Origin of the sequence: Pseudomonas sp. P867 (assembly GCF_019891455.1) — a bacterium.
In the GTDB taxonomy this organism is placed as follows: domain Bacteria; phylum Pseudomonadota; class Gammaproteobacteria; order Pseudomonadales; family Pseudomonadaceae; genus Aquipseudomonas; species Aquipseudomonas synxantha_A.
This window is the reverse complement of the sequence record NZ_JAFLXB010000007.1, coordinates 285,360-341,237: the sequence shown is the minus strand read 5'-3', so window position 1 is coordinate 341,237 and position 55,878 is coordinate 285,360. Positions and strand designations below refer to the sequence as shown.

Annotated in this window: 60 protein-coding genes, 1 tRNA gene and 2 pseudogenes (2 of these 63 running past the window's edge); 47 read left to right on the top strand and 16 right to left on the bottom strand. The window is 57.2% G+C overall.

Annotated features, from left to right (window positions below):
* Both J1G33_RS15840 and J1G33_RS15835 read left to right on the top strand, forming a co-directional pair.
* Positions 1-979, top strand: partial view of an ABC transporter substrate-binding protein gene (locus J1G33_RS15840; protein WP_223018384.1) — the 3' portion only. 221 nt of this gene lie to the left of the window's left edge; the window shows 979 of its 1,200 coding nt (coding positions 222-1,200); the start codon falls outside the window, past its left edge; the stop codon is at positions 977-979.
* Positions 980-1,032: 53 nt separating this feature from the next.
* A complete protein-coding gene (locus tag J1G33_RS15835) occupies positions 1,033-1,737 on the top strand; it encodes an ABC transporter permease (protein WP_223018390.1) in 705 nt (234 codons plus the stop codon).
* A gap of 47 nt (positions 1,738-1,784) precedes the next feature.
* Here the strand turns inward: J1G33_RS15835 and J1G33_RS15830 are convergent, their stop codons facing one another.
* Positions 1,785-5,249, bottom strand: coding sequence for a membrane-targeted effector domain-containing toxin (locus tag J1G33_RS15830; RefSeq protein ID WP_223018383.1), 3,465 nt, complete (start codon positions 5,247-5,249; stop codon positions 1,785-1,787).
* Between the two features lie 316 nt (positions 5,250-5,565).
* Here J1G33_RS15830 and J1G33_RS15825 point away from each other — a divergent pair, with 316 nt between their 5' ends.
* Entirely contained in the window at positions 5,566-5,760 is a 195-nt protein-coding gene (locus J1G33_RS15825; protein ID WP_005788056.1) for a hypothetical protein, read from the top strand.
* A 15-nt stretch (positions 5,761-5,775) separates the two neighbouring features.
* On the opposite strand, the gene J1G33_RS15820 is transcribed toward J1G33_RS15825, so the two are convergent.
* Complete coding sequence (locus J1G33_RS15820; protein ID WP_032875618.1) at positions 5,776-6,156, bottom strand: fe2+ zn2+ uptake regulation protein; 381 nt, start codon at positions 6,154-6,156, stop codon at positions 5,776-5,778.
* Between the two features lie 237 nt (positions 6,157-6,393).
* Here J1G33_RS15820 and J1G33_RS15815 point away from each other — a divergent pair, with 237 nt between their 5' ends.
* From J1G33_RS15815 to J1G33_RS15800, 4 genes are all read left to right on the top strand, one after another.
* On the top strand, positions 6,394-8,673 hold the full coding sequence (locus tag J1G33_RS15815) for an acylase (protein ID WP_223018382.1): 2,280 nt from the start codon (positions 6,394-6,396) through the stop codon (positions 8,671-8,673).
* Positions 8,674-8,887: 214 nt separating this feature from the next.
* Positions 8,888-8,961, top strand: a tRNA-Cys gene (locus J1G33_RS15810).
* A gap of 291 nt (positions 8,962-9,252) precedes the next feature.
* Entirely contained in the window at positions 9,253-10,413 is a 1,161-nt protein-coding gene (locus J1G33_RS27905) for a hypothetical protein (RefSeq protein ID WP_262416834.1), read from the top strand.
* Positions 10,413-11,456 carry a hypothetical protein gene (locus J1G33_RS15800; protein ID WP_223018381.1) on the top strand — a complete coding sequence of 348 codons (1,044 nt, stop codon included), beginning with the start codon at positions 10,413-10,415 and terminating at the stop codon, positions 11,454-11,456. The genes J1G33_RS27905 and J1G33_RS15800 overlap by 1 nt, the downstream gene beginning before the upstream one ends.
* Positions 11,457-11,585: 129 nt before the next feature.
* Here the strand turns inward: J1G33_RS15800 and J1G33_RS15795 are convergent, their stop codons facing one another.
* The 11 genes from J1G33_RS15795 to J1G33_RS15745 form a co-directional block, all read right to left on the bottom strand.
* Complete coding sequence (locus J1G33_RS15795; protein ID WP_223018380.1) at positions 11,586-12,650, bottom strand: tyrosine-type recombinase/integrase; 1,065 nt, start codon at positions 12,648-12,650, stop codon at positions 11,586-11,588.
* Between the two features lie 3 nt (positions 12,651-12,653).
* Positions 12,654-12,890: a DUF4224 domain-containing protein gene (locus J1G33_RS15790; protein WP_223018388.1), complete on the bottom strand. Its 237-nt coding sequence runs from the start codon at positions 12,888-12,890 to the stop codon at positions 12,654-12,656.
* A 2-nt stretch (positions 12,891-12,892) separates the two neighbouring features.
* On the bottom strand, positions 12,893-13,237 hold the full coding sequence (locus J1G33_RS15785) for a hypothetical protein (RefSeq protein WP_223018379.1): 345 nt from the start codon (positions 13,235-13,237) through the stop codon (positions 12,893-12,895).
* Positions 13,238-13,314: 77 nt separating this feature from the next.
* Positions 13,315-14,136 carry a DUF2303 family protein gene (locus tag J1G33_RS15780; RefSeq protein WP_223018378.1) on the bottom strand — a complete coding sequence of 274 codons (822 nt, stop codon included), beginning with the start codon at positions 14,134-14,136 and terminating at the stop codon, positions 13,315-13,317.
* A 50-nt stretch (positions 14,137-14,186) separates the two neighbouring features.
* Positions 14,187-14,534, bottom strand: coding sequence for a hypothetical protein (locus J1G33_RS15775; RefSeq protein ID WP_047541804.1), 348 nt, complete (start codon positions 14,532-14,534; stop codon positions 14,187-14,189).
* A 54-nt stretch (positions 14,535-14,588) separates the two neighbouring features.
* Positions 14,589-14,831 carry a pyocin activator PrtN family protein gene (locus tag J1G33_RS15770; protein WP_025856656.1) on the bottom strand — a complete coding sequence of 81 codons (243 nt, stop codon included), beginning with the start codon at positions 14,829-14,831 and terminating at the stop codon, positions 14,589-14,591.
* Positions 14,828-15,202 carry a hypothetical protein gene (locus tag J1G33_RS15765; protein WP_223018377.1) on the bottom strand — a complete coding sequence of 125 codons (375 nt, stop codon included), beginning with the start codon at positions 15,200-15,202 and terminating at the stop codon, positions 14,828-14,830. The genes J1G33_RS15770 and J1G33_RS15765 overlap by 4 nt, the downstream gene beginning before the upstream one ends.
* The gene (locus J1G33_RS15760) at positions 15,199-15,474 is read right to left on the bottom strand and encodes a hypothetical protein (protein ID WP_065908178.1); all 276 of its coding nucleotides are present in this window, start codon (positions 15,472-15,474) and stop codon (positions 15,199-15,201) included. The genes J1G33_RS15765 and J1G33_RS15760 overlap by 4 nt, the downstream gene beginning before the upstream one ends.
* 11 nt (positions 15,475-15,485) lie before the next feature.
* A complete protein-coding gene (locus J1G33_RS15755; protein ID WP_223018376.1) occupies positions 15,486-16,067 on the bottom strand; it encodes a deoxynucleotide monophosphate kinase in 582 nt (193 codons plus the stop codon).
* Positions 16,064-16,264, bottom strand: a complete 201-nt coding sequence (locus J1G33_RS15750) for a hypothetical protein (RefSeq protein ID WP_223018375.1) — start codon at positions 16,262-16,264, stop codon at positions 16,064-16,066. The genes J1G33_RS15755 and J1G33_RS15750 overlap by 4 nt, the downstream gene beginning before the upstream one ends.
* Positions 16,265-16,400: 136 nt before the next feature.
* Positions 16,401-17,045, bottom strand: coding sequence for a LexA family transcriptional regulator (locus J1G33_RS15745; protein WP_237142812.1), 645 nt, complete (start codon positions 17,043-17,045; stop codon positions 16,401-16,403).
* Between the two features lie 3 nt (positions 17,046-17,048).
* On the opposite strand from J1G33_RS15745, the gene J1G33_RS27900 reads away from it, so the two are divergent.
* From J1G33_RS27900 to J1G33_RS15560, 38 genes and pseudogenes are all read left to right on the top strand, one after another.
* Complete coding sequence (locus J1G33_RS27900) at positions 17,049-17,381, top strand: hypothetical protein (protein ID WP_256593081.1); 333 nt, start codon at positions 17,049-17,051, stop codon at positions 17,379-17,381.
* A gap of 139 nt (positions 17,382-17,520) precedes the next feature.
* Positions 17,521-18,009 (top strand): phage regulatory CII family protein, encoded by a 489-nt coding sequence (locus J1G33_RS15735; RefSeq protein ID WP_069023708.1) that lies wholly within the window; start codon positions 17,521-17,523, stop codon positions 18,007-18,009.
* Positions 18,002-18,205, top strand: a complete 204-nt coding sequence (locus J1G33_RS15730) for a TraR/DksA C4-type zinc finger protein (RefSeq protein WP_081327108.1) — start codon at positions 18,002-18,004, stop codon at positions 18,203-18,205. Before J1G33_RS15735 ends, J1G33_RS15730 begins: the two co-directional genes overlap by 8 nt.
* Positions 18,202-20,892, top strand: coding sequence for a DUF5906 domain-containing protein (locus J1G33_RS15725; protein ID WP_223018374.1), 2,691 nt, complete (start codon positions 18,202-18,204; stop codon positions 20,890-20,892). The genes J1G33_RS15730 and J1G33_RS15725 overlap by 4 nt, the downstream gene beginning before the upstream one ends.
* 328 nt (positions 20,893-21,220) lie before the next feature.
* The gene (locus J1G33_RS15720) at positions 21,221-21,709 is read left to right on the top strand and encodes a hypothetical protein (protein WP_069023710.1); all 489 of its coding nucleotides are present in this window, start codon (positions 21,221-21,223) and stop codon (positions 21,707-21,709) included.
* A 259-nt stretch (positions 21,710-21,968) separates the two neighbouring features.
* Positions 21,969-22,313, top strand: coding sequence for a phage holin family protein (locus J1G33_RS15715; protein ID WP_047541828.1), 345 nt, complete (start codon positions 21,969-21,971; stop codon positions 22,311-22,313).
* A 37-nt stretch (positions 22,314-22,350) separates the two neighbouring features.
* Positions 22,351-22,851, top strand: coding sequence for a hypothetical protein (locus J1G33_RS15710; RefSeq protein WP_069023711.1), 501 nt, complete (start codon positions 22,351-22,353; stop codon positions 22,849-22,851).
* A 236-nt stretch (positions 22,852-23,087) separates the two neighbouring features.
* Positions 23,088-23,651 (top strand): hypothetical protein, encoded by a 564-nt coding sequence (locus J1G33_RS15705; RefSeq protein WP_056783437.1) that lies wholly within the window; start codon positions 23,088-23,090, stop codon positions 23,649-23,651.
* Positions 23,652-23,655: 4 nt separating this feature from the next.
* Positions 23,656-25,656 (top strand): phage terminase large subunit family protein, encoded by a 2,001-nt coding sequence (locus J1G33_RS15700; protein WP_223018373.1) that lies wholly within the window; start codon positions 23,656-23,658, stop codon positions 25,654-25,656.
* Between the two features lies 1 nt (position 25,657).
* Positions 25,658-25,864 carry a hypothetical protein gene (locus J1G33_RS15695; RefSeq protein ID WP_059397074.1) on the top strand — a complete coding sequence of 69 codons (207 nt, stop codon included), beginning with the start codon at positions 25,658-25,660 and terminating at the stop codon, positions 25,862-25,864.
* On the top strand, positions 25,864-27,345 hold the full coding sequence (locus J1G33_RS15690) for a phage portal protein (protein ID WP_122736815.1): 1,482 nt from the start codon (positions 25,864-25,866) through the stop codon (positions 27,343-27,345). The genes J1G33_RS15695 and J1G33_RS15690 overlap by 1 nt, the downstream gene beginning before the upstream one ends.
* Entirely contained in the window at positions 27,342-28,484 is a 1,143-nt protein-coding gene (locus J1G33_RS15685; RefSeq protein WP_223018372.1) for a head maturation protease, ClpP-related, read from the top strand. The genes J1G33_RS15690 and J1G33_RS15685 overlap by 4 nt, the downstream gene beginning before the upstream one ends.
* Positions 28,481-28,819, top strand: coding sequence for a head decoration protein (locus tag J1G33_RS15680; protein WP_223018371.1), 339 nt, complete (start codon positions 28,481-28,483; stop codon positions 28,817-28,819). The genes J1G33_RS15685 and J1G33_RS15680 overlap by 4 nt, the downstream gene beginning before the upstream one ends.
* 62 nt (positions 28,820-28,881) lie before the next feature.
* Complete coding sequence (locus J1G33_RS15675; RefSeq protein ID WP_223018370.1) at positions 28,882-29,877, top strand: major capsid protein; 996 nt, start codon at positions 28,882-28,884, stop codon at positions 29,875-29,877.
* Positions 29,878-29,879: 2 nt separating this feature from the next.
* The gene (locus tag J1G33_RS15670; RefSeq protein ID WP_046071190.1) at positions 29,880-30,200 is read left to right on the top strand and encodes a hypothetical protein; all 321 of its coding nucleotides are present in this window, start codon (positions 29,880-29,882) and stop codon (positions 30,198-30,200) included.
* The gene (locus tag J1G33_RS15665) at positions 30,197-30,856 is read left to right on the top strand and encodes a hypothetical protein (protein ID WP_223018369.1); all 660 of its coding nucleotides are present in this window, start codon (positions 30,197-30,199) and stop codon (positions 30,854-30,856) included. Before J1G33_RS15670 ends, J1G33_RS15665 begins: the two co-directional genes overlap by 4 nt.
* On the top strand, positions 30,856-31,371 hold the full coding sequence (locus tag J1G33_RS15660; RefSeq protein ID WP_223018368.1) for a hypothetical protein: 516 nt from the start codon (positions 30,856-30,858) through the stop codon (positions 31,369-31,371). The genes J1G33_RS15665 and J1G33_RS15660 overlap by 1 nt, the downstream gene beginning before the upstream one ends.
* Positions 31,372-31,400: 29 nt before the next feature.
* A complete protein-coding gene (locus J1G33_RS15655) occupies positions 31,401-31,934 on the top strand; it encodes a phage baseplate assembly protein V (protein ID WP_056783628.1) in 534 nt (177 codons plus the stop codon).
* A gap of 57 nt (positions 31,935-31,991) precedes the next feature.
* A complete protein-coding gene (locus J1G33_RS15650) occupies positions 31,992-32,261 on the top strand; it encodes a hypothetical protein (protein WP_223018367.1) in 270 nt (89 codons plus the stop codon).
* Positions 32,262-32,266: 5 nt separating this feature from the next.
* Positions 32,267-32,593: a GPW/gp25 family protein gene (locus tag J1G33_RS15645; RefSeq protein ID WP_191955381.1), complete on the top strand. Its 327-nt coding sequence runs from the start codon at positions 32,267-32,269 to the stop codon at positions 32,591-32,593.
* Positions 32,590-33,471: a baseplate J/gp47 family protein gene (locus J1G33_RS15640; protein WP_046071194.1), complete on the top strand. Its 882-nt coding sequence runs from the start codon at positions 32,590-32,592 to the stop codon at positions 33,469-33,471. The genes J1G33_RS15645 and J1G33_RS15640 overlap by 4 nt, the downstream gene beginning before the upstream one ends.
* Before the next feature lies 1 nt (position 33,472).
* Positions 33,473-34,081, top strand: coding sequence for a phage tail protein I (locus J1G33_RS15635; RefSeq protein WP_056783406.1), 609 nt, complete (start codon positions 33,473-33,475; stop codon positions 34,079-34,081).
* A complete protein-coding gene (locus J1G33_RS15630) occupies positions 34,074-35,633 on the top strand; it encodes a phage tail protein (RefSeq protein WP_223018366.1) in 1,560 nt (519 codons plus the stop codon). The genes J1G33_RS15635 and J1G33_RS15630 overlap by 8 nt, the downstream gene beginning before the upstream one ends.
* Positions 35,634-35,644: 11 nt before the next feature.
* Positions 35,645-36,076 carry a tail fiber assembly protein gene (locus tag J1G33_RS15625; RefSeq protein WP_056783401.1) on the top strand — a complete coding sequence of 144 codons (432 nt, stop codon included), beginning with the start codon at positions 35,645-35,647 and terminating at the stop codon, positions 36,074-36,076.
* 103 nt (positions 36,077-36,179) lie between these two features.
* Positions 36,180-37,346 carry a phage tail sheath family protein gene (locus tag J1G33_RS15620; RefSeq protein ID WP_223018365.1) on the top strand — a complete coding sequence of 389 codons (1,167 nt, stop codon included), beginning with the start codon at positions 36,180-36,182 and terminating at the stop codon, positions 37,344-37,346.
* A gap of 12 nt (positions 37,347-37,358) precedes the next feature.
* The gene (locus J1G33_RS15615) at positions 37,359-37,862 is read left to right on the top strand and encodes a phage major tail tube protein (protein ID WP_223018364.1); all 504 of its coding nucleotides are present in this window, start codon (positions 37,359-37,361) and stop codon (positions 37,860-37,862) included.
* Between the two features lie 14 nt (positions 37,863-37,876).
* Positions 37,877-38,152 (top strand): annotated as a pseudogene (locus J1G33_RS27895) (phage tail assembly protein); the annotation flags it as partial.
* Positions 38,153-38,191: 39 nt separating this feature from the next.
* Complete coding sequence (locus tag J1G33_RS27890) at positions 38,192-38,476, top strand: phage tail assembly protein (protein ID WP_237140437.1); 285 nt, start codon at positions 38,192-38,194, stop codon at positions 38,474-38,476.
* Between the two features lie 150 nt (positions 38,477-38,626).
* On the top strand, positions 38,627-41,776 hold the full coding sequence (locus J1G33_RS15605) for a phage tail tape measure protein (protein WP_223018362.1): 3,150 nt from the start codon (positions 38,627-38,629) through the stop codon (positions 41,774-41,776).
* Positions 41,777-41,785: 9 nt separating this feature from the next.
* The gene (locus J1G33_RS15600; RefSeq protein ID WP_223018361.1) at positions 41,786-42,631 is read left to right on the top strand and encodes a phage tail protein; all 846 of its coding nucleotides are present in this window, start codon (positions 41,786-41,788) and stop codon (positions 42,629-42,631) included.
* Positions 42,606-42,812: a tail protein X gene (locus J1G33_RS15595; protein ID WP_059397059.1), complete on the top strand. Its 207-nt coding sequence runs from the start codon at positions 42,606-42,608 to the stop codon at positions 42,810-42,812. Before J1G33_RS15600 ends, J1G33_RS15595 begins: the two co-directional genes overlap by 26 nt.
* A gap of 81 nt (positions 42,813-42,893) precedes the next feature.
* Entirely contained in the window at positions 42,894-43,940 is a 1,047-nt protein-coding gene (locus J1G33_RS15590; RefSeq protein ID WP_223018360.1) for a contractile injection system protein, VgrG/Pvc8 family, read from the top strand.
* Positions 43,941-43,989: 49 nt separating this feature from the next.
* A complete protein-coding gene (locus tag J1G33_RS15585; RefSeq protein ID WP_078820578.1) occupies positions 43,990-44,553 on the top strand; it encodes a glycoside hydrolase family 19 protein in 564 nt (187 codons plus the stop codon).
* Positions 44,535-45,077, top strand: a complete 543-nt coding sequence (locus tag J1G33_RS15580) for a lysis system i-spanin subunit Rz (RefSeq protein WP_056783623.1) — start codon at positions 44,535-44,537, stop codon at positions 45,075-45,077. The genes J1G33_RS15585 and J1G33_RS15580 overlap by 19 nt, the downstream gene beginning before the upstream one ends.
* A 149-nt stretch (positions 45,078-45,226) precedes the next feature.
* Positions 45,227-46,021, top strand: a pseudogene (locus tag J1G33_RS15575) (DNA adenine methylase).
* A 632-nt stretch (positions 46,022-46,653) separates the two neighbouring features.
* Positions 46,654-49,245: an N-6 DNA methylase gene (locus J1G33_RS15570; protein ID WP_223018359.1), complete on the top strand. Its 2,592-nt coding sequence runs from the start codon at positions 46,654-46,656 to the stop codon at positions 49,243-49,245.
* A 599-nt stretch (positions 49,246-49,844) separates the two neighbouring features.
* Positions 49,845-50,570, top strand: coding sequence for an META and DUF4377 domain-containing protein (locus J1G33_RS15565; RefSeq protein ID WP_236648010.1), 726 nt, complete (start codon positions 49,845-49,847; stop codon positions 50,568-50,570).
* Between the two features lie 193 nt (positions 50,571-50,763).
* A complete protein-coding gene (locus J1G33_RS15560; RefSeq protein WP_164699483.1) occupies positions 50,764-50,931 on the top strand; it encodes a hypothetical protein in 168 nt (55 codons plus the stop codon).
* A gap of 62 nt (positions 50,932-50,993) precedes the next feature.
* Here the strand turns inward: J1G33_RS15560 and J1G33_RS15555 are convergent, their stop codons facing one another.
* Positions 50,994-51,239 (bottom strand): hypothetical protein, encoded by a 246-nt coding sequence (locus J1G33_RS15555; protein ID WP_032875609.1) that lies wholly within the window; start codon positions 51,237-51,239, stop codon positions 50,994-50,996.
* A gap of 552 nt (positions 51,240-51,791) precedes the next feature.
* Between J1G33_RS15555 and J1G33_RS15550 the strand changes: the two genes are divergently transcribed.
* Positions 51,792-52,775, top strand: coding sequence for a GlxA family transcriptional regulator (locus tag J1G33_RS15550; RefSeq protein ID WP_050549421.1), 984 nt, complete (start codon positions 51,792-51,794; stop codon positions 52,773-52,775).
* A 37-nt stretch (positions 52,776-52,812) separates the two neighbouring features.
* A complete protein-coding gene (locus J1G33_RS15545) occupies positions 52,813-53,760 on the top strand; it encodes an ADP-ribosylglycohydrolase family protein (RefSeq protein WP_078821293.1) in 948 nt (315 codons plus the stop codon).
* Here the strand turns inward: J1G33_RS15545 and J1G33_RS15540 are convergent.
* Complete coding sequence (locus J1G33_RS15540) at positions 53,731-54,978, bottom strand: FAD-dependent oxidoreductase (protein WP_223018358.1); 1,248 nt, start codon at positions 54,976-54,978, stop codon at positions 53,731-53,733. The two genes, J1G33_RS15545 and J1G33_RS15540, sit on opposite strands and share 30 nt — an antisense overlap.
* Before the next feature lie 2 nt (positions 54,979-54,980).
* On the bottom strand, positions 54,981-55,878 hold the 3' portion of the coding sequence (locus J1G33_RS15535; RefSeq protein WP_223018357.1) for an aldehyde dehydrogenase (NADP(+)). It continues 674 nt past the right edge of the window; the window shows 898 of its 1,572 coding nt (coding positions 675-1,572); its start codon lies off the right edge, out of view — the gene reads right to left on this strand; the stop codon is at positions 54,981-54,983.

Here is a 55,878-nt window from a genome sequence, read left to right as displayed (position 1 = left end):
ACGTCCGGTGCTGTTGCGCAGTTGGGCTCAGGTGATCGAGGCGTTCATCTCAGGGCAGGTCAACGTGATTCATCTGCTGTCACCGATGACCGTGTGGGCGCGCTACGGCAGCAAGGTGCCGGCCAAAGTCGTGGCCTGGAACCATGTGGGCGGCTCGGGCCTGACCGTATCGCCAGGCATAACCGACGTGAAGCAACTGGGCGGCAAGTCGGTGGCGATTCCGTTCTGGTACTCGATCCATAACGTGGTGGTGCAGCAACTGTTCCGCGACAACGGCCTCACGCCGGTGACGCGTGCGACCGGCAGTTCGATTGCCGCCAATGAAGTCAACCTGATCGTATTACCGCCGTCGGACATGCCGCCCGCACTGGCCAGCAAGCGCATCGACGGCTATATCGTCGCCGAGCCGTTCAACGCGCTGGCCGAGAACCTCAAGGTCGGCCGCGTGCAGCGCTTTACCGGTGATGTATGGCGCAACCACGCGTGCTGCGTGGTGTTCATGCACGAGCACGACCTGACCAACCGCCCGGAGTGGTCGCAGAAGGTGGTGAACGCCATCGTCAAGGCCCAGGTGTGGACCCGCGACAACCGCGAAGAGGCGGTGAAACTCTTGTCCAAGGATGGCCCGAACCGTTACACGCCACACGCCGAGCCGGTGTTGAGCAAGGTCCTGGCTCCGGTTGCCAGCGACCGTGCCGGCTATGTGAAAGACGGCGCGATCCAGCACGCCAATTGGGACGAGCACCGCATCGACTTTCAGCCTTATCCCTTCCCCAGTTACACCGAAGAACTGGTGCGCCGCCTCAAAGACACGCTGATCGAAGGCGACAAGAAGTTTCTTGCCGATCTCGATCCGGCATTCGTCGCGAAGGACCTGGTGGACGACCGTTTCGTGCGTCAAGCGATCGAAGCGGTGGGCGGCATGAAAACCTTCGGCTTGCCGGACGGCTATGAGCGGCATGAGGAGATTGGCGTTTGAACAACGGTAGAATCCTGGGCTGGTCGCTGGGGTTGAGCGGCTTGGCAGGTTTGATGTTGCTGTGGTGGCTGGGTGTGAAAGTGTTCGGCGAGGCCGATGGCCTGTCGGCGCGTTTTTCGCTGGCGGCCACCGCAAGCAGCCTGTGGGAACTGCTTGGGCGCAGCGAGCTGTACCTGCACATTGCCGTGAGCCTCAAGCGCATTTTTGTCGGGCTGTTTCTAGCACTGTTAGTGGGGGTGCCACTGGGGCTGCTGGTGGGCAGTTCGCGCAATCTGGAGGCGGCGACCACGCCGGCCTTCCAGTTTCTGCGGATGATTTCGCCGTTGTCCTGGATGCCGATCGTGGTGATGCTCATGGGGGTAGGCGACCAGCCGATCTATTTCCTGCTGGCGTTTGCCGCGGTATGGCCGATCGTGCTCAACACCGCAGCCGGCGTGCGTCAACTCGACCCGCGTTGGTTGCAGTTGAGCAAGAGCCTGAGTGCCACGCGCTGGGAGACGTTGCGTCGAGTCATCATTCCTGGTGTGGTCGGGCATGTGCTGACCGGCGTACGCCTGGCCATCGGTATCCTATGGATCGTGCTGGTGCCGTGCGAGATGCTCGGGGTCAGTGCAGGGCTGGGCTATTACATCCTCGATACCCGTGATCGCCTGGCGTATTCGGAGTTGATGGCGATGGTGGTGGTGATCGGGCTGTTGGGGTTCGCGCTGGATGCGCTGGCACGTGGGCTGCACCAGCGCTGGGTGCAGCGGGGATAAACACGCACATTCGAGCGACACACTGTCGCTCGAAGCGCAGGGCAGGGTTAAACCTGAATAACCAGGTCACCTGGCAAGTCTGTGGGGGAGAGAGGGTTTCGTACGTTGGGCGAAGGTTTGTCGAAGACCCCGATACTGATGCTGCCTGTCATCTCGGCCAAGCCAGGAACACCCTCAGTGGTATTCATGTGTGATTGACCGACCAAAGCAAGCCACTTTTCCGTTCCGGAGTTGGCCTGGATCACTTCTGACGCATAGTAATTGAACTCTTCGAGGCGTTGCCTGGAGCCGAACCCTGTCTCGGTGCGGCCTAGTTTTGCGTCTTTATGCCGGGTTAAATAATAGTGATCAAGCGGCAACACTTCGATGCCATGCAATTCGAATTTGGCTTTGAGCTCGTCAAATGTCGGTTGGGTGCGAGGGAGGTCGGGATTGGCAAGGTTGCCGATGCCATCATCGACAATGCCCTTGGAAGGTAAGTCGATGACGCCCTCGAAATAGATCTTCTTCACCCCCTCCTGTTTGAATTTCTCAACGTTGTCGAAGAGCAACTTAAAGCTGGCCATCTCTTTATGGGACTCTCCGAACACGATGCCATTGGAAACTTTCAGTGCCTCTGTGATCACTTCGGCTGCGGGCGCGGTCTTGGAGATTTGCGGCGCTACTATGCGTGGTGGCAGGGCGCCCTCTTTGAGGGCGTCATAGGTCTCGTACATTTCCTCGATGAATTTTTTCAGGGTTTCATCTTTGCCGTCACCGCGCAGGAAGTGCCCTGGCTCCAGTTTCCCTTTCATGCTTTCTACATAGCTGCCTTTGGGCAGCTCCTTTCTTGTGACTTTGCTGCTGATCCTGGGACGTGTAGGTCGACCTATCGGGTCGAATCGATGCGCTTGCGAATGACTCGGGGCGTATGCCACAGGCATGTAAGTATGCGTCGGAACGAACGCCTCGAGAGGCGGGCCGTAAGGCTCCCGGGTGCCCGCATCCACGGCGTACCATTTGCCCTCATGTAGAACGGCAGAGGCTTCCAGATTTTTGTCACCACGCTTGAACAGGCCGATAGCGACATCATCGAAGGGCGCGCCTGCCTCGATCAGGTCGCTGCCCCTGGCCATGCCTCGCAGACGCTGTATGCCGTCACCGGCTGCGCCGGCACCTGCCAGAGCCAGCTTGCCGGCGCCCACCGCTGCATCGCCTAAACCACCCAGCGGGTTGAAAGCGCTCAAGACGTCGGCGCCGATTATTCGGGTGGCGCGCGCCAGTTTGCTGATGGCGTTGCTGGTTTTATGCGCGCCCTTCAGCAGTTTTGACGCGGTGCCCACGCCGGCAGTGAGAAAACCGAAGACGTCAAATGCCAGATCGACAGCCGCATCTTTATAGTTGCCGTTACGCCAATTGACGATGGCCGTTCTCAGCGGAATCAGGTCGAGGATAAATTCGCCGATGGTATTGAGGGTGTCACGGTTCCTTTCCGTAGACGTCCTACCTTCTGCTTGCCGCCTGACGGCGTCACTGTCGACGCCTTGCGCGTTGACTATCATCTGGGCGATGTCGTGGATGCGAGGGTTTTTGAATGTATTGACAGGGGGGCCTTCTCGGGTCTTTTCGACACCCAGATTATTCAGGTTCTTGCTGAGTGGGAGCGCTTCGATCTTGGTGACTTCATTGGCTATGTATTCATCCGCTGCGATGCGTCCCGAAGAAGCTTTTTTGATAGTCGCGGTGACCGGGTCGAATTCGTAAACGTGTTTCTCGCCCTTGAGCTCTGCTTGCATCAAAACTCTTGGGCTGGTGTGGAACAGTTTGTTTGGCCAAAACGGAATAGGCGAGCTGCGGTAGGTGTTCTCTTGATAAAAACTAAGCTTTGCGTTGTTTAAAATCTCTCGATCTGCGACAGGCAACTGGGTAATGGCATTCATCCACGTGTAATGGTGGATTTTTTTACAATGGGTCGTTACTTCGGCGAATTGTTTATCAAATTCCTGGGGGACGTTGAAGTGTGGGCTGTGGGTGAAAAGAGCGACGGCACCCAGGTTGACGCCCTTAGTGTTATTGCGGATCACCCAGTCGTTGGTGTTGATTTTCAGCCCTTGCATGGTGAGCTCGCGCAGCGAGTAGAGAGGGCCGAAGCGTTGGCCCTTGAGCCCCATCTTGTGATAATTCAGACAAAAGAGTTTGTCATCCAGAGGAAAGTCATCACCCAAGTGCTGCTGGATTCGTTCTTGTGCCATTCTTTCTCGATTCGGCAAGGGCTTGTCGAGCAAAGCGGACGCCTCTTTCAACGCTTCATGTTGAGCATTGAAAGCTTTGCGGGCGTACTCGAAATCCTCCGCGGTGTAGTGTGCGTCGTCGAAGCGGTAAATCACGTCGTTGGCCACACACCAGTCAATCAGTGCATTTTTCTTTGCCGCTTCACTGGCTGGGTATTGCGACGGGGCTGCGCACATCACTTCGGCGAAGCTCATGTTCATCGTCCTCCCGGGCGTGTGGGCTTCGATACCGGCCACCGCGATACATAAGTTTGCCCACGCCTGGCTGTGGCAACGTACTGACGCTGGAATGTCTTTGATCAAAAACTGGGGGGCGACCCGCATCAGCAGCAACCGGGCTGCCAGCGCGGCGGTAGCAGGGGAAGTACGGCCGGTGCTGCTCAGGTGATTGGCAAGGGCCTCAACCACGGAGGCGGGCGATGAGTCCCTGTGGATTTCGACGCCCAAATCAAAGCCGGCCACTATGTTTCGATTGGATTTTTGATCCAGCGCTTCAGGGTCGAGGCTCAAATGGATGGTCGCCAGCACATAGTCATTGGCGCTGCTGCTTGTGGCAATCCCGCCCACACTGGCTTGAACCGCGGCGCCTAGCGCTGCGGCTTGCGGTGAGTCGAGCAGTTTCTCCAGCGCGGCAGCAGGGTCTTGCATCAGTTGTGGAGACAGGGTGACGGCGTTGGCAAGGTAGTCCAGGGCGCCGACGCCAGGCTTGGGCAGTGGCAAGCCTGGCAGATTCGCGCTATTCGACGCGATGACATTGTAGGCCGTGCGCTGATGTTCAATGCTCAATGGCAGTGTCCAGGCCAGAGCACCACTCAAGTTGCCCAATGGGTGCTTCTGGACGTGCTCGCAGAGGTTCTGGGCAAGCTCCTGCAGCTCTACTCGGGTCTTGGGATAGTAAGGGCTTGCTGCTTTGATGAGCGATTCGAGGCTGGCGGTGCGTGGGGACGCATCGGCGGACGCAAGCGTGAGATGGGTGGACAGGAAATACGCGGCCACGGCCTCTGGTGTTGCGTCTTCGGACAGTTTCTCCAGCGCCGTATCGAGGGCCTTGGCAAGGTTATGCAGCTCCTGGCGGTCGCTTAATTTTTTTCTCAGTGTCTGGCGTCCATCCGGCAGCGCTGGCTCAGCGGTGGCGGTGGTATCGCCCACCTGAGCGTCAACATCTGGCGGTGTTTGGGGAAGGTCGGTAGATAGCGGCGAAAATTGCAAACTACGAAGTGGGGCAGCATGTTGAATGTTCACAGTCACTCACCTTTCAGGCATGGAAACGTCAACGCTCCAAAAGGCTACATACCTGTAGCCTGAGCGCACTGATTCGTGTGCGCTCTGGGCATTACGGTTCCCGCATGGCTACCTGTGGTGTGTGAGAAATCAAGTCAGCAAGACGCGAGAAGATTGCCCTCTCAACGATTAAAACCGACGGCCCGTGTGAGCGCCGAACAAGCCAAAATTTTTGATCGCCTGTAACATGAGACGCAGCCGACCCGGTTCGTCCCGATTTTCGGGTATGTGCGGCGAAACACAGCGGATACATTCTTTAAGGTTCAGGAACTTCGTCATGACCCAAAAGCAACGCTTGAAATACTCGATTCTGATCGCCCTGGCCGTGCTGGCCTCGATGTTCGGCCTGTCCTACCTGCAGAACATTGGCGTGATCAGCGAAAAGACCTTCCAGTACCTGGCCATTGCGATTGCCGTGGTGGTAGTGGTGATCAACGGCATCATGCGTCGCAAGGTCAAGCCGCACTTCTGATCAGCGCGGCGTGACTCAGGCGCGACCTTCGAGCACTTTGGCAGCCTCTTCATGGAGGCTGTAGCTTTTATCGGCATTGAGGGTGATCACGCCCTCGCTGCACAGACGCTTGAGCACCTCACGCACACTGAGAAACGACAACGGGATGCCCAGCTCCAGCAAGTGGCTGTGCACGCCCCGCACCCCCAGGGTGCGCTGATTGTCGGCGGCGTTGAGGAGGGCGTCGATGACCTTCAGCCGAATCAGGCTGGTGCGCAGACCGAAACACTTGAGCAAATGGCGAATGCGCTGGTTGCCCTGCTGTTCGGGCGCCTTGCCAAAGCCTTGTGAACCGTTGCCATAGTTGGCCTCGGCTGTCGGTGAATGTCCATCCGTGGGCACTTGCGGGTTGTACATGCAAAAACTCCTTATCAGAGCCTGATCAGGAAAATGATGGTGCTCTTATTCAATAAGACGAACGAGAGAGCAAAATCATGAAGTGCCGAATGTAGAAAATTTGTCGGTATCAGGTTTGTCACACTGTCGCCGGCCTGGATAAGCCCCGTTCGTGGCTAAATTCTTCCCGGTTAATTGCGTCCTTACGGTGGGGTAGTTGTATCTACCGAGGGTATTCAATTTGACTGCGGGGTCTGCGTGATTATTTCCAACGGGTTATTCAGGGGCTGCGTGGCAGGGGTGTTGCTGGGGCTGAGCTTTGCGGCCTCGGCGCGCGAGCATGTGGCTCAGGCGTCGGCCGATATTCGCCGTACCACTTACGGCGTGCCACATATCCGCGCCAATGACGAGCGCGGCCTGGGCTTTGGCATAGGTTACGCGTATGCCCAGGACAACCTGTGCCTGCTGGCCAATGAAGTGGTCACGGTGAACGGCGAGCGCGCGCGCTATTTCGGCCCCGAGCAGGCAACCCTGGAGGAACGCAACAACCTTGCCAGCGATGTGTTCTTTACCTGGCTCAATACACCCGGCGCGGTGCAGGCATTCTGGCGTGCGCAGACCCCGCAGATCCGCCAGCGTATCGAAGGCTACGTGGCCGGCTATAACCGCTATTTGAAGGAGCAGGGCGCGCCCGCACAATGCCAGGCGGCGTGGGTACGACCGCTGGTTAAAGAGGATCTGGTCAAACTGACGCGCCGGTTGCTGGTAGAAGGTGGCGTTGGCCAGTTCGCCGAAGCCTTGGTGGGCGCCACGCCGCCCCAAGCCATCGCCGGTGTGCAACCCGGCGCGCAGGCATTTGCACAGGCCGCCGCGCATCAGCAACGCTTCAGCCTCGACCGGGGCAGTAATGCCGTCGCGGTGGGGCGTGATCGTTCTTTCAATGGCCGTGGGATGTTGCTGGCCAACCCGCATTTCCCATGGGTGGGTGGCATGCGTTTCTACGAAATGCACCTGACCATCCCTGGCCAACTGGATGTAATGGGTGCCGCACTGCCAGGTTTACCCGTGGTGAATATCGGCTTCAACCAGCACGTGGCGTGGACGCATACAGTGGACACCTCCAAGCATTTCACCCTGTACCGACTGACCCTGGACCCCAAGGATTCCACGCGCTATATGCTTGACGGCAAGTCCGTTGCCCTGGATAAAACCACGCTGACCGTGCAGGTCAAACAGGCCGATGGCAGCCTCAAGGACGTTGCCCACACCGTCTACAGTTCGCAGTTCGGCCCCGTGGTGCAATGGCCCGGCAAGCTGGACTGGGACAACAAATACGCCTTCAGCCTGCGCGACGCGAACCTGGGCAACGACCGCGTACTGCAACAGTGGCATGCCATGAACCGTGCGGGCAGCATCACTGAGCTGCAAACTGCGGTGCACTCCCTTCAGGGCATCCCATGGGTCAACACCCTGGCTGCCGATGATCAGGGGCAGAGCCTGTACATGAACCTGTCGGTAGTACCCAACGTCAGCGCCGCCAAACTGGCGCAATGCAGCGACCCACGGGCCGGCCTGCAAATGATCATACTCGACGGCAGCCGCAGCGCCTGCGCCTGGGACATCGACCCCAAGGCTGCGCAAGCAGGGATCTTCACGGCGGCGCAGTTGCCGCAGTTGCAACGCACCGACTATGTACAGCACTCCAACGACTCTGCCTGGATGGCTAACCCCGAGGCGCCGCTGAGCGGGTTCTCGCCGGTGATCAGCCAGGACAATATTGGCCTGAGTCCACGCGCACGTTTCGCCCTGCAACGCCTGCAATCCCTGGACAAACAGCCGATCAGCGTCAGCGACCTGCAAAACATGGTCATGGACAACGAGGTGTACCTGGCGGGCCAAGTCATGCCGGACCTGCTCGATTTTTGCGCCAAGCAACTTGGCACCGACGCCGCCGCGCTCCAGCCACTGTGCACCAGCTTGAAAACCTGGGATCGGCGCGCCAACCTCGACAGCGGCATCGGCCTGCTGCACTTCATCAACCTGATGCAGCACCTGCAGCAAACTCCCGATGCCTGGCGTGTCGCCTTCGACCCGGCCCACCCCCTGACCACGCCCCGCGGCCTCGCCATCGATCGCGCGCCGGTGGCCGCCGCGCTGCGTGAAGCCATGCTGGCCTCCAGCGCAGACGTCAACCAACTCGGCCTGAGCCGTTGGGGTGAGATCCAGGTCAGCGGCCAAACCCCCATCCACGGCGGCCCGCAAGAACTGGGTGTCTACAACGCCATGCAAACCGTGCCCCGCGCCGACGGCAAACGCGAGGTCGTCAGCGGTACCAGCTACCTGCAAATCGTCACCTTCGATAACGACGGCCCCAACGCAGTCGGCGTGCTGGCGTTCTCCGAATCCAGCAACCCGGCGTCCCCTTACTCAAAGGACCAGACCCAGGCCTTCTCCGAGAAAAAACTGCGCCCGTTGCCGTTCACCGACGCTCAGATCAAGGCCGATCCGCAGTACCAGCTCCACACTGTCAAGGAGTAGGGCAGACCCGCAACCCCTTGATGCCAGAGCAGAATATTTTTTGAAATCAAGGGGTTGCAGGCATAGGCAAATGAGTACATAATGGCGCCCATCGAACGCAATGAAGCATTAAAAACTTCAATGTATTCAATGAGTTAGAGTAGAGGCAGGCTTCACATAGCCCACTCCAGTTTGTATGCGGTGAATGTCAGCGACAAGGGCATTGATCGTTTGAGGCCGAGTAGCAAAATGGTTATGCAGCGGATTGCAAATCCGCCTACGCCGGTTCGATTCCGACCTCGGCCTCCACTCTTAGAAACCCCGTAGATCAACGATCTACGGGGTTTTTTATTGCTTGAGATTTGACGAGCACTTCCGCAACTTTTTGAATCGCTTCCGCAACACGGTGCTCTATCCTACCGATTGGGGTGTTATTGTAGGAGTTGTCTACCCTCCATAGGATGGGGGATAGGTAGCCGAAATGGCCCTCGAATTTGGTTTTTAGAGGCCGCGCTTGTGGTCACAAGCAAGGACTTGATCGATCTCAGGATCTCGTATGGCCTTGAGAAAATAATCAAAAGTTAAGACAAGGAGATTCTAGTGAATCTGATTCACGACCATCGCACAGATTGCTACTCTCTTCTCGGAAACATGACAATTGGTGAGTACCTCACTCTTGTGCGTGATGCTCACGCCCAGCGTGGCGGAATAACCGGTCAAAGGGAAGTGCTGAAAACTACAACGGCAAAGCGCATTCGGGAAAGAATGGTTTCAGATATTCGGGCCGGTGCAGTATTGCCTCCAGTGGTGATTGGGGTTGTAGTCAGCGAAGAGCTAATTGAAGATATAGCGACACGAAAAGTGGTAGCCCCTGAACTATTTTTGAAGGCGGTTTCCGTATTTGATCTTACTATAATTGACGGTATGCAAAGGACCGCAGCGTTGATCGATGCTTGCGAGGTTGATGTTAATATATCATCTCGCGAGATGCGGGTAGAGTTTTGGGTGGCGCGTTCGGTTAGGTCTCTTGTTTACAGAATGTTGGTTTTAAATACTGGCCAAGTACCTTGGACATTGGCTAGGCAGCTGTCCGTTGTCTACGCACCTCTGTTAGATGAGATTAAGAGTAAGGTTGATAATATCGATAGAATATTTTCTCCGGACCGACCAGGGCGGCGTGTTGGCAGTGGCCAGTTTAGTTCGGATGCGCTTGTTGAATTGTACCTCGCATTTTCATTGAGGAAGAGTAACGTAGACACCAAAGAAACCTTGTCGGAAGAGTTTTCTCGTTTAGATTTCGTGGATAACTTGGCTGATGTTGGTTTTCAGGATCATTTCTACAATGCGCTTTCAATGTTAGTAGAGTTTGATAAAGCATTCGATCGTTATGACAATGGCAATACTGGCCGCTTTTCGAGAGGGAAAGAAATATTTGGAAGTCAGCCTGCCCGCATCGGGTTTATGGTAGCTATGGCTCAGTATGTCTTAGGCCGCCCAGGGCTCGATAGGACTATAGAAGAAAGAAGCATTCGTATGGCGAAAGTCATAGGGCAGTCAAGTCGACTTGTAGGTGATCTAAATAAGCTGCCACCACTTGAGGTTGGTCAGTTTCTCCAATTGGATGTGTTGAGTGAAATTCTAGATAAAAAAGTAGGGCAAGTAGGTCGTTATGAAAGGAGCGTATTCGTCGAGGCTTTTAAGGTACTCATTGAAGATGACTTCGAAATACCTAACATGGAACCGTGCTGGCGTGCAAGCTAATGGCGACTAGGAATAAAATCGAAGCTAACAAGAGTGTTTTCGCGGGGTTAGATAGATTTTGCACTGTAAACGGGGAAGTGCTTTCGATTGGTGCTGGTGCACGATGGATAGTTAGCGAAAAAGGTTCGGATGTTCATCGATTAGTTAAAGCTGATTTGACTTCGTTTCTCTCAATGGGACCGTCCTTAAAAGTAGCTCGTTTTGATGTTGATGGCGTAGGTCTTTTTTGCTCTTTGGGACTTGAGTTGTCAGATGAAATTCCAGGTCTGCATGAAGAAGTTGTGGGTGGGGGAATGCTGACCGCTGTTCTGTCAGAGCTTTCTCCAACTCCGATTGTCTCGGCGCTTGAGGTTAGAAATATTATCGAAACTGATAGTCTTACGTTAGGATACAAGGGGCATGAGGCGTATGAGATTGCGCCGCTCTTTCCTCTGGTCAAGATTTTTTCAGGCGCAGATATAAGTCAAGATGAAACGTCACGTATATTTTTCCTTATCTGCTTAGCTGATAGCATTAGATCTGGAACCTGGATGGATAGGGGGTTAAAAAACAATTTACAGTTGATAGCCGAGTTAAGTCCGATAGCTATACCTTATAGAATATTGTGTCGGTCTCTTTTTGATACGGATCCAAGCGCTGTATTTTTAGCTTTGTATCGGTGTTTGGAGGCGCTCTATGCGTACTCCCATACAACTGATTTGATTTTAAAATTAAAAATGGATCATGAGTGGGATTATGTCGCGCGGATACTCGAAGAGACCCTGGCATGGCGGCCACGCGAGGAGCCAAGCCTGGGTGCTCTATTACAAAACGCTGTTTCAAGTGACTTGAAGGCTATGATCGAGGCGCTAGGAGAGAGTCTTCCTCCAGGCGCTGATCTTGTGAATTTTGCGACTAAGAAGATGTATAATCTACGAAATTCACTAGTTCATTATAGAGCTTTTCATCACTCATTTGACCCTGAAAGTGTTGATTGGAATAGGCTTTGTGAGGCTACAGCATTAATGGTTCTTCATATATATGCTTCTATTGTCAGCAAGTGATCTATAGCAGCGAGCAATTAAGCTATTTTACTCTTTGGTTTCGCGACCTCCTACGAGGTTGCGTTCATAGAGGGCCGGTCTGTGCATCCGCAAATGGCTAGGCACTCACTGGTAGAGATAACATCTATGTCATTTCGTCGGTTTAACAATTTCACCGACTCGCCGATAGACCTTCTTGGTCATCTCCTCTGTGGAGTGACCTAGTAGGCGGCTAGCGTGCGTCAGCTCGATCTCGCTGGCAGCTTTAGGTCTGATATCCTTGAACTGAAACTGACGAATGCTCGTTGCCAGCGCGGGATCACCATCAGCTGACGCTTTGATTGCTGCCTTCTCTCGTGCGTCGTCCCACCGATTACGCAGCATCTGCTGGCTCATCCGAAGTCCAGACGCGTTTGTTATCAAAGTTGACGTGCGGATTCCATTGACGGCTCTGCGTTCTTGCAGGTCGTCGATAAAGCTACTCAGGCCGGATTGGATTCCGTCATCTTCCAAACGAAGACGGAGACGTTTTTCGGTCTTGCCCTGACCAATCAGCAAAAAGCCATTGTTCAAGTCGGTGGCTGCAACCTTGAGCACATCAGCGGGACGTTGGCCGGTCAGGTAGGCCAGATCCATCGCATCCTTGAGTTCCTGTACCGCTTCCGCGTATACCGCGTTCCATACGGTTTCACCGGCATAATAGTCCCGGGGCTTTTCCTTGTTGCGGCGAACGCCAAAGCAAGGGTTTGCTTTGTCAGTCAGCCCCCATTCTCGTGCAATGGTAAATGCATGGGAGAGCAGGGCGATCTCACGGTTGGCCCTCACCTTGGCTGTTCTAGCGTCACGGTACTGCGCTACTACTTGAGGCGTGATCGACTCAATAGGGGCGCTCTCAAATGCTCTTCTTAGCTGCTTGAGTTCCTTGCGGTTGTCGGATTGGGTGCGAATCGACTTGCCAGGGATGATTTCCTTTTCGTAGCGATCAAATACATAGCTCATCAGATGGGTAGGCTTAGGAGGTGTCTTGCGTTCCAGTCTTGCCCATTCCACTTTGGCCTGATCGAGGTCTGTCCCGAGTGGGATTTCCTTCCGCTTCCCGCCGGTAGTTCTCCCGTCGTAGTAATACGATGTCCAAGTCTTTCCACTCTTACCCTTGCGCGTGCGACGTATCATCCGAGGTGGCAGATCTCTATTGGCTTTAGTTCTCTGGCGCATCAGTCAGCCCACCTTTGCAAGGTCGAGCGACCAGGTTTCAGCCACGGTATTAGCAGCGGATGGTTTGACTCCTGACAGTTTCAGTCGGGCATAAATTCGGCCAACTATTGGGCGGCGAGCGCCTGTCAGAACAAACTCCCAGTGGTTTTCGGTCAACCACTGGATCTGCTTGGAGGGGATCTGATAGCCGGTGATGGTCGCCAGTTCTTCATCGGCAAGGGTTTCGCTTTGGACTTCCATCATCATGCCTCCGTATCAAGTTGCGCAGGGTAGGCCGCCAACCACATCTTCGCGGCAAAGGCGCTAAGCTGCCGGCGCTGTTTGTTCACCCTGCCGACCATGATTTCTGTGCCTGGGAACGCTTGCCAAGTTTCCACGGCGAGTCGCAGTGACGTGGTGATATTCGTCATGAGTTCGTGGTCTTCAATGGTGCAGGCTGGCGAAGCGGCATGCTGCTCGCGGGCCAGGTTGACGCCACGATCAAAGCCGCGTGCAAAGGCTTTCTTGCTCGCTTTAATAAGGAAGAAAGCGGTCGCAATCCAGCCCAGGAGCAGGCCGGCGACGATGATGTAAGTCTCGATTTGCATGTGCTGTATGCCTCGTTAGAGCCCGCCGCCGGACAGTTTTGGTGAGAGGACGGCGGCGGGGTGCTGCAGGGAGTTAGTTAGAACGTGGCTTCATAGAGCGGCACGTCGGTGATGTCGCCTTCGATCTTGGCGCGCACGGCGTTGTAGGCTTCTTCGAGCACCTTGTCCGCGCGCACCAGTTCGTACCACATGACCAGGCGACCTTCCTGAATGCGGTAGCGGAAGCGGGCGGGAACACAGAAAGTGTCGCCGCCGAGGAACGGCTTGAGAGCGATGTAGAACTCTTCGGGGATACGCAACTGGCCAGCTTCGCCGGCGCGTCCGTCGATCTCTTCGTTGTAGGTCAGTTGCACCTGGCCGTTGTCGAGGCGCGTGCCCTGGCGGAACGTGATGTTCTTCTTGGCTTCCAGGGTACGGCTGATTTCGAGCATGTCGGCAGCGCACGGGGTGTTCTCATGCTCGGGGTGGTGGGTGATGTCCTTCACGTTGTCTTCGATGAACTCGGCGAAGGTGGCTTGGTCCATGCGCTTGCGGTCTTTTTCCTTCCAGTTGCCCCATTCAACAGTAGTCGGGCAGCGGTACGTCGCTACGTGATCGCGCCAGGCTGGTGCGGCCGGATCGTGGTAGTCGATCACCGCTGTGAAAGTGCGACCCTCGGGGCCGTTGCAAAATACAGCCGTGGCCTGGGTGGAAAAGCGATTCACGTAGCTGATGAACGACTCGGCATCAAGCACGGTGAGCTTCTGCTTGATGCGCGAAGGTGCTGGCAGCAGATGCTCCAGGCTTTCGATTCTGACCTCGCTCGGCACGAGTGCCAGCGGCGCAGGAATGCCAGGGAAGTCGATTGGCTTGCCGAGGGCTTGGGCCAGTGTGACCAGGTGCTGTAGGGCTTGTTGCATTGGATGTGCTCCAGTGGTGACGGCTTGGTGAGAGGTTGGTGGTGCGGGTTTTACTGGCTGACCTGGCGCAATGCTCCAGGTCCAGGTTCGTCCTCGACACTGCGCAGCGGGATTTCCTGCTGGCGTGGGTCGCGGCGGGTGATGTTGCCTTCGGGCGTAAGGAAGAACAGGGATGTACCGCGAGCCAGAACAGGCTCTTTGGTCTTAACGTCGGCCTTCACGGTCATCTGGCCGCCGCCATCAGGCTTGTAGGTGAGCTTGATGGTTAGATCGCCGCCCTTGCCGGTCATACGGATGGCGTCGATCAGGCTGTGCTGGGCTTCGGTGAGTTCGTCCAGCAGGCCACCGGCCTCAATGTCGCGCAGGGTGTCCATAAAGGGACGTGCTTTGGTGTTCATGTGCTGTGCCTCATTGGATGTGTCGCCCCTGATCGGCAGGGGCTACCGTTTGAATCAGGCCGCTTGCTTCGTTGCTTGGGCGTCGAGGTAATCGGCCAGGTCGTGGAGGTAAACGACTGGCTTGGCGCGGGCCGAGCAGTGCAGCCGCTTAACCACCAGCGCGATCCGACCGGCCTTGATTTCGCTCAGTAGGTAACGGTCGGTGCGTATATGCGTGAAGTACTGTTCACGCACGGCGGTCAAGCTTGGGCACGGCGTGGCGAACTGGCGCCGGAGTTGTTCCAGAGTGGTTGTCACGCGGAATCCTCCCTTTGCCCCTCCTTTTGGGGCACCAACTTGAGGCGGATCAGTTCGGCGAGACCTTCTTTGCTTTTGCCCTTGGCCGCTGCAAGGACGTTGCCTTCGACGTCAGCAACGACGGCGCCGTAGGGATATTCCGGGCACTTCACCGGCGTCACATAAGCGACCTGGCCTTCGGAGATCACTGCATCGACACAGCGGAAAACTTCGGCCAGCTCGACCGACACGCAGGGCAATGCCTCCAGCAGTTCAACGGCTTCCGCTGAGGCGCCGATCAGCGTGGCGCGGCTGATCACGCCGGGGTGGTTGAGGAACATTGGCACCAGTTTCAGAGCGCCTACAGCGGAGTTGATGGCATTCGGTTTCATGCTGCGGCGTCCTTCTTAGTAATGGTGATGTCCAGCTTCTTGGCGATCCACTCAACACCCGCTTCCTTAACCATCACCACGGAGTAGTGGGTGTAGTTGCGGAGTGTTGGATTCCAGCGGCTGCGCGGGTCGGAGAACAGGTAGCCACGCTCACGGTGTGCGCTGGCTAGATCGCCGGACGAATTCAGCACGCCGAGTTCCCGCAACCTGGTGCGGAAGGCACGGGGCTTGAGCCCAAGCAAAGCGGCTGTTTGATCCAGGGTGCGGTTCATGGCGGCTGGCCTCAGGCGGTGAGATGTTCGGAGTGTTGTTGGAGGCGGCGAACCATCAGGAACACCTCATCCAGCGAGCGCAGGAACTCCTCGACCGTGCCGTAGTTGGTCAGCGTCAGATCATCCTTATGAGCTGCTACCCCGGCCTCGCTGACGTGAGGATTCACGGCTTGTGCGTCGGGCCGGAATATATGAATGACCGTGCCGCCGCGACGGCGAATAAGGTCTGCCTCATTTTCGAAGCGTACGTCGCTGACGACGAAGCCAAGCACGGCGCCCAGTGCCTTGGTCATGTAGTCAAGGTTCTGTTCCGCGAGCTTCACCCACACATCTGGGTGCACGGTGTTGCGTGCCCACTCAGTGCCCATCGACTGCATCAGTTGACGCGGTGAGCGTTCCAGCCAAGCCAGTGGCTGCTCCTTGCGGTCGCCTTCAAAGTCGGAAGGGTCAAGGTTGAATATCGCCATCAGGCCATCGCGGAGCGGATCAGCGAATGCGTAGTGCTCCAGCAGGTAAGTGCCTACGAGGTGTTCGGCGGCCGTTGACTTGCCGGAGCGGGCGCGGCCAGTGAGGCCAATCAGAAGAGGTCTCATGCTGCGTTGCCTCCCCATGGGCCTTGGTCATCGCTGGCTACGGCAACGGGGGGAGGTGCGACGGTTGCGCGACCCAGATTGACGATGACCAAAAGGCCGGTGCTGCGCTGGATACGCTCCACGGCTGCGGGGCTGGTTGCCGCCGCCGGGTGAAGGTAGACCGGGCAGCGGGTGTTGCTGTGCTGTGTCGTTTGCATGGTTCGTACTCTTTGGTGAGAGGTAACTATGCAAACGATACAAATACGTATTGATTCAGTCAATACGTATTTGAATTGATTTTGGTCTGGGCATAAAAAAGGCACGCATCAAGCGTGCCTTCGTGCTGATAGCTACTTAAAAAATTTCGAGCTTGGAGAATACAACCCCGCAAATCGTGGCGTCTTGGCCCAGCTCAATAATTGGCTCCGGCCACGCAGGATTCAATGGTTTTAAAAAGCGTCTGCTTCCCTCCATTACCAGCTGCTTGAAGGTCGCTTCCTGGCTGTCGACTAGTTTTGCGATAACAAGCGATCCATTTTCAGCCTCTTTCGCCGGGTCGACGAAAATTATATCGCCGTCGCGGAAAGAGCGGCGCTCGTGTTGGTTGAACATCGATAGCCCCCTCACACGCAAAGCGTAGCTTTGGTTACTGTGAGAGGCGGCGCAGGGAAGCCAGAGCTCTGCATCATCGAGCGTTTTAACGTCCGTGATTTCGCACCATGCCCCAGCTTGAACCCACGATATCAATGGTACATATCCTTTGATGGTTGGGCCCGGCTCAACATTATGCTCCTCGGCTGCGGCGCCATTAATTTGTTTGGCCCCCTGGTCTGATTGATCGCCCCCCTTCCACAGCCAGTTGCTGCTGACCTTGAGAGCCTTTGCAATCTTTTCGACGTTTTGGTGGCGTGGGCTGGCAACTGCGTTGGTCACAATCCTATGTATCGTCGGTTGGGGAACGCCAGAGCGCCGGCCAAGTTCGCCTTCGGACAAATTCATCTCATGCATACGCTGAGCAATGCGATCGCCAATCACTTTTTTCCTGCCTTGATTCAGAAACGTATCATCAAGTGTATTGAATCAATCAATACGTTTGTGTATTGTGGCGGTCAATGCGAAAGCGCATCGGTGATTGATATGACTATTCAGCAAATGCTCGCGGAGTTACTGAGCACTGGTTTATCCCAGCGCGTCATTGCAGAGCGTGTGGGTACGACACAGCCAACAATTAATCGGGCAGCCAAGGGGGCGGATGTTCGGTATGTAACGGGAAAAGCCATTGAGAGCCTTTATTCCCAAGAAAAAGAAGCAGCTGGCTTGAAATCGGCAGCTTGAAAGGGTGCCGGACTGGGGCCTCTCACCAAAGATCCCCCAGCCCGGCTACGACGACACACAGCACATGCACATCGGTCGTGGTCGTAGGATAGGGCGTGCCCGTTTCTATGGCTAGACCGTAAAAGAGGTATTTACGGTTATGAGTCGAACAGATCAATCACCGGCCACTGGGCCGGTTCTTTCTCTGCGCAAAGCGATCTACCGCGCGGCCCATGATTACCGGGGCGGCGTGACTGCTTTGGCGCTGGACATGGTGCTCGATTACGACAGCCTGCAGAAGAAGGTCAAGCACGACGAAGAGCGGCGCTGGCTGGATCCTGACGAAATGGAAGAGGTGATCAGGCTGACCGCCGATCCTTGCCTGTTAGATGCCCTGGTAAGGCCGGCGGGTGCCGTTTGGTACAAGCCAATTCCGGTACCGGCAACTGCCGATGCGTTGAAGGCCGTCGGCAAGATGCTTGAGGAGTCAGGCCAGTTCGTGGCCTGCATGCACGACGGCGCCGCCGACAACATCTGGGAACCCCACGAAGTCCTCCTGCTGGAACAGCGCGGCATGGATGTTATCCGCGAGGTGCTGGGCATCATGGCTGGTGCGCGCAAGGCTATGGAGGGCACTGACAATGTCTGATGATATCGATATCGCCAACGATGCTGCTGAGCATTTCCGACAGCTCGCACTGGCGAGCCGTCCACGCCCAACGTGCTCCCTGAGCGCGCAATTCTGTGAGGATTGCGACGAGCCTATCCCGTTACTTCGTCAGCAGACGATCCAGGGTTGTGCTACCTGCGTCAGTTGCCAGGGGTTGCGGGAGCGGCGGCGATGAGTGAGCAATCCACCAGCACAGCGATATCGTCCTGGGCTCGCCGCTACATCGAAACCTTTAGCCTTGCCCTGGTCCCAATTGACCCTGGCGAAAAAGCGCCGAAGGGCATGGGCTGGAACAAGCCGGGCGGTTACATCACCGACCCGGTTGCCGCCGAAACATTCTGGCAGCGCAATCCAAATCACAACCTGGGCGTAGTGCTCGGGCCCAGCCGTGTCTGCTCGTTGGACGTGGACGATGTGCAGTGGACGCGGTTTGTATTGTTCGACCAGATGGGTCTCGATCTGGACGCCATGGCTGTGGTCTATCCGACCATCGTGGGCAATCCTTTGCGGTTCCGTGTGCTGTTCAAAATGCCCGATGACATGGAGCTGACGCGCCACTCGCTTTCCTGGCCCAACGAGAAAGACCCTGACGGGTCGATTCACAAAGGATTGATGGCGCGGGCCAAGGCCGCGAAAGAGCAGGGCGATTCTGTCGGTGAAGAGGCCGCCAAGGCCGAGGCCGACGAATACAAGCGCTTCACGGTGTTTGAGATGCGCGCCGGCTTGGTGCAGGACGTATTCCCGCCATCGATCCATCCGGGTACTGGCAAGCCGTACACCTGGCGCACGCCGCCGAATGCTGCTGATGGTCTGCCGGTGCTTACCAACGAGCTGCTGAATATTTGGCAAAATTGGGATGTGTTCAAACGCAACGCCGAGGCCGCGTGCCCTTGGGCAGCGAAACCGAAGAAGCCCGCCGCGAAACCTATCAAGCGTGCTCCATCTGCTGACGGCAAACCCTCGGTGATTGATGAATTCAACCGATGCCACGATGTGGAAGAGCTGTTGCGTGCCCACGATTACATCAAGCGCGGTAACAAATGGCTGTATCCACACAGCAGCACCGGGCTACCTGGTGTGACGGTCACCGACCGCAAGGTCTATTCGCACCATGGCGCGGATCCGTTGGCCAACGGTCACCAGAATGACGCGTTTGAGGTGTTTTGCCTGCTGGACCACGATGGCGATCAGTCGAAGGCGGTGAAGGAAGCCGCCCGGATGTTGGGTATGCAGCATGCGTCGCGCCCAGCCACACAAGATCTTCCCCCGGCCCCATCGGCGGATGCCAGCGAGCAGGACTCCAGTGCGACGGCAAGTAAGGCCGCTCCTGCTGCTGATGGGGGTGCGGGGGAGGTGCTGACCTATGAACAAGTACTGCGGCGTTACGTGCTGGTCGAAGGCACCACGCAAGTGTGGGATCTCGACAAGGCGCGGGTGATGAAGAAAACCGCGTTTGAGGCTCGCGTCGGCAAGCCACTGGCGAAACAGTGGGTCGACGATACCAGCAAAAAGCTGATCTCGGATGACAAGGTCAAGGAGATCGAGCAAGCCCGCAAGATGGCTGGCAAGAAGGGTGGTGCACTGAACCTGGAGCCGATTGAACGGTACGTGTACATCGATGGTACCAAAGATGTTTGGGACCGGGAAAAGAAGCGGCGGGTTGCCGAAGGCGCGGTCAAGATGGCCCTCGGCGATATGTACGGTATGTGGTTGAACAGCCCGGAGCGGCGCGTGGTCGATGTGGAAAACATCGTGTTCGACCCGACGATGACTAAGGATCCAAACATTTACATCAACACGTTCGACGGTCTGCCAATGGAGCCGGCGCGCGATGATGCCGCGTGCGAGAACCTGCGGTGGTTGATTTCATTCCTGTGCAACCACGACCAGTCGTCACGAGATTGGCTGGTGAAGTGGTTGGCGTACCCGTTGCAGCACTTGGGCGCGAAGATGGATACGGCGGTGCTGGCTCACTCGACGATGGAGGGCTCGGGCAAAAGCCTGCTGTTCGCCGATGCCTTCGGATTGCTCTATGGGCAGTACGCGGCTACGGTCGGACAGACTCAGCTCGAAAGCAACTTCAACGCCTGGCAAAGCCGCAAGTTGTGGGCGGTGTTCGAAGAGGTCGTGAGCCGTGATCAGCGTTATAACCAGGTGGGCAAGATCAAGCACCTGGTGACCGGCAAAACGGTGCGCATGGAATCGAAGTTCATCAACGGTTGGGAGGAAGCCAACCACATGAACGCCGCGTTCCTAAGCAACGAGATTATGCCCTGGCCTATCGCGCCCAGTGACCGGCGAATGTTGGTGCTTTGGCCGATGGAGACACTTCCGGTTGAGCGCCAGAAGGCAGTAGGACGAGAGCTGGAGAATGGCGGCGTCGCGGCGCTGTACGCGTGGTTGTTGTCAGTTGACCTGGGCGGCTTCGACCAGCGCACCAGGCCGCCCAGCACTGATGCGCGTGAGCGGTTGGTGGCACTGAGTCGGGCCAGTTGGCAGACTTTCCTGTTCCTCTGGCAATACGGCGAGCTTGGGCGTGATATGTGGGGCGCCTGTTTGTCTACTGACCTTTACGCAATGTTCCTAGAGTGGTGCCACCGCAACAAAGAGCATGTGATGAGTCAGACGAAGTTCTCGTTGTTCATCAGCTCGGAGGTGGAGAAGACCCGCGCCATCCCCTGGACGGATGGCAGCAATCGCAAGTTCGCGGCGTTCTTCTTTCCCCGCGATGAGCAGGCTTCCCTGCCCCCATCACTCAGCTCGGCCGACCTGGGCAAAGCGGTGGTTGCTTGGCGGGCTGCGGCGCGCCTGGCGGGATGGAGCGTTGACAACTGGGACCACATTAAGGCGGCTGCAGCATGAGTCCGTCTAAAAGTGTGTTGGGTGTGTCGGGTATGTGTTGGGTTGGTTTTAGATGCCCAACACAATTTCATCCCTTCTATTTCGCGGCTTTCAGCTTTGTGTGCTGGGTGTGTTGGGTTTGGCGTCGCGCATGCGCATGGGCGACGTTATTTGAACAAACGGCAGCAATATTTTTTTCTTATGCGAGAACCCTTAAACCCAACACACCCAACACACTCGACACATTTGATTTAAGGCTATTGATTTCAAAGGGTTTTAGTTGTGTTGGGTTTGTGTGGGGTATAGCGTTTTTTGTGTCGGGTTCGGTTTTGGGTGGGGGAGCGGTGTGATGATCGAAGAAATTGAAGAGCTCATGCAGCATTGGGGTAACCAGTTCAACCAAGTAGGTGATGGCGGCGGATTGGGCAGCCCCATGGCGACGATCATGGAGTGGGGCGGCTCTGCTCCTCGCGGAACCCCGGGATCTCGCGATCTTATGATGGCCTCCGGTGGTGGGATGGACCACGCTGCAATGGAGGTCGCGGCTGCCCTCGCGGAGCTGGAGCGGCAGTCCGAAAAAGGGGCGTTGCTCGCTAAACTGGCGCGTAATCGCTATCTGCCTCGGCCTGCGTGGTCGGTACGCTCTCAGTTGCCATTGTTGGGCTTGGGAGATGATGCGGATCGGACGTATAGGAACTGGGTCCACGCTTTGCATCAGCAGGTACAGGTGATCTTGACCGTGCGTAGTGCGCGAGGTCGTGCACGGAATATGCGCGTGAAATCGCCGGCAACTGATCTGACGCGAGCGTCAACAGTGGTCCGCATGAGATCTTGCTGACTGCCGCTCGTCTGGAGGGATTGCCTCAAAGCTGCGTCAAAGTGCGTCAAAGGTGCGTCGAGCGTATCAACCGAAAAACACCCCTTTTCGGTTTTTCCGGAGCAGGGTAAAAAGCCCCCACGATATGGAATTTGCGCCTTGGCGCTCCACGAGCACGTGCTGTGCACTCCGTCCTGGCGTTTGTCATGACACTGAAACCCTGCCCCCCGGCGGGGTTTTCTTTTTTGTGTTCGGCACACTCCTTCACTTGAGGCACAACATGACAAATGAGCAGCAAGCGCTGGCAGAGATGCCGATCTGGTTAGTGATAGTTCTGGCTCTGGTCGGCGGTGTTTCGGGGGAGATGTGGCGAGCCGATAAGGACGGGGCGCGGGGCTGGGCATTGTTACGCCGCCTCGCGTTGCGATCCGGTGCCTGTATTGCCTGCGGTGTGACCGCGATGATGTTGATGATTGCCGCCGGCATGTCGATCTGGACGGCAGGCGCTTTGGGTTGCCTGACCGCGATGGCCGGCGCCGATGTCGCCATCGGCCTTTACGAACGCTGGGTTGCCAAGCGGCTGGGCGTCAGCGAAGTGTCCGCCGAATCGAATCGCTCTGAATAGCTCCCACCCCAGCCACTTATTAAGCAGGTCTCCAGAAATGAATGTATCCAGGCAGCAGCAGATGCTTGCTGGGCAATCTTCTATTGCTCAAAAAATCTTTGGTTATGTACCGATCCAAACGAGCTGGAGCGTTCCAGCTATCCACGCCGCCGTTCAGGCAGCTAAAGCCACTGGTGCCACAGCCCCTGCAATACGCCGTGCTCTTGGCGAGCTCAAAGACGCCGGTCTTATCCGCGAGCCAGTAGCCGGAAAGTTTCAGCGTGATGCCGCCACCCCAAAACCAAAGAAGGAGCAAGTCGTGACTCAGGTAGCCAAGCAGACCATTGTTTCGATCAAGAAGCCTGAGGGCGCATTGGATGTGCTGGCGGCACTGTCTGGTGAGGTGGTGAGTCTTTCGGAAGAGTTCAGCAAGCGCATGAAGGCGTTGGCTGGCCGTATTGAAGAGGTAGCCCTATCGGTTGAGGCTGAGCGCGAAAGTAATGCTGAAGCCATCGTCAAAGCCAGACGCCTGCAAGAGGCACTCCGGGAATTTGCGTAAGCACTCGGCTTTGTGAACCCCGGACCTTCACGCGTGCTGGTGTCGACGAAGCGCCTCCGCCTGTGGGGGACCGGGATGATGCACCGTTTCGGGGCGCCGAAAATCGCCGGGGACCCTGGAGGCATCCGAGGGACACGGGGCATGAAACCCGCGGGAAAGCGTTAGCGGCTGGGTTTACCACGTTGGTTGACAGAGGTTGACGGTGGTTGACAGTCATAGGTTGACAGGAGGTTTACATGACCATTTTGAGCCGTACGGAATATGCGGCAAGTAAGGGCTGGTCCCGTCAGTACGTTGGTAAATTGGTCCAGCGTGGCCGTCTTGTTCTGACGCTGGACGGCAAAGTGGACGTTGAGGCAAGTGAGCAATACCTAGCAATGACTAGCGATCCCGCCCGTAGTAATTCACTTGGCAACGTTCCGCTGGTCCTCGGCCATCAAGAGCGAGAGCCGGCGTTTCCTCATGCTTCGCCGGGCGCGATTCCCACGGCTGCGCCGGACTACCAAAAAGCACGAACCCGGCTTGCGCTGGCCCAAGCTGAAAAGGCGGAGAGCGAAGTACTCAAAGCGAACGGTGAGCTGGTTGAGCGATCAGTCGTCGATGAGGCCGCTTTCGCATCGGGTCGAATGGTTCGCGATCTCCTATTGGCGCTGCCGCCTAAGCTCGCCCCAGAACTTTCTGCAATGAGTGATCCCTGGGATATAGAAAAACACCTGATGAAAGAGCTCCGTAGTGTGCTTGAGGATGCCGAGCGCATTTCCACAGAAGACTTTATTCATGCTGTAACGACTACGAGCTAAGCCTATGCCTGCCGAATATGCCAACGGTGCAGAGGTGTACCGCGAGGCGTATTACCGTGGGCTGCGTCCAGAGCCAGCGCTTTGGGTTGATGGGTGGGCCGATGAGTACATGCGTATCCCGCGTGATACCGGTGCTGCCGAACCAGGTAAATACCGTACATCGCGAACACCCTATGCTCGCGAGCCGATGCGGTGCTTGTCGCCATCGCATCGGTGCAAACGTGTGGTCACTATGGTGGCCTCGCAACTTATGAAAACTCAGATCGCCTTGAATTGGATCGGTGGTCTGATCCACATGGCACCTTCCAACATCCTCACCTTGTTGCCGAGCTTGGGGCTGGCCAAACGGGTGTCCTCGCGAATTAGCAAGACGATCAAGGCAACGCCCGTATTGCGGGAGCGTGTCGCCTCTAGTCGCTCGCGTGATTCACGCAACACCATGGACACTAAGGAGTTTGAGGGTGGGTCGCTGTACGTCACCACAGCGGGATCCGCTGCAAACCTTTCAGAGCTGTCGGCGCGCTACGTGTACGGCGATGAGATCGACCGATGGGAAGTGGATATCGGGGAGGAAGGTGACCCAATTGAACTGGCGGAGACGCGAGGCAGTACCTTCGGACGCAACGCCAAGTTCTACTTCTCCAGTTCGCCGACGATCAAAGGCGCCTCGCGTATTGACGATTTGTTCGAGGGCAGTGACCAGCGTTACTACTACGTGCCATGCCCGTCTTGCGGGCACATGCAGACCTTGGAGTGGGAGCGGCTGCATTATTCCCAGGACTTCAGCGTGGTGCATTACGAGTGCGGCGGGCCTGACTGCGACGTGCTGATTGAGGAACACCACAAGGGCGACATGCTCGCCCGTGGCGAATGGCGGGCCCATGCCAAGGGCGATGGCGAGACGGTCGGCTTCCACCTCAACGCGCTGTATTCACCGTTGGGCTGGACGGGCTGGAAGTCGCTGGCGAAGCAATTCGAGAAGGCGAAAAAGGCCCAGGCCAAAGGCGACCTTGAGCCCATGCAGGTGTTCTACAACACCCGTCTGGCTAAGGTGTGGGACAGCGCGCAAGAGCAAACCAAGGCATCGGTACTGATCGAGCGGGCGCGCCGGGAAGGGTTTTCCCTCGGTGCGATGCCCGCCGCCGTGATGATGATCACGGGCGCTGTCGACGTCCAGGCCGACCGTCTGGAGTTCATGGCGATGGGCTGGGGCGTCGGCATGGAACGCTGGGTCATCGACCACAGGGTGATCGCGGGCGACCCGTCAGACGAGCGCACCTGGGCGGTGCTGGATGAACTGCTGAAAGAGCGGTACCGGCACCCTTGCGGTGTGGGCCTGGGCATTCTCGCGGTTGCCGTCGACTCCGGTGGTCACCACACCGACGAGGTCTACCAGTTCTGCCGCGTACGACGCTGGCGCAACATCTTCGCCATCAAGGGCGCGAGCAAGCCCGGTAAGCCGGTGATCGCTCAGCGGCCGTCCATGGTGGATGTTACCTGGAAGGGCCAGACCGAACGCGGCGGCGCCGAGCTGTGGTTTGTCGGTACCGACACTGCAAAGGACTGGATCTACAACCGCTATCCATTCGAGTCCGGCCCAGGCGCGCTGCACTTTGCCAACGACCTGCCGGACGAGTTCTTCGCCCAGTGCGTGGCCGAGCGCAAGGTCGCCAAGTACGTGCGCGGCCACAAGCGTATCGAGTGGATTAAAGGCAAGGCCGAGCGCAACGAAGCCCTCGACCTGATGGTGTATTGCCTGGCGATGGCGCATTACCTCGGCATCAACCGGTATCAGGAACATGACTGGGACCGGGTGCGTAACTCGCTGGCCCAGGCCGGTTTGTTCGATGAAAAGGTGGTCGCCGCTGAGCGTGTCACGGTTGCCGCACAGGCTCCCGCGACAACGCAGGTGGCGCCGCAATCCGTTGCCCCGGTCGCTCAACCGCGACTCGCTGCTCCCCCACAACGCCGCAGTTCCACCAGCGGTTACCTGAAGAGACGCTGATATGTCGTTTACTCCGAAGCACCTCGAAGCCATCGAGCGCGCCATTGCACGCGGTGAAAAGACCGTGCGCTACAGCGACCGCACGGTGGAATACCGTTCCATCGATGAATTGCTCAAGGCTCGTGACGAGATCCGCACGTCGCTGAGTCAAGCCGCCGGGCCGCGCTCTCGCGTCGTTCGGCTCATGCATGGAGGCAAAGGACTCTAATGGCACGACACTATCCGACGCTGACCCGTAATGGATTCTTGCTGCCGTCGAACATCAAGGCCAGTTACGAAGGCGCGGGTGAGGGCCGACGCTCGGCCAGTTGGGAAGCCACCGACAACGGCATCAACAGCATCAACACTCCGGCCCTGCGTAACCTGCGGGCGCGTTCACGGGCGGCGGTGCGCAATGATCCGTACGCCTTCAATGTCATCGACAAGCGCGTCAGCAACCTGATCGGCACCGGCATCACCCCCAGGCCGACCACGGATGACGCGGAACTGCGCAAACTCCAGCAGCAATTGTGGGACGACTGGGTTGACGAAGCGGACGCCGATGAACTGACCGACTTCTACGGCATGCAGGCCCTGGTGGCGCGCACGGTTGAAACGGCCGGTGAGTGCTTTGTGCGGTTGCGGCCGCGCAGCCTAAGTGAGGGGTTAGCGGTGCCGCTACAACTGCAGGCGCTGGCACCTGAGTTTGTCCCCCATGACAAGTTCGAGACGGCCAAAAACGGCAACGTCATCCGCGCCGGGATCGAGTTTAATCCGGCCGGCAAGCGTGTGGCGTACTGGATGTACTTGTCGCACCCACGCGATTCGTCGTCGTTAAACGTCGGTTACAACCAGCTGGTGCGCGTACCGGCGACACAGGTGCTGCACATCTTCGAACCGATGGAGCCAGGGCAACTGCGCGGTGTGCCACGCTTGGCCCCGGTGTTGAAACGCCTGCGCAGCCTGGACAACTACGATGACGCGGTGTTGTTCCGCCAGGAGGTGGCGAACCTGTTTGCCGGTTTCATCAAGCGACCGGCACCGGAAATGGGGCAGCAACCACGAGACCCTGTCACGGGGCAACCTCTGACCACCGACCGCGACGGCTTCACGCCGATGGTCGCCTTAGAACCCGGCACCATGCAGGAGCTGGGGCCAGGTGAAGAGGTGGAGTTCTCCAAACCACCAGACGCCGGCAACAACTACCCGGACTTCATGCGGCAGCAGCTGATGGCTGCGGCGGCGGGTTCGGGCACCCCGTACGAGATCCTTACCGGCGATATGCGCGAGGTCAACGACCGGGCGCTGCGGGTAGTGCTCAACGAGTTCCGGCGGCGCCTGGAGCAACTGCAATTCGGCGTGTATGTGCATCAGCTGTGTCGTCCGGTGCGTGCCGCCTGGATGGACATGGCGGTGCTGTCCGGCGCCCTAGTGCTGGATGACTACGCGCAACGTCGGCGCGAATACCTGCGCACACGTTGGGTGCCACAAGGCTGGGCCTACATTCAGCCGGTGCAGGACGTACAGGCGCGGCGGATGGAAGTGCAGGCAGGCTTCGGTTCACGCAGCGAGATGTGTCTGCGCAACGGCTACGACGCGGAAACCATCGACGCGGAAAACGCGGCCGACCTCGCCAGGTCCACGGAACTGGGCCTCAACTACACCACGCTTGATGCCATCGAGCCGATTGATGACAAGGAACAACCATGAGTAAAAAAGCGATCCCGCGCATTTATGATAAGGCTGGCAAGCAGGTCAAAGTCGCGGATAAAAGTTGGTACACCTTCCAGGCCAGCGGTGAGGCCGAGCAACAGACCATTGAGGTCTTTGTATACGGCGAGATCGGCACCTGGGGTGTCAGCGCAAATCAGTTTGTTCAGGACCTGCGGGCTATGGATGACGGCGTTTCTCCGGTCGTTGTGGCGTTCAACAGCATCGGCGGCGACCTGTTCGACGGCCTGGCTATTCACAACGCGCTGTCGCGCTTGGGCGAACGCTGTACCGGGCGCATTGACGCGCTGGCGGCCAGCGCGGCCAGTGTTGCCGTGTGTGGCGCTCACCGGGTGGTCATCGCGGCCAATGCCATGCTGATGATCCACAACCCCTACACCTTTACCGGCGGTGATGCCGAGGACTTCCGGCGTGTTGCCGACGTGCTGGACCAGACGCTGGAAGCGATTATTGCGGCCTACAAGTCCAAAGCGCCGGACATCGACGAGGCCGAGTTGCGGCGCATGGTCAACGCCGAAACCTGGCTGACGGCCAGCGAAGCAGTGGCCCTGGGCTTGGCCGATGAAGTGGGCGACGGGCTGAAGGTGAAAGCCTGCCTCGGTCAGGGCAGCGTGTTGCAGCGATTCCAGAATGCCCCGGCTGAATTGCTGGCTCAGTTGGACAAAGAGCCGGATGTCGAGCCGACTGATCCTGTAAACCCTGCGGATCCAGCCCCCGTATTGGACGCTGCCGGATTGGCGTTGATGGTTACCAAGGGGTGTGCGGCGGCTGGCATCAGCAACCTGGTGGACCCGATACTCGCTTCGACGAAGCTGGAAAGCGAAGCGGTAGTCACTGCGGCGCTGACCAAGGCGAAAGCGCTGCACGGCCTGTGTGTCGCGGCACGATTGCCGGAACTGACCGGCGAATTTCTGGCTGCCGGTCTGGATGAAGCAGCTGTCAGGGCGCGCCTGTTCGACAAGCTGGTAAGCAGCGGCGGCGGTTTTGAAATCAATAACAGTCTGCCGCTCGACAATGATCCGGCACCCACTATCAAGGCCAAACAGGTCGACAGTCATTCAATCTGGGCAAGCCGGCAGGCGGCGCAGAACGGAACCTCGAAAGGAGTAAGAGCATGAAAATCGAATCGATGCACGCAGGCGAATTTCTGCTGTCTGAAGGCCCCGGCACTATTTCACGCGAAGCAATTAACGTCGCCGCCGGGCCGGCGTTGGAGCCGGGCCAGATCCTTGGGCTGGTGACTGCTACGGGCGAGTTTGCACCCTATCAGCCGACAGCTGAGGACGGATCTGAAAACGCCATGGCGATCCTCTACGGTCCGCTGGGGCAGTCTGATGTGGTTCGTCGCGGCCGCGCCATCGTGCGTCAGGCCGAAGTCAGCGAAGTCCATTTGACCGGCCTCGACCCCGCAGCCGAAAAGGCCCTGGCCGCCCATTTCGTGATCGTCCGTTAAGACGCTCACTTCATTTATCCATCCCGCCGAGTGCGGGATTTTTCGTTTCTGGAGAGTACCCCATGGCCGATATCGCCATTTTTGAAGACGATGCGTTCAGCGTTTCCTCGTTGACTGCCGCAATCAACGAGCAGGAATACCTGCCGGGCCGCATCAGCAGCCTTGGCCTGTTCCGCGAAGAAGGCATCAGCACGCTGACCGTGCAGATCGAGAAAGACGGCGACACCCTGGCCCTGGTGCCATCGGGTGAACGTGGTACTTCTGGTCTGGTGGTCGGCGCGGCCAAGCGTCAGTTGATTCCGTTCAACACCGTGCACCTGCCGGAACGCTTCACCATCAAGGCTGATGAGATCCAAGGCATTCGCGCCTTCGGTACCCGCAGCGAACTGCAGGCCGTGCAGGATGTAGTCAACAAGCGCCTGGCTAAGGCTCGCCGACAGCTGGATGCCACCCACGAATTCCAGCGTATGGGTGCGTTGAACGGGCAGGTGCTGGACGCCGATGGCAAGACAGTCCTGTTGGATATTTATAAATCCTTCGGCGTGAATCGCCAGAAGCTGCCGATGGGCTTGAACAGTCCAGATACCGAGCTGCGGGTCAAATGCGGCGAAGCGCTGGATATGCAAGAGGAAGCCCTGGGCAGCGTCACCAGCACCGGCTCCCGCGCTTTGTGCGGCAAGAACTTCTGGAACAAGCTGATCGTCCACAAGTCGGTTAAGGAGACCTATCTCAACACCATGCAGGCCGCGTCTCTGCGTGGTGATGCACGTGAAGCTTTCGAGTTCGGCGGGATCGTCTGGGAGCGGTATCGCGGCAAGGTTGCTGGCGTTGCGTTCGTCCATGACGACAAGGCACTGCTGGTCCCCGAGGGCGTCCCTGATCTGTACATCTCGTCCTTCGCACCGGCCGACTACATGGAGACGGTCAACACCCAGGGCATCCCGTACTACAGCAAGATCGAGCCGCTGCCTTTCAATAAGGGTGTGGCCGGCGAAGCCCAGTCCAACCCGCTGCACCTGTGCACGCGGCCTCGCGCGCAGATCCTGCTGGAGATGTGATCGTGGCCTTCCGCGATCTGATCGACGACATCGACGAAGTGGTCTTCGAAACATTGGGCGATAGCGCGCGGATCGAGGGCCGTGAAGAGCCGGTGCTTGGCATGTTTGCCGCGCCCTGGTTGCAGCCGAAGCTCGGCAAGCTCAATACCGGCTTGCGTGAGCCTCGGTTTGAGATCCGCGTCAGTGATTCGGAAGGCTTGAAACGCGGGCTTTTGGTCAGCATCGACTTGCCCGCCCTGGACGGCGGCGGCGATTACGACTTGCTGCAGCTGGAGCCGAGCGGCGACGGTCTGGTCGCCTTGATCCTGAGGCTGCGCCCATGAGCATCGGTAGCTACGTCAAACCCTCGGCCGGCGGCGGGATGATCTCGATCCAGTCGTCAGCTGCAGATCTCCAGGCGTTTCAGGACTTCGCCAAGTTGGTGCCCAAGGCAGCTGCTGCGGCCCACCGACGCGCGATCAACAAGACGTTGGGCTGGTTGCGCACGCACATTGCCCGTGCAGTCAGCAGGCAGGAGCGCATTGCTGTCGCGGCAGTGCGTCAACGGTTACGCAGCTACCCAGTGTCCGGCGGGGCATCGAGCGGCAAGTTGTGGTTCGGCTTGAATGCCATCGAGTCCAGCCGGATTGGCCGGGCGCGGCAAACCGGTAGCGGAGTGTCGGTGGCGGGGCGGCGTTATCAAGGCGCGTTTCTCAAGAAGGTCTATGGCAACAAGCCAGACATTTGGATTCGCACAGCGAGCAAGCACTTTAATGCTGATGATTACCCAGACAGCACGGTATCCGCTGGTCGCGGTGCAAGTTCTGGATGGGTCGCAGAAAATGGAAATCGTTTTCCATTAGCCAAGGCCAAGGTATCTCTGGAACAAGCCCGTCCGCACTTCGAAAGGTGGGTACAAAAGGCGGATGAGCGTCTGTTGGAGATCCTGCAGCAGGAGCTCAACTTCGAACTACAGAAATACTTGAAGAGGATCGGTTAATGGCTGACCAACCTTTTAGCCTGGACCAGCTTTACCGGGCGGTCGAGCAGCACCTGGTGAGCCATCTGCCTGGGGTTCAGACAATAAGCGCTTGGCCGAACATTGAAGATCGCATCGCTTTACCGGCGGTCTTTTTGGAGCTGGCCGAGATTGAGCCCGGTACCGATATAGGAACGGGAGAAACCTCGTTGGTGTGTAAGTTCGAGGCACGTATCGTCGTTGACCCGATCTATCCTCTGCATCAGCAACAGGCCGTGCATCTGGCTACTCAACTCGCGGTCCTACTGCGGGCTCAGACGTGGGGGCTGGAAGTCGAGCCGGCAGAGTTCGTTCAGGCACTACAGGACTGGACCCAGCCAGTGTTGGATGGTTACACCGTTTGGCTGGTGGAATGGACGCAGCAGGTGTACCTCGGCCCTGAAGAGTGGCCTTGGCCCGATCAGCCGCCCGGCATGCTGTTGTTTGGCTTCAACAACGACGTCAAAGAGGACTTTGTTCCAGCGGAGGACGTGTGAGCGGCTATGTTACTGCCCAGCACGACCGCATGCTTGCGGGGGTGGTCAAGGATTGCTTTGTGGTGGCAGTCGATCTGGCTGCCTCCCCTCCGATGTGTCGGGTTTCGGACGGCGAATGGACCAGCGCCTGGGTGCGTTGGCACAGCATCGCCGCCGGCAAGGCCAGGCACTGGAGGGCTCCGTCTCTGGGCGAGCAGGGGACGCTGGTTAGTGCCAGCGGTGACGTGTCACAGGGCACGTTCATTCCGGGCTTGTATGGCAACGCTGGACCTCCGCCGGATAACCGGGACCATGTGGAAGTATGGCGCTTTGATGATGGTGGATCGCTGATTTACGACTGGCAGGCCAAGAGCTACAGCATCACCCTGCCGAGCGGTACGGTGACCATCAAAGTCGCCAGTACAGAGGTGGTCGTGACGGACAGCGCCGTGAACGTGACCACCGGCAACATCAATCTGAAAGCAGCGGTGATGATCGACGGCGCGTTACACGTCACTAAAGGCATCACCAGTGCCGGTGCGATCATCGATGCCGGTGGCAACAGCAATCACCACACGCATTAATTTCAACCCACAAACAGCCCGTCCAGTGCGGGCTTTTTCATATCTGGAGTCTGCCTTATGAGTAAGCCTAGAACTGATGGCGATTCTGCCGAGGCCACTGTGGTTCCGGGGTTGAAGCCTGCGCCGTTGGGTTTTCCCGTTACTGCTGACGCGGTTGAGTCCATCGGACCAGCGCGTGTTTTTCGCGACAAGGTTTTCACCTCGCGGACATTGATCCTACCCGGCGGCGGGACGCTTCCTGTTGTTGCTGGTCGAGTTACCGCATGTGGTGATGACCAATTTGCGTTCTTGAAAGCGCATCCAGATCTGGAGCAATTGAAGGAGTAATCACAATGATCGGAATGGATCGCCACACCGGCCAACCCATTTCCGGCATCGCACATTTGCGGCAATCGGTTCCAGACATTTTGGGTACGCCGTTGGGCAGCCGGCGGCATCGGATGGATTACGGCAGCAAGCTGCGGCGATTTGTTGACTTGCCCGTTACTGACGGCTGGAAAAGCGCCGTACAGGCGGAGGTCGCACGCGCACTGGGTCGCTGGGAGCCGCGATTGAAGCTGGATCAAGTGCGCGTCATTTCCGTTATCGGCGGGCAAATTAACCTGAAGATCGTCGGGCAGTACCTGGGCGACAGCGTCACGCTGGAGGTGGCCGTATGAGTATCGTGGACCTATCGTCGTTGCCGGCGCCAACCGTGTTGGAGCCGCTGGACTTCGAAGAGGTTTTTCAGGAGGGGCTGGGCGTCTTTCGCGGATACATGGGCGGCAACTGGACTGCTGCGCTGGAGAGCGATCCGGTGCTTAAGGTGCTGGAGGTTGGCGCTTACATCAAGGTCGGCAACCGCGCCCGAGTCAATGACGCCGGCAAAGCGGTATTGCTGGCGCACGCCATACGCGGTGATCTCGATCACCTGGGGGCCAACGTCAACCTCAAACGCCTGGTCATTCAAGCTGAGGATCTGCTGGCCTTTCCGCCAGTTCCTGAAGTCAAAGAAGACGACGATGCGTTCCGAGAGCGCATCCAGTTGGCCTATGAGGGACTGACCACGGCCGGCCCGCGTAACAGCTACATCCTGCATGCGCGTAACGCCTCGGGGCTGGTGGCGGATGCCACGGCCGAAAGCCCCGCGCCTTGTTACGTGACGGTAACGGTGCTGGGATTGGATGGGGAGGGGGAGGCTTCACCGGAGCTGCTCGCCACGGTGGCAACCGCGCTGAATGACGATGACGTGCGGCCGGTGGGGGATAGGGTAACGGTTCAGAGTGCCCAGGTGATCCGCTACCAAATCAAGGCGATCCTGCACATGACCAGCGCGGGCCCAGAAGCTGATGCCAGTTTAGCCGAGGCGAAAAGTCGATTGGCGGCTTGGATCAATCCGCGCAAACGGCTCGGCGTTGAGGTGGCACGTTCCGGCGTAGACGCTCAGTTACACGTTGCCGGCGTTTCTCGGGTTGAGTTGGTCGGCTGGCAGGACTTGGCGCCGACCAAAGCTCAGGCGGCCTACTGTACGGGCTACACCGTGACGCTGGCGGCTTGACATGAAAAGCCTATTGCCGATCAACAGTACGCAGCTTGAACGGGCTATGGAGGCTACGTTTTTCGAGAAAACGATTGTCCCGCTTCGCGACCTCTACAACGCTGATACCTGCCCGGTGCATTTGCTGCCGCACCTGGCATGGGCGTGGTCGGTGGATCGCTGGGATTACCGATGGACCGAGGCGACCAAACGCGCCGCCATCAAGGCCTCTTATTACATACATGCCCACAAGGGCACCATCGGCGCGTTACGCCGAGTGGTCGAACCGCTGGGCTATCTCATCGAGATTATCGAGTGGTTCAACATGAGGCCCGAAGGGATCCCGGGCACCTTTGCGTTAAAGGTCGGGGTGCTGGACACCGGCATTACCGAGGAAATGTATCAGGAGCTTGAACGCCTGATCGACGACGCCAAACCGGTCACGCGGCACCTGACGGGGCTGGCGATCAGCCTCGAAACCCAAGGCGTCTTGAACATCAGTGTTGCCCTCTACGAAGGCGACGAAATCGACGTTTACCCGCCGGTTATGCGTGACATCGAGGTCACAGGAACCATCGGCGTGGTCGGGCGCGAACACTCCATAGACACCCTGGACGTTTATTATGATTGATGCGAATTCGCAGTTTTTCGCGATCCTCACGAACGTGGGGATGGCCAAGCAGGCCAATGCTGACGCGCTCGGCATTCCCTGGAAGTTCACCGAGATGGGTGTGGGCGATGCAAACGGCACCGACCCCATTCCCAGTGCGACACAAACCCAATTGATCAACGAATGGCGCCGCCGTCCACTGAATCAGGTGCGGGTCGATCCGGTGAACCCGGCGGTGATCATTGCCGAGCAGATTATTCCGGCTGATGAGGGGGGGCATTGGATTCGCGAAATCGGGCTGTACGACGCAGCTGGCGATCTTGTGGCTGTGGCCAACTGCGCGCCGAGCTTCAAACCGTTGATGTCTCAGGGCTCGGGCCGCACGCAAGTAGTGCGCATGAATTTCATCGTGTCCAGCACCGGCAACATCACGCTCAAGATTGACCCGGCCGTAGTGCTGGCTACTCGCGAGTATGTTGATCAGCGGATCATGGAAGAGGTGTACAAGCTCGACAGCAAGCAGTCGGTACGGGTGGCGACCACAGCGAACATTGCGCTCGCCGGCCTGCAGGCTGTCGATGGCGTCGCCCTGGTAGCGGGTGATCGTGTACTCGTGAAAAACCAGGCTGGCGCAAAGGACAACGGTTTGTATGTTGTCTCCGCTGGTGCCTGGGCGCGCACCGCGGATGCGGACGCGAACGCAGAGGTCACGTCGGCGATGCTGGTCTCTGTTGAGCAGGGCGCCACATTGGCCGATACACGCTGGCAGTTGATCACCGACGGGGCCATTGCTCTGGGCACCACCCCACTGACTTTCCAGAACGTGACGCAAGGGTTTGCACCGATTAACTCGCCAGCGCTCGTTGATCCCTCAGCCAACACACCACCACTATTCGACAGTTCAAAATCGCTCGCGACGACTGAGTTTGTTGCACGTTCGGCAGGTAGCTTTGGCGGATCTATCAGCATTACAGCCAGTAGGGTGCTGACTGTCAGCGATATCGGTAAGCGCCTGGAGTTAGCGACCGGCGTAACCGTGACACTGCCGGCGACGGAATCCGTTCCCAATGGCGCGGCGGTTTTGATATCTGCGGGGCCACAGTCCGCCACCTCGCGTGTTGCTGTTGCCGCTGGTGATCAGTTGGCAATGAACAACTTGGCCGTGGCAGTTCCTTACACACTTTCTCCTGGCGGAGACTTCATCGCTATACGTGAATCCAACGTATGGCGCTGTCACTTCGGTAGCGAAACGCTACGCAATGCATTAATTTTTGCCGCTTCTTTGCAGGCTAACGGCTACCAGAAACTCCCCAGTGGCCTGATTATTCAGTGGGGCTACAGAACTACCAGCGCGCTATCAAACGTTTACACAACCGACGTAGTAACGTTCCCAATCGCCTTTCCTCAAGCAACCTTGTTCAGGGGTGGCTCATTTGGTTCGGGTGCAGATTCCACCTGGCTCTCCTACACGCTTGAAGTTACGCAAAATCCTCGAGCCTCTATGACTATCAGGGCGGCCAGTGGCTCACCCCTCGCTGGGCAGCCGTTCAGTTGGGTCGCCATCGGCCTTTAAGGAGAGAACCAATGTTTGCATCAAAATCCAATCGCGGCTTCTACGATGCCGAAATCCATGGGGCGAGTCTGATTCCTGACGATGCGATAGAGATCTCTGCTGAGTATCACGCAGAGCTGCTCGCGGGGGAGTCGGAAGGCAAGATTATTACCTGGGGTGATGACGGTCTCCCGGTGCTGGTTGATCCGCCGCCGCCCAGTGATGAGGCGTTAGCTGCTGTTGAGCGGGCTTGGCGGGATCAGCGACTATTTGAAACGGATGGTTCAGTTTCGCGCCATCGGGATGAACTGGAAGAGGGTCAAATTACCACCCTGACTCCCACGCAGTACACCGAGCTTCAGGCTTACCGCCGAGCACTGCGAAACTGGCCAGAAGCGGGTGAGTTCCCGTTGACTGAACACCGACCGCTAACGCCCCTCTGGGTGGTTGACCAGCTGCAATAAACGCCGCGCATCGAAGGGGCGTTTTCTTTTCCTCCACTCGCAACACAAACACCCTCCCGGCCTCGCTTACGCGGGGCTTTTTCGTTTCTGGAGCATTAGCTTTATGAGTTTCTTTCACGGCGTTACTACAACGGATATCAAGACAGGCGCGCGCACTATTTCCTTGCCATCGTCTTCCATCATCGGACTTTGCGACACCTTCACCCCAGGCGTCCTCGGCGGCGGCACCGCCAAGGCCGGCGAGCTCAAGTTGATCACCACCGAGCGCGAGGCTATCACTGCCTTCGGTGCTGAATCGGCGATCACCAAGGCTTGTAAAGCGATCTACACGAAAGCCAAAGCGGTGATCGTTGCCATCGGCGTGCCGAAGCTCGAAGACGCGGCGCTGCAAACCTCGGCGATCATTGGCGGCGTTATGGCCTCGGGTCAGCGTACCGGCCTACAAGCCTTGCTCGATGGCAAAAGCCTGTACAACGCGCAGCCGCGGCTGTTGATTGCGCCGGGTCACACGGCCACTCAGGCGGTCGCTACCGCGCTTGATAGCCTGGCGCAGAAGCTGCGGGCAATCGGCATTCTTGATGGCCCTGGCACAACGGATGAGGCGGCGATGCTTTATGCCGATAACTTTGGCAGTCGCAACCTGTTCATGGTCGATCCGGGCGTTCAGTACTGGGACACTGAGTCCAGCAAGACAGTTGATGCGCCGGCTTCGGCCTGGGCGGCGGGCTTGTTCGCCTGGACCGATGCTGAATACGGCTTCTGGGCTTCGCCGTCTAACAAAGAGTTCACCGGTCTGACTGGTACGACCCGAGCTGTCGAGTACTTGGACGGCGACGAGACGTGCCGGGCCAACCTGCTGAACAACGCCAATATCGCGACGATCATTCGCGACGACGGCTATCGCTTGTGGGGTAACCGCACGCTGTCGAGCGACCCGAAGTGGGCATTCGTCACGCGCGTTCGCACGCTGTTCATCCTTATGGATGCTGTGCAGGCCGGCCATAAATGGGCTGTTGACCGCTCAATTACCAAGACCTACGTCAAGGACGTGACGGATGGGCTGGATGCGTTCATGCGCGACCTTAAAGCCCAGGGCGCGATTATCAATTTTGAGGTGTTCCCGGACACCGAGCTGAACACTGCCAGCCAGATCGCCCAGGGCAAAGTTTATTGGCGCATCCGCTTCACTGACGTGCCGCCGGCAGAAAACCCGAATTTCCTTTTCGAAGTCACCGATCAGTGGATGACCGAAGTTCTTGAAGCAGCCTAAGGGGCCTAGTCAATGATTCCTCAAACTTTGTTTAACACGAACCTGTTTGTCGATGGCGTCAGCTTCGCTGGCGACGTGCCGAGCCTTACGCTGCCCAAGCTGACCACCAAGAACGATGATTATCGTGGTGGCGGCATGGCTGGTTCAATTGAGATGGACCAAGGCTTGGAGAAAATGGAAGCGTCCTTTGTTACCAAAGGCGTGCGACGTGAGTCGTTGAAGTACTTCGGTCTGGCCGATGGCACCGCTTTCAATGCGACGTTCCGGGGGGCCTTCAGGGGACAGAAAGGGGCTGTCACGGCCGTCGTCGTCACACTGCGTGGTCGCCTTAAAGAACTCGACCTGGGCGACTGGAAAGCCGGTGACCCTGCTGAGATCAAGCACGCCGTGGCAGTCGCTTATTACAAGCTCGAAATCGACGGGCGCCTCATGTACGAAATCGACATGGTCGCCGGTGTTCAGGTGATCGACGGCAAAGACCAACTCCTTGAAGTGCGCACCGCACTCGGCCTCTAAGGGAATAGATCCAAATGAATAAAGCAACGTCCAAAGCAGTACCGGCTTGGCTATCACTCACTGCGCTTGCAGCCGTCGTAACGCTCACGCGACCTAGCAATGCCAATGGCGTTCTGGTCGAAACATTGACCTTGCGGGCCCCGCTGGTACGGGAAGTGCGAGCAGCCGACCGCGCCTCTAATGGCGACGAAGAACAGCGAGAACTGATGTTGTTTGCTGGTTTGGCTGAGGTGGGAGTTAAGGATCTTGAGGGCCTGAAGCTGGCGGACTACCGCCGTGTTCAAGCCGCTTATGCGCACTTGGTGCCTGATACCGACTATTCGGAGTCAATGCCGTCCTGGCTGTCGGTCAACACTGATCGCGTCCAGGTCACCCTGACCTGCCCGAGCGTAATCAATGGTGTATCAGTTGATACCTTGGCCCTGCGTTCCCCAACAGTGGGCGATGTGCGCGCCGCTAATCGTGATGCGGGCGCGGACGACGAACAGCGGGAGCTGATTTTGTTTGCTGCGCTTGCCGGTGCGCCTGTCGCGGATCTGGAGGGCCTGAAACTGGTGGATTTTAATCGCCTGCAGGCCGGCTATTTTCGTCTGGACCAAGACGACGGGGTTTAACCCTCACGTCATAAAGATGGCCGCGAAACGTCTGGCAGCGGAAACAGGATTTTCCGCTGCTGAGATTTTGTCGATGCCGTTTGCAGAAATGGTTTGGTGGCTCACGGACTGAGCCGCCTTCGATAAGGCTATCCAAATAAGGGCCATGACATGGCGAACAAAATTGCCCTCGGGCTGGTGATCGGCGGCGCCGTCAGTTCGACAGTCGGTGCCGCGTTTAAAGATGTAACGGGGCGCATCAAGCGTCTTGAGGCGGAAGGCAACAAGGCGCGTGTCCTGCAGCGCACTATCGGTGACACCATTCGCCTGCGCGACGAGTGGAAGAAAGCCCACGACAGCGGATCAGAGGGCGCGTCCAAGTTGTTGGGCAGGTTGAACTCCAACCTCGATAGTTTAAAAAAACAAGGAATCGAAGTTGGCCGGCTGGAGAAAGCCTATCGCTCTATGGGTCAGACCGCCATCAAGGCCGAGCTCAAAGCCAAGGGGCATCAGCAGATCGATGCTGGCAGGACTGGCATGAAAAGCGCTGTCGGCGCCGCTGTTGTTGGCGTCGGTGTGCTGGCAGTTCCAACGAAGGTCAGCGCTGACTTTGGGGCCATTGTTCGTGATATCGCGATCAAGGCCGGCATTGCCAACAAACCGCAAGAGCAGGAGATGTCGCGCAAGATCATTGATACGTCGCGCGACACGGGCATGGCGCGTAACGATGTAGCCGATGTGGTCAACCAATTGGTTGGCGCCGGCATGGATTTGAGCAAGGCCCTGGAATATGCGCCAGTCGCAGCCAAGTTCGTCGTGGGGCAAGGGTCGAGCGGTGTTGATACAGCAAAGATGATCAACGCACTGGGGCAGAATGCCAAGATCACAGATCCTAGGCAGATGCAGCAGGCCCTTGAAGCGATTGCCTACCAAGGGCAGGCCGGTAGCTTTGAAGCGGCCGACATGGCTAAGTGGTTTCCTGAGCTGTTGGCGAACATGGGCAGCCTCGGCATTACCGGCATGGATGCGGTTACACAGTTGGGTGCCATGCTGCAAGTGCAGATGAAATCTGCCGGCGGCGCCGATGAGGCGGCAAACAATCTCAAGAACTGGATGGGCAAAATCGGCTCTGGTGACACCGTCAAGGCGTATGCAAAGGCGGGTATTGATTACAAAGGGTCGATGCAGACCGGTTTGCAAAACGGTATGTCCACCCTTGAAACCAGTATGTCACTGGCGCAGAAGTACATTCAGGCCACGGATCCGAAGCGCGCGGCGGCGATGGCTGAGGCGACGGCCAAGATCAGCAAGGAGTCGGACCCGGAGAAAGCCAAGGCCATGATGGCCTCGCTGGAAGAGTCACTGCGCACCGGTGACCTGTTCGCTGACATGCAGGTAAAGGCTGCGCTTTCTGCCTATATGCAGAACAAGGCGCTGTACAGCCAGCTTAAAAACGATTCGCGCGATGCAACGGGCATTCTCGACAAGAACCTCACCGAGCGACGTGAGGCGTCGTCGCAGAAGTGGGCCGAAATGGCCCAGTCAATGGATGACGCCATGCGCAGCGTTGGGGACGCCCTGCGCCCGGTCACAGACACCGTGGCAGAAGGACTGACCAAAGTCACCAGGGGTATTACCTCGCTGTCTGACAGCGCACCAGGTGTGGTGACGGGCATCGCGGCGGTCGGTGGAGGGCTTGTCGCGCTCAAGGGGCTGCTCAGTTCGTTCAAAATCGCTAAAGGTTTGCTCAACGTCGCGCGGGGATCGTTGGGTGGCAAATCCGGCGAAGTGCAAAAGGTCTTTGTGACCAACTCCAAGGATGGCGCTGGGGGCGTCGGAAAGGGCGGCGAAGCTAAAGGCAAGACCGGCAAGGCCCTGTCGTTAGTTGAGACAGGGCTCAAGGCAGTAGCCGCTCTCAAGGGTGAATCGACTGATGGGGAGGGAAAGGATGAGAACAAGACCGGCAAGTTAGACATCGTCGCGACTGGCCTCAAAGTCGTTTCGCTAGCTAAAGAAGCGGTATCTGACGATGACGGCGCGAGAGGTGACGATGCTGCGGCGATTGGCGACGGCGTCCAAAAGGTCTTCGTCGTTAACTTGAGTGCAATGGGGGGGCCTGCTGGGGGGCCAGGTGAAGGCCGCCGGCGTGGTCGCGGTTCAAGACGTAATATCCCGCGACGTCGACCGACCTCGCTGCGTGCTCGGGTGCCGGCGCCGCGTCCGCCGCTGCCACGGCCTGCAGCACCGGTCCCGCGTCCGCCGCTGCCACGGCCTGCAGCACCGGTCCCGCGTCTGCCGGTGCCACGGCCTGCAGCACCGGTCCCGCGTTCGCCGGTACCACGGCCTGCCGCACCGGTCCCGCGTTCGCCGGTACCACTGCCTGCAGCACCGGTCCCGCGTCAGCCGTTGCCACTGCCTGCAGCACCGGTCCCGCGTCAGCCGTTGCCACGGCCTGCAGCACTGGTTCCGCGTCCGCCGCTGCTACGGCCTACAACACTGGCTCCACGTTCACCGGTACCACTGCCTGCAGCACCGGTCCCACGTTCGCCTATCCCACCAGTTCCTATCCCAAGCGGGGCGATAGCGAAACTGGGCGGGGTTGTGCAAGCGGTCGGTAAGATCGGAAAAGCCGCCAAGGCAATACCTGGTGGCTCGCTCATCGAGGCCGGCGCCATGGCCTTTGACACCTATGAGAATGCTAAGACCAAGGACGAAAAGGCCGAGGGTTATGGCGCTGCCGCCGGCAATCTCGCCGGCACCATGGCCGGTGCTGCTGCAGGGGCGGCTATTGGCTCGGTAGTGCCTATCATTGGCACCGCTATTGGTGGGCTGGTAGGAGCTTACTTAGGCAGCATGGGTGGTTCGGCGCTGGGCGGTGCTGCAGGTAAATCGTGGTTCGGAGGGGAGGACGAAAAACCCGCGCCACCGGTGACGCCGTTGCTGATGGCGCCTCGACCGGGCCCAGCCATTCCGAGCTTGGCCGCTATGGGCAAGTCATTCAGCCGGGCGGACGGTTCGGGTGCATTGCTGATGGCACCTGCACCGCAAGCGCCGGTCCTGGGTGATGTAGCGCGCTCTCTAGCCGTGTCAGCGCCGACCAAGCCAGCGGCTGTAGCGATCCAGCCCAAAGAGCCGGAAAGGCCTGTCCCGGCCAAAGTGGATCAGCAGTTTCAGTATTCGCTGAATATGCCGGTCACGGTGCAAGGGGATGTGAAAGACCCGCAACGCTTGGCGCAAGACCTCATGCCGCACATGCGGTTAATGATGGCTGATGCGGCGAAGCAAAACGCCGCGAAGCTGTACGACGAACCGCACCTGTAAGGAGGGCCTATGGCTTATATGGAACAGATGCAGTCGGGCTTCAAGTACCTGGTTGAAGCCGGGGAGGCTGGTAGACGTAGTGCTGAGGGCATGCTTGGGCCCGTCAACGGTGCAATAAGGGAGATAACGGGTGCAGCGGCTGAGCTGGAAAATATCCCGTTCGTGGGGCCTGCTGTGGGTGCCAAGCTCCAGCGGGTGATGCGCGGCGTGGATGCGGCACAGGCCAAGGCCGGCCAGGTGCTGGCAGTGTACAGTCGTGCGACACGGGGCGCCGCCGAAGTGCAGGAGCGAATGGGGGCGCTGAAGGAGCAGGCGGGAAAAGCTGCGACGGCGATCAACAAGGTCGCCGGAAAGGTCAATCCGTCGTTGGCAAACATCGTGCCCACCAGCGCATTTGCCGTGGAAGCTACACCGGCGCCGGAAGCGGTGAAGCCATTTCCGCACTTGCTGATCATCCAGCCCAGGGATCCTAAAATTCAGCCGTACTACTTCAACTTGGATACAGCGGCCTTCGACGAATTGAGTCGCTCGACTGAATTCCGCTGGGCTTCACAGGAGCGACTATCGCGGCGCCCGGCGCAGCAGGCCGTGGGCATGGGCGATGAAAAGCTCACACTCAAAGGTACGATTTACCCAGGCTTCAAAGGGGGGCTCAAGCAGCTTGACACATTGCGCACCATCGGCGGCCGGCTACAGCCCCTGACTCTGACCACCGGCTATGGAGAGGTAATCGGCACATGGTGCTTGAAGTCCATCAACGAGGAACAGGGCGCGCTGCTGCACGGCGGTATTCCGCGTAAACAAGCATTCACTCTGGAGTTCACGCGCTATGGCGACGACATGCAGAACGTCTGACGGGGACATGCTCGATGTCATTTGCAATAACGTTTATGGGCACTTGAACGGGAGTGTCGAGGCCGTGCTGGATGCCAATCAGGGCCTGGCAGACGAGCCCCAGCCTTTCCGCGCTGGTGTGGTGATCGTGCTACCGGATCTGCCAGTCCCGACTGAGGAAGGGATTAGCTTGTGGGACTGACTCCGTGCGGCCCGTTGCGTTAAGCGTAAGAACACTTTGTATTCAGCCCGCCCTGTGCGGGTTTTTCTTTGGAAAAAAACCATGACCCCCACTTTTCGTATCGTTGCCGACGGTGCCGATATTACATCCAAGATCAATGATCGCTTGTTGTTGCTTAGGACCTCTGACAAGCCGGGTATGGAGTCCGACGAGTTTGAATTGCGTATCGATGACCGTGACGGCCAGGTGCAGTTGCCCCGGCGCGGTAGCTCAATCGAGATTCACCTGGGCTATGCCGAAACGTCCTTGATGCGCCTGGGGCTTTACGCGGTCGACACAGTCGAAGTTTCCGGCCCGCCGGACACGATTGTGATCAAGGGTAAAGCCAGCGATATGCGCGGCAGTGGTAAGACTATCCGCAGCGGAAGCTGGGAGGATGCGCCGTTGTCGAAGATCGTGGCCGACATCGCGGCTCGAAATGGCTGGCAGGCAGGCTGTCCGGTGGCGACGAAGGTCGCTCGTGTGGATCAGCTCAACGAGTCCGACTTTAATTTCATCACGCGTCTGGCTAAGCAATACGACTGCACGGCCAAGGTCGCGGATGGCAAGCTGTTGGTGATGCCGCGCCAGGGAGGGCAGACAGCCAGCGGCAAAACGTTCGGTGCGATCACGTTGACCCGCAGCGATCTCAGTCGCTGGCAGTTCAGCTTAGGGGATCGCAATTCGCACAAGGCCGTTGCGACTAAGCATCAGAACAAAAAGGACGGCAAATTGGCGGTGGTCACCATCGATAACGATGATGCGCCGGACGGCTTACCGGCGGTGCACACGGATCGGCACATCTATCCGAACAAGACCGCTGCTGAGTCAGCAGCCAAAGCACGGTTAGCGGCATTCAATCGCTCGACCGCCGACGTGCGTTTCGAGATGCCAGGCCGGACTGACATTTTTGCCGAGCGCCTGATCAACGCCCAGGGCTTCAAGGTCGGGCTGGATGGCGAATACCTGGCGGATTCGGTGGAGCAGGTGTTTACCCAATCTGGTTGGTCGACCACGGTCGAGTGCAATGCCGGCAAGAAAGGCAAATCCAAGGGTAAGAAAAAGAAAGAAACGAAGCCGCTCAAGGTCGTGAGCGTCGAGAAGCTGTAATGCAATCCACCGCCGCCTAAGTGCGGTATTTTTTTTGTCCGGAGTTTTTATGACCATCACTGAACAACAGCTACAACGCATCATGCCAAACGCCCGCCGCCAAGCGGGCGTTTTTGTATCTGCCCTGAACGCGGCAATGGCGCATCGGCAGATCAATACACCGAAACGCCAGGCAGCTTTCCTCGCGCAGCTTGGTCACGAGTCCGGTCAACTGCAGTACGTCCGCGAACTGGGCGGGGATCAATACCTGAGTAAATACGATACCGGCACTCTGGCTGCCAAGCTTGGTAATACCCCGGCTGCAGATGGTGATGGTCAGCGGTATCGCGGCCGAGGGTTGATCCAGGTCACCGGGCACGATAACTACCTGCGCTGCAGTCTGGCACTGTTCGGCGATGAGCGATTGTTGCGCACCCCCGAGCTGCTCGAGCAGCCGCAATGGGCGGCAGAGTCGGCAGCGTGGTTCTGGTCTGTAAACGGGCTTAATGCGCTCGCGGATCAGGACCAGTTCAACACCATCACTCGCCGGATCAACGGCGGCCTTAATGGCCTGGAGGATCGGCTGCAGTTGTGGGCCAGGGCGAGGGCGGTGATATGCGTCTCTTCGATCTGATTCCCGCACAGTTCCGTATCGCCGCTATCAGCTTGCTGTTAGTGGTGGTGGTCGCAGGATCTGCAGCATTGGCCTGGACTGCTCAGGACTGGCGTTATGGCAGCGTGCTGGAGCGGCAAGCCCGCCTGCAGGCGGACACCCTCAACGAAATATCCCAAGCGTCTGCTGCTCTGCAGCGTACCGAGCAGGACAAGCGCCGTGCCCTGGAGCTCCGCCTGCAGAACAAAGACGAAACCCACTACAAGGAATTGACCGATGAGCAAATCAAGCAGGCTCGTCTGCGTGATCGCCTGGCTACTGCTGATCTGCGGCTGTCAGTCGTACTCGCCGCCACCGAAACCACCGGCAGCTGTTCAGTGCCAACCACCACCGCCACCGGCCGCGTGGTTCATGGCACCACAAGAACCCAACTTGACCCAGCGCATGCTCAACGAATTATCGGAATCACCGATGCCGGCGACCGAGCATTGATCGCCCTGCGGGCCTGTCAGGCTTACGCAAAAGAAGTTTCTACACCGAAATAAAAGGAGCGGCCGGGCAGGATGCGTCAACATCCAACCCGGCCACCTTCCCCGCAGATCGTCCCTGCAAGTCCAGCCAAGGCTCCTGCTTCGTGCACAAAGCGGAGCGAGCCTAGCACTGTTTATTCATACAGCAAAGGTCTTGCTTTTTTATGTCTACACCCATCATCCCTTGGATGGGCGGCAAACGCCGCCTGGCCGACCGCCTCATCACGCTTTTTCCGCCACACGAATGCTACGTTGAAGTCTTTGCCGGCGGCGCCGCGCTCTACTTCATGCGTCCCCAGGCAGCGCCTGTTGAAGTGCTTAACGACATCAACGGCGACCTGGTGACGCTGTACCGCGTCGTGCAGAACCACTTGGAAGAATTCGTGCGCCAGTTCAAATGGGCGCTCAGTTCTCGCCAAGTATTCGAGTGGCAGAAGATGACCCGTCCGGAAACCCTCACCGACATCCAGCGCGCCGCCCGATTCTTTTACCTGCAGCACCATGCCTTCGCCGGCAAAGTGACGGGGCAGACGTTCGGCACTGCAACGACCGGCCCGGCCATCAACCTGCTGCGGATCGAGGAAAATTTGTCTGCAGCTTGGCAGCGGTTGTCCGGCACATACGTTGAGAACCTTCCTTGGTTGGACTGCGCCGAGCGCTACGACCGTGCCCATACCTTCCACTACATGGACCCGCCTTACTGGCAGACGGCCGGTTATGGCGTGGATTTTCCCTTTGAAAATTACGAGTGCATGGCCGACTTCATGCGGCGCTGCAAAGGGAAGGTCATGGTTAGCATCAACGATCACCCTGACATTCGGCGGGTGTTCGAGGGGTTTCACTTTGAGATGGTGGACATTCGTTAAAGTACTGCGAATGCGCGGCAGGGCAAGACCGAAGCCAGCGGAGAGTTGATAATCATGAACTGGGAGCCTGCAGCATTGGGAGGCCTATTCTGATTTGAGGGGTACACATCGCAATTTGCTTTTCTAGCGAGGCGGCGCATGTCCGCGACATTCTGGCTCACATTACTGCAACCAGTCACAACTCCGGCTCACTAATTGCTAGTGGGCTTGCGTTTGATGGTGTCAGTCAGATTTCATGCTGGCCGGCTCACGCTATCTTGAGCAGTCGTTTAGTACACCCTCCTGCAACAATGGATATTAGGAAAAAATATCGCTTGTCAGTAGTGAGGTCTAACAAGAAGCACACCCTCCTTGTTGCGTAAGTATCGAGCGGATAATTGTCAGGTGTCCGCTATTACATGAAATTAGAGCTGCGCATTAAACTTTCTCGTACAAGACGACCTCAAGCGCTTGCCCTATGTGGGAAAAAACTTGCAAACAAGATTTTTAAAGGACTGGAAGACAAATAGCGCCGCTATACTCGTACATCTGTTTGATGTTTGAGTGCGGGAATGTAACGGAAATACGGAGTGGGGAATATGAATTCATATATGAATGTAAAGATTAATAGGTGCCTTACAGGTGATTTCCGCTTGGCGAAAAAATCTTAATACTCAGATGTTGTGAGATGTGTTATTATGCGCGCCAAATTACAGCACTCAACACTAAGCGACAGCTGAAAACTAATGGATAACTTCGAAGTAACAACAAATGAAAGTGGTAAAATTATTGACTTTTTGGAGGGGGTTGAGCTCGATGCTACTCCGGAAGAGTTTGTAAGGCAGCGCTATCTCCGAATCCTCCATTATGAATATCAATATCCAGTTAATGTGTTAGCTAGGGAAGTAGCTATTTATTATGGAAGTAAAGAGCTGAGAGATAAAGCCGGCTCACCTATTCGTGCCGACATTGTCGTATACCGTAATTCCAAAGCTCGAACCAATCGCGACCAGGGTGCGATATATCTATTGGTTGAGTGCAAGGCGCCGAACATTACTAAAGGTTACAATCAGCTGGTTTCATATATTTTCAATACTAGTGCTGAAGGTGGTGTTTGGTATAATGGGGATGCTCCTCAATATTATCGCAGGCTGCATGAGCCATCCAATGTCTTAGTTGACTGGACAGGTATTCCTCGAAAGTCTGAGTCTTGGGATGCACTGGGGCAAAGAAAAAAATCAGACCTGAAGAGGCCTCTGGATATTAAGGGCATGTTGAGGCAATGCCATAATAAGCTACACGGGCGCGGTGTTGATGGCGATGAAGATGATCTCACCATGGATATGGTGCGGCTTATTCTCGCTAAAGCGATGGATGAAGAAAAATCCGGTGAATATTGCGAATTCTATTGCACTCCTGAAGAATATCGTAGTGAAGAAGGTCGAGCTGCAGTTTCGCGCCGAATTCATGCTTTGTTCAAAGATGTGGTTTCGAGTAATCAGGACGTATTCTCTGAGTACGAAAAAATTTCGGTTGGTTCTCGTGCAATTTGTGATGTCGTAATTGAGCTTCAAAGATATCGGCTTCTTAGTGATCTCAATGAGTCCACGGATTGGGATATCATGGGCCATGCGTACGAACAATATACCGCAACTTATCTTAAACGGAAGCGTGGTCAGTTTTTTACAAACCGTCTTGTCGTTGATTTTTTATGTAAGTGCGTCGATCCGACATATCAAGATGTTATTTTAGACCCGGCTGGTGGGTCTGGAGGATTTTTGACTGGAGCAATGCGCTATGTTAGGAACAAAATCCTGTCGTCCAGTGATAGTTCAATAGCCAAGCAGCGACAGCTAGATAAGCATCGAACCAACCTTTTTATGGTCGAAATCAGCAAAAGATTAGTGAAGATAGCAAAAACTGCCATGATCCTAAACGGAGACGGTCACGCCGGAATGACCCAGGGCGACTCCTTAGGTAGCCTGTCTTCATTAAATGAACATGTTCTTGCTAGATGTGGCTTAAAGAAACCCACAGTGATTTTAACAAATCCTCCCTTTGCTGGCGCAGCTGACGGAAGAATTACAGACCCTCAAATTCTGGATAATTTCGCCACTGGCATTAAGTGGACTAGCCGTGGTGGAGAATATACGCCAACGGGCGAGAGAAACGCTGAGGGGGTGCCTCCGGAGATGTTATTTTTTGAGCGCTGCCTCAATTGGATAGCTCCTGGTGGTACTGTTGGGATTGTGATGCCTAAAAGTTTTCTTGATACTCAAACATATTTTCCCGCTAGGAAACTTATGTTCGATGGCTATAAATTATTGGCAGTAATAAATTGTCACAAAAATACATTTCAGCCTCATACGGGGGTAAGAACTTGCCTTTTGATTATCGAGCGATTGAAAGTAGGTGAAAAAGTATCCAGTAATCATGAGATATTTTTAGCTATTTCTAAAAAAATTGGACAGGATAGTGAAGGGTTTCCGATATTTAGGCGGGATCACAATAATCTCGCGACTGATGAAGTCGACCATGATTTAGATGATATTGTTCAAGATTACTATGCGTTCAAAGAAAAAAAACTAGTAGCATCTGAGTATCGGTTTTCGATAAAGCAAGCAGAGATTGATTCGTTACTTAGAATTAACCCGCAGTTTTATCTCCCGAATTTGAACGAGACTATCAAGCAAATTGAGTCCATTGATGGCGTCGAGGGTTGGTCGGTTACAACCCTTGGCCAGATAAACACTAACGTGCGCATCTTCAAAGGACCGCGCCTTAAAAGCGAAAATTTGCTCGTTGAACAAGCCGGTCCAGGAGTCGAACCTTATTATACTCCTTCCGCCGTACTGCAAGAAAAATCAGAAAGCGCTAAGCTTTTGGATATAAATCTTGCTACGTCTAAACAGATTGCTACTATCAACGCAGTAAGGGTTCATCGCGGAGATATCGTAATTAGTAGGTCTGGTACTATTGGCAGAGTTTCCTACATTACTCAACGACTTGATCAGGCTATTGTTTCTGATGACTTGATTCGTGTTCGAATTGAAAATGAGGCAGTACGCCTTTATGTTTATCAATTTCTGCAGTCTCGAAAAGCACTTAATCAAATGCTCAAAAATGAGTATGGAGCAGTGCAGCAGCATCTTGAACCAGTTCATATCTCGGACATGCTTATTCCTGTGCCTGATAACTGGGACGACATCGCCGATATTGTGAGTAAGTGTAGGACGCAAATAACTATGAGGGAGTTTCTCGAACAAGGGAACCGACAGCTAGATGAGGCGCTTGATTTATTAGTCGAGGACTTAATCAGCAAGGGGGCGGTCAGTTAAAGTTCGAAATCAAAGTATTGCCGAGGCTACAAAGTCTCGGCATTTGGTGGAGCAATGGCTAAAAAATAGGCGCTTTTGTTCGTTCAGGGCTCTAGATAGAATGGAAATCTGTCGCGACCAACTATGAAAAACGTATCGCATGGATTGAAAGGCAGGGGATCCAGACATGTTTCGATACCCGGCTGTAGGCTACGAAGCATGGATAATCCGTTCCGCAACGGAAATAGAACCTCTCGATTTTAGAGGGCTCCAGCGAGGTAGGGATTTTATCAATGCGGAATTGATGTTGGTATAAACTATTGAAAATTATAAGGATGTTCGTGGATTGCAAATCCGCCTACGCCGGTTCGATTCCGACCTCGGCCTCCACTCTTGAAAACCCCGTAGATTAACGTCTACGGGGTTTTTTATTGTCTGTGATTTGGCAACGCTTCCCGTGCACTTATTCAGTGCGTATGTTGGCAAGCGCAGGACTATGTCCGTACTTATCAAAGCTGACCGAGACAACCATGAAACAGAACATTCTTCTTGCAGCCGTTTGCGCTGCACTGATCCAGGGCTGTGCCTCCACCTCCAAAAGCCATGAGGACTCGCCCTCCATGCTCACGACTACCTCGGCTGCTGTAGCCCAGCCGGCTTTACCCGCCTATTACTGGAACCTGGTTTCGGCCAATGATGCCGCGGGTAAACCTCTCTTCGCTCTGAATAAAGGCATCGAACGCAAGCTGCGCGTTTCCTTCGGTGACAAGAATCTGAATATCAGCGGTGGCTGCAACGGCCAGTTCGGCGGCTATCAGTATCAGGATGGGGTGTTGAAAGTGCAGTCACTGGCTTCAACGCTTATGGCTTGCGACAAGAGCCTGATGGACCTTGACGCAGAGGTCGCTCGACTGTTCAAGGGCGACCTGCGTGCTGTCATCACCGGCGACAACGCGGCGCCGACGCTGCAACTGACTACCGCCAACGGCTCGGTGCTCAAGCTGCAGGGCGAGGCTACGCCGCAGACGCGTTACGGGAGCAAGGGTGAGGTCAAATTCCTGGAGGTGGCCGCCAAGACCGTCAAGTGCAGTCACCCGATGATTCCTGACTATCAGTGCCTTCAAGTGCGCGAGCGACGCTATGACGACGCCGGCCTGCAACTTGCGACCCAGGATGCGTGGCATCCGCTGTATCAGTCTATCGAAGGCTTCGAGCATCATGACGGCGTGCGCACTGTACTGCGGGTCAAGCAATACGAATGGAAAAATCCGCCCGCAGACGCACCTTCAAAGGTCTACGTACTGGATATGGTGGTCGAGCAGGACGCTTCCGGGACTAGTCAGTAACCGAGACCCAAAGCCGGTGACGTTCGAGAAAATGGCCGGTTTTCGACGAGTGACATGTCTAGATCAACGGTTCCAGCTCGGTTGGGGTTGTCACGTGTGTGTTTGCCAACTACCCTGAAAATGTTTGAATTATTACAAACAATTTCGGTTTGACTTTTTTCGGTCAAACGACTTCAGGATGAGGGACGAAAAAATGTTTTCACACGAAGGCACCGCAATAGAGCTGTTGACCCTGGTTTTCGCCGTGACGGGCGTGCTGTTGATTGCCTGGTTTATTCACCATCAATACGAGCTCAGGTCACGCAAGCGTGTAAAAAAACAACAAGGTGGTAATCAGCAGCATTCCGCTCAAAACCGCTGATTGAGCATAAATCCGGGCCAGCCATTCGCGCCGGTTTTAGTTCGATGCTCCGAGGCTCGGCGTCAGCCACTGGCCTCGGATCTATTGATTCTCTGGGCCTTGACTTCACTTGCGTAGGCTTCAAGCCTTTGCTGCTGAGCTGTGAGTAGCGCGCAGACTTTCGTTAACGTCGCTACGTTATTGGATGCGCCGCCAGCTGCCAATGCCGTCAGTTGCACCACCGACCAGCCGATAACCGCGCTGGCGTCTTCAAGGTCGTAGAACAGTTCCTGTTGCGCTGTCCTGGGGCCGTCGAGGTCGTCTATCAAAAGCGTGCACTCTGTGTGGGGTAAAAAGCTTAAGCGTGTACGACAGGGTAGTCATACCGGTGCACAAGGGAAAATTACAGACAAAGAAAAGCCCGCGATGGGGGGCGGGCTAAAGGGGATGTTTTCAGGAGCTGTAGGCACAATAGGCGCTCGTCTGTGAAAGCTTTGTGAAACGCGCTCCTGAATTGAAATGCGTCTACACCGGCGAAATAGTCGCCAGCATCCCGATACCAATGGTCAGCACCAAAAAGCCGAACAGGAAAATTGCCATCTTGGTCATAAGGCCTCCGAAGGGAAGGGGGGACGACAGGAATGTCGGGATGGGGCTATTGTCCGCCTGGAGCGGTTTTCAATACAGGCGCAGATAGAAAAGAAAAAACCGTATCAGATTGCCCGTTAGCGCCTGCGCCGGGGCTTTTCAAGCCAACAGTTTTTATAAAGATCAGCGCCGCCCCTGAGACAGCCACCGCATTTGCCCCTAAGATAGCGCCCACTGCATCAACAATAAGAGTGGGTCCACCCTCGATGGAAAGACGCCAGTTCAGCGGTGGCATGCAAGGCAAGAACCTGCGCTACCTCAACGATCCCTCCCGGCAAGCAGCGTTGGTGACCCGCGTCGGTTTCCTGCTACTTGAACACTTCTCTCTGCCCGCTTTCACCCAGACCCTGGACACGCTGGTGACCGCCAATCTGTTGCGCCCCGAGCTATTTGCTTCGCGCACCTTCGGTTGGGGTGAAGGCGAAGTCATCAGTGACCTGGGCCTGGTCATCCGCCCCGATGCCAGCCTGGAACCTGCGGTCTTGCCGGACTTGGACCTGCTGGTCATTTGCGGGGGCTTTCGCACCGAACTCAAGGCCAGCGAACCCTTTATCCAGCTGTTGCGCAGCGCGGCCGAGGCGGGTGTCAGCCTGGCGGGTTTGTGGAACGGTTCGTGGTTTCTCGGTCGCGCCGGCCTGTTACAGGGCTATCGCTGCGCCATTCACCCCGAGCACCGTCCGGCGCTGGCGGAAGTATCCAAAGGCGCACAGGTCACCAGCGAGCCCTACGTGATCGACCGTGATCGCCTCACTGCGTCCAGCCCCTCCGGTGCTTTCCACATGGCGCTGGACTGGATCAAGAGCCTGCATGGCAAAGCATTGGTCGAAGGTATCGAAGATATCCTGGCGTTCGAAGAGTCGCGCTATCGCCGTATCAAACCCACCGAAAACGTCTGTGTCAGCGCACCGCTGCGTGAAGTGGTGAAGTTGATGGACGCCAACCTCGAAGAACCCCTGGAACTCGATCAACTCGCCGTCTATGCCGGTCGCTCCCGCCGCCAACTGGAGCGCCTGTTCAAGGAGCAACTGGGAACTACGCCACAACGCTACTACATGGAACTGCGTGTGACCGAAGCGCGGCGCCTGTTGCAGCATACCGAGCTGTCCCAGGTGGATGTGCTGGTAGCGTGCGGGTTTGTCTCGCCGAGCCATTTCAGCAAGTGCTACAGCGCGTATTTCGGATATCGCCCCTCCAAGGAGAAGCGGTTGGTCAGGTAACGTGGCAGGAGTTGAAGCGCCTTCTGAAGGAATGTAAATGGTCATAACGCTTATGGATCGTTATCGCGGCAGCTTGCTTGGGCTGGCGTGCGGCGACGCAGTAGGAACCACGGTTGAATTCATGCCCCGCGGCAGCTTTTCTCCCGTCACAGATATGCTTGGAGGCGGGCCGTTCAATCTCAAGCCTGGCCAATGGACGGACGACACGTCCATGGCGCTGTGTCTGGCCGAAAGCTTGTTGCACAAGGGCGGCTTCGATGCGAACGACCAGATGGGACGTTATCTGAATTGGTGGAAGTGCGGGTATCTGAGCTCTACCGGTGAGTGTTTCGATATCGGGATGACGATTCGCGATGCGTTGGCGATGTTTCAGCAAACTGGCGACGGTTTTTCGGGCTCAACGAATCCCTATTCCGCCGGTAATGGATCAATGATGCGCCTTGCGCCTGTGGTGTTGTTCTATTTCCCAGACTTGGAGAACATCCGCCGTTTCACTGCGCAAAGCTCACGCACAACCCATGCTGCCCAGGAAGCCATCGAGTGTTGCCAACTGCTGGCAGAAGCCATCGGTAACGCACTGAGCGGTGTTTCGAAAGGTGAAGTGCTGAGCTTCTCAAACACCTCTTTGTCAGCTCCAAAGGTCACGGCTATCGCACGCGGCGAATACCGCGATAAAACGCACACCGAAATCGTCGGCTCAGGTTACGCGGTGGCTTCCCTGGAGGCCGCATTCTGGTGCTTCGATCACACTGCCAGTTTCGCTGAGGCTGTGCTTGCTGCCGCAAATCTGGGGGATGACGCTGACACCACCGCCGCAATCGTAGGTCAATTGGCAGGTGCATATTATGGTGTGCACGCTATCCCTATCGGTTGGCTGGACAAGCTATGGATGCACGATGAAATCCAAGACACCGCTGATGCCTTATACAGTGCCTCGCTCATGCAGCGACAAGGCTTAGAACCGCTCCAATCGATAGGGCCGTAACTCAGCCACCCGCTCTCCCGTCGCGAGTTGCCCAACCCTTTCGGCGGTCACCGCCGCCTGTGTCAGCCCCAAATGCTGGTGCCCGAACGCAAGCAGTACTTTGCCGTCGCACACCCGGTCGATGATCGGCAGCGAGTCTGGCAGGGACGGCCGAAAGCCCATCCACGGCGTGGCGTCACTGTCGTTCAGGTCGTGGCGAAATAACCCCTGGCTCAAGCGATGCAGCTGCCAGGCCCGCTGCATATTGGCCGGGCGGTCGAGGCCGGCGAATTCGACTGTGCCGGCCAGGCGCAAACCGTCGGACAGGGGGGTCATGATGAACTTGCGCTCCAGCGAGGTGACGGCAAAGGGCAGGCGCTGATGCTCGTGGGGCAGCATCAGGTGATAACCGCGCTCGGTGTCCAGCGGCACCTGTTTGCCGGTCAGTGCGGTGGTGAGTTTGGCCGAGTGCGCACCGCAGGCGATGAGTACTTGGCGCGCTGTCAGTACACCTTGGTCGGTCATCAATGAAACGCCGTTGCCCTCCAGGCGTCCATCCAACACGCGCTGCTTCAGAAATTGCACACCCTCGGCCTTGGCCGCGTTCACCAGTTCGCCCACCACGGTGTACGGGTCGAGAAAGTGCCCGGTAGTGGGGAAGAACAATCCGCCTTGTATCGCGTCGCTCAGTTGTGGCGCGGCCTTGCGCACCGCATCGCTGCTCCAGAAGTTCACCGCTACGCCTTGCTGAGTCATGCGCTGCTGCAACGCATCGATGGCAGCGCGGGATTCGGCGCGCTCAAACACCAGCAGTGAACCGTCTTCACGCAACAAATGCGCTTGCCCAATGGAGTGCAGCAAGCGCTGCCACGCGCCCAGGCTGCCTTCGTTCAATGCACGCAGGCCGGCCACGGTGCGCTGGTAGCTTGCCGGTCGCAGATTCAACAATAGGCGAACAAACCAGGGCAGGGCGCGGGGCAGGTAGGTCCAGTCCAGGCGCAGTGGGCCCATGGGGTCCAGCAGCATGGCAGGCAAGCGCTTGAGGATCGACAGGTCAGCAATGGGAAATACCTGCTCTGTCGCCAGGTGACCGGCATTGCCGTAGGAGGCGCCCATGCCCGGCGCCTGCGTGTCGACCACCAGCACTTGGCGGCCCTGGCGCGCCAGCTGCAAGGCACAGGCGACGCCGATGATGCCGGCGCCTACCACCACAATGTCTGCTTGATTGGGCTGGGCCATGGCTACGCCTCTCTCTGGCCGTCAAGCAGGCGCCGCAGCCCTAGCGGATTGTCGTGCCCGAGCGCAGCGGGCAGCAGCGCATCCGGAAAATCCTGATAGCACACCGGCCGCAGGAACCTGTAGATCGCCGCCGTGCCCACCGAGGTGCTGCGCGCATCCGAGGTCGCCGGGAAGGGCCCGCCGTGCACCATCGCGTCGCAGACTTCCACACCAGTCGGCCAGCCGTTGACCAACAGGCGCCCGGCCTTGCGTTCCAGTACCGGCAGCAGTGCGCGGGCCTGTAGCAGATCCAGGTCATCCATATGCAAGGTCGCGGTGAGTTGACCTTCTAGGTGTTCGGATACCCGTCGCACTTGCTCGGCATCGCCGCACTCCACCACCAGCGAGGCGGCGCCGAAGACCTCGGCCTGCAGGTGTTCGTTGCTCAGGAATGCCTGGGCCTGAGTTACGAACAGATGGGCCTGGCCTTGGTTCGGCCCAGCTCCCGCCAGGCCCTTGGCGGCGACTTGGGCGTGCCGGGCCAATGCACTCACGCCGGTTTCGTAGGCGCTGAAAATGCCCGGGGTGAGCATGGTCTGCGCCGGGCAACGTGGAAGCAGATCACTGGCGACCTTGATAAATCGGTCCAGGGCGCTGCCTTTCACTGCGATTACCAAGCCAGGGTTGGTGCAGAACTGGCCGGCACCTTGGGTCAGTGACGCGACGAAACCTTCGGCCAATGCCTCGGCCCGTGCTTCAAGCGCGGCAGGAAACAGGTACACAGGGTTGATCGAACTCATTTCCGCATACACCGGGATCGGCTCCGGGCGTGCCTGGGCAGCCTGGCACAGCGCGACACCACCACTGCGCGAACCGGTAAAGCCTACGGCCTTGATGCGCGGGTCGGTCACCAGTGCGATA

Bases quoted from the DNA above. Each gene is read 5' to 3' on its own strand.
- J1G33_RS15715 (WP_047541828.1), top strand. From the start codon at position 21,969: ATGACAAATGAGCAGCAAGCGCTGGCAGAGATGCCGATCTGGTTAGTG.
- J1G33_RS15660 (WP_223018368.1), top strand. From the start codon at position 30,856: ATGGCTGACCAACCTTTTAGCCTGGACCAGCTTTACCGGGCGGTCGAG.
- J1G33_RS15560 (WP_164699483.1), top strand. From the start codon at position 50,764: ATGTTTTCACACGAAGGCACCGCAATAGAGCTGTTGACCCTGGTTTTC.
- J1G33_RS15550 (WP_050549421.1), top strand. From the start codon at position 51,792: ATGCAAGGCAAGAACCTGCGCTACCTCAACGATCCCTCCCGGCAAGCA.
- J1G33_RS15735 (WP_069023708.1), top strand. From the start codon at position 17,521: ATGAGTCGAACAGATCAATCACCGGCCACTGGGCCGGTTCTTTCTCTG.
- J1G33_RS15585 (WP_078820578.1), top strand. From the start codon at position 43,990: ATGACCATCACTGAACAACAGCTACAACGCATCATGCCAAACGCCCGC.
- J1G33_RS15780 (WP_223018378.1), bottom strand. From the start codon at position 14,136: ATGCAACAAGCCCTACAGCACCTGGTCACACTGGCCCAAGCCCTCGGC.
- J1G33_RS15625 (WP_056783401.1), top strand. From the start codon at position 35,645: ATGTTTGCATCAAAATCCAATCGCGGCTTCTACGATGCCGAAATCCAT.
- J1G33_RS15690 (WP_122736815.1), top strand. From the start codon at position 25,864: ATGGCACGACACTATCCGACGCTGACCCGTAATGGATTCTTGCTGCCG.
- J1G33_RS15720 (WP_069023710.1), top strand. From the start codon at position 21,221: ATGATCGAAGAAATTGAAGAGCTCATGCAGCATTGGGGTAACCAGTTC.
- J1G33_RS15745 (WP_237142812.1), bottom strand. From the start codon at position 17,045: ATGAATTTGTCCGAAGGCGAACTTGGCCGGCGCTCTGGCGTTCCCCAA.
- J1G33_RS15785 (WP_223018379.1), bottom strand. From the start codon at position 13,237: ATGCAAATCGAGACTTACATCATCGTCGCCGGCCTGCTCCTGGGCTGG.
- J1G33_RS15760 (WP_065908178.1), bottom strand. From the start codon at position 15,474: ATGAACCGCACCCTGGATCAAACAGCCGCTTTGCTTGGGCTCAAGCCC.
- J1G33_RS15650 (WP_223018367.1), top strand. From the start codon at position 31,992: ATGAGTAAGCCTAGAACTGATGGCGATTCTGCCGAGGCCACTGTGGTT.
- J1G33_RS15645 (WP_191955381.1), top strand. From the start codon at position 32,267: ATGATCGGAATGGATCGCCACACCGGCCAACCCATTTCCGGCATCGCA.
- J1G33_RS15680 (WP_223018371.1), top strand. From the start codon at position 28,481: ATGAAAATCGAATCGATGCACGCAGGCGAATTTCTGCTGTCTGAAGGC.
- J1G33_RS15655 (WP_056783628.1), top strand. From the start codon at position 31,401: ATGCTTGCGGGGGTGGTCAAGGATTGCTTTGTGGTGGCAGTCGATCTG.
- J1G33_RS15685 (WP_223018372.1), top strand. From the start codon at position 27,342: ATGAGTAAAAAAGCGATCCCGCGCATTTATGATAAGGCTGGCAAGCAG.
- J1G33_RS27890 (WP_237140437.1), top strand. From the start codon at position 38,192: ATGCCGTCCTGGCTGTCGGTCAACACTGATCGCGTCCAGGTCACCCTG.
- J1G33_RS15630 (WP_223018366.1), top strand. From the start codon at position 34,074: ATGATTGATGCGAATTCGCAGTTTTTCGCGATCCTCACGAACGTGGGG.
- J1G33_RS15700 (WP_223018373.1), top strand. From the start codon at position 23,656: ATGCCTGCCGAATATGCCAACGGTGCAGAGGTGTACCGCGAGGCGTAT.
- J1G33_RS15570 (WP_223018359.1), top strand. From the start codon at position 46,654: ATGGATAACTTCGAAGTAACAACAAATGAAAGTGGTAAAATTATTGAC.
- J1G33_RS15820 (WP_032875618.1), bottom strand. From the start codon at position 6,156: ATGTACAACCCGCAAGTGCCCACGGATGGACATTCACCGACAGCCGAG.
- J1G33_RS15635 (WP_056783406.1), top strand. From the start codon at position 33,473: ATGAAAAGCCTATTGCCGATCAACAGTACGCAGCTTGAACGGGCTATG.
- J1G33_RS27900 (WP_256593081.1), top strand. From the start codon at position 17,049: ATGCATACGCTGAGCAATGCGATCGCCAATCACTTTTTTCCTGCCTTG.
- J1G33_RS15620 (WP_223018365.1), top strand. From the start codon at position 36,180: ATGAGTTTCTTTCACGGCGTTACTACAACGGATATCAAGACAGGCGCG.
- J1G33_RS15730 (WP_081327108.1), top strand. From the start codon at position 18,002: ATGTCTGATGATATCGATATCGCCAACGATGCTGCTGAGCATTTCCGA.
- J1G33_RS15800 (WP_223018381.1), top strand. From the start codon at position 10,413: ATGGCGACTAGGAATAAAATCGAAGCTAACAAGAGTGTTTTCGCGGGG.
- J1G33_RS15710 (WP_069023711.1), top strand. From the start codon at position 22,351: ATGAATGTATCCAGGCAGCAGCAGATGCTTGCTGGGCAATCTTCTATT.
- J1G33_RS15545 (WP_078821293.1), top strand. From the start codon at position 52,813: ATGGTCATAACGCTTATGGATCGTTATCGCGGCAGCTTGCTTGGGCTG.
- J1G33_RS15615 (WP_223018364.1), top strand. From the start codon at position 37,359: ATGATTCCTCAAACTTTGTTTAACACGAACCTGTTTGTCGATGGCGTC.
- J1G33_RS15795 (WP_223018380.1), bottom strand. From the start codon at position 12,650: ATGCGCCAGAGAACTAAAGCCAATAGAGATCTGCCACCTCGGATGATA.
- J1G33_RS15695 (WP_059397074.1), top strand. From the start codon at position 25,658: ATGTCGTTTACTCCGAAGCACCTCGAAGCCATCGAGCGCGCCATTGCA.
- J1G33_RS15765 (WP_223018377.1), bottom strand. From the start codon at position 15,202: ATGAAACCGAATGCCATCAACTCCGCTGTAGGCGCTCTGAAACTGGTG.
- J1G33_RS15790 (WP_223018388.1), bottom strand. From the start codon at position 12,890: ATGGAAGTCCAAAGCGAAACCCTTGCCGATGAAGAACTGGCGACCATC.
- J1G33_RS15675 (WP_223018370.1), top strand. From the start codon at position 28,882: ATGGCCGATATCGCCATTTTTGAAGACGATGCGTTCAGCGTTTCCTCG.
- J1G33_RS15825 (WP_005788056.1), top strand. From the start codon at position 5,566: ATGACCCAAAAGCAACGCTTGAAATACTCGATTCTGATCGCCCTGGCC.
- J1G33_RS15640 (WP_046071194.1), top strand. From the start codon at position 32,590: ATGAGTATCGTGGACCTATCGTCGTTGCCGGCGCCAACCGTGTTGGAG.
- J1G33_RS15595 (WP_059397059.1), top strand. From the start codon at position 42,606: ATGGCGACGACATGCAGAACGTCTGACGGGGACATGCTCGATGTCATT.
- J1G33_RS15835 (WP_223018390.1), top strand. From the start codon at position 1,033: ATGTTGCTGTGGTGGCTGGGTGTGAAAGTGTTCGGCGAGGCCGATGGC.
- J1G33_RS15755 (WP_223018376.1), bottom strand. From the start codon at position 16,067: ATGAGACCTCTTCTGATTGGCCTCACTGGCCGCGCCCGCTCCGGCAAG.
- J1G33_RS15590 (WP_223018360.1), top strand. From the start codon at position 42,894: ATGACCCCCACTTTTCGTATCGTTGCCGACGGTGCCGATATTACATCC.
- J1G33_RS15665 (WP_223018369.1), top strand. From the start codon at position 30,197: ATGAGCATCGGTAGCTACGTCAAACCCTCGGCCGGCGGCGGGATGATC.
- J1G33_RS15565 (WP_236648010.1), top strand. From the start codon at position 49,845: ATGCTCACGACTACCTCGGCTGCTGTAGCCCAGCCGGCTTTACCCGCC.
- J1G33_RS15705 (WP_056783437.1), top strand. From the start codon at position 23,088: ATGACCATTTTGAGCCGTACGGAATATGCGGCAAGTAAGGGCTGGTCC.
- J1G33_RS15750 (WP_223018375.1), bottom strand. From the start codon at position 16,264: ATGCAAACGACACAGCACAGCAACACCCGCTGCCCGGTCTACCTTCAC.
- J1G33_RS15725 (WP_223018374.1), top strand. From the start codon at position 18,202: ATGAGTGAGCAATCCACCAGCACAGCGATATCGTCCTGGGCTCGCCGC.
- J1G33_RS15580 (WP_056783623.1), top strand. From the start codon at position 44,535: ATGCGTCTCTTCGATCTGATTCCCGCACAGTTCCGTATCGCCGCTATC.
- J1G33_RS15605 (WP_223018362.1), top strand. From the start codon at position 38,627: ATGGCGAACAAAATTGCCCTCGGGCTGGTGATCGGCGGCGCCGTCAGT.
- J1G33_RS15540 (WP_223018358.1), bottom strand. From the start codon at position 54,978: ATGGCCCAGCCCAATCAAGCAGACATTGTGGTGGTAGGCGCCGGCATC.
- J1G33_RS15775 (WP_047541804.1), bottom strand. From the start codon at position 14,534: ATGAACACCAAAGCACGTCCCTTTATGGACACCCTGCGCGACATTGAG.
- J1G33_RS15600 (WP_223018361.1), top strand. From the start codon at position 41,786: ATGGCTTATATGGAACAGATGCAGTCGGGCTTCAAGTACCTGGTTGAA.